We start from the raw sequence: 57,671 nt of genomic DNA on the forward strand, positions 1-57,671 counted from the left end.
GGCTTCCAAGTCCCTCCCTCGATGATCAGTCGAGAACTATCGCTCCTGACGGAGCGTTAGTCGAGATACAAGGAGCTGCCGAAGGCTGCGATCTTTTGCTTTTAGCGACCTTCCAGGATCGCTGCATAGCCTTCGCGGTAACTTGGATACTTCGGCACCCACCCCAACGCTTTCGCCCGCGCATTGCTGCAACGCTTGCTGCCGGTGCGCCGCACACTGGCGTCGTCCGCCCATTCAGTCACACCCAGGTACTCGCGCAACCAGCCCACCACCTCGGCCAATGGCGCTGGCGCGTCATCCACACCGATATAGAGCTCGTCCAGCTTGACGCCCTCGCGGTCTTTTTCCAGCAAGAACGCCAGCAGCCCCGCTGCATCATCGGCATGAATACGATTGCCATACAGCGGTGGCTCCGTAGCCACGCGATAGCCGCGACGCACCTGAGTCAGCAGCCACTCGCGGCCCGGGCCGTAAATGCCGGTCAGCCGCAGCACACTTGCCGGGATGCCGCTATTGAGCGCGACCTGCTCGGCTTCGAGCATCAAGCGACCTGAATATCCGGCCGCGACAGTCTCGGAGGTCTCATCCACCCATGCTCCATCCTGCTGGCCGTACACGCTGCTGCTGGACACGAAGATCAGCCGCTCAGGCACTTGCCCATAGTCACCCAGCCAGCTCAGCACATTCTGCAAACCCTGCACGTAAGCTTTGCGATAGCCCTCTTCGTCGTGATCGGTGGCCGCCGCGCAATACACCAGATAATCGACAGCGCCTACCGGCCAGGTCGCCGGACACTCTTCGCCGAACAGGTCGCCGGCGACGCCGATGACACCCTCCGGCAGCTTGGAAACGTCGCGGCGCAGGCCATGAACTTGCCAGCCAGCCGCCAGCAATTGCGTGGCCAGACGACTGCCGACATCACCACAACCGGCAATCAAAACAGAAGGCGCGGACATCAGAAAACTCCCATCAGAAAGGCACAGACTAGCTCTGGCACAGGACGAACGGCTAGCAATGAAGGAAAAAAAGTTACTCTATTACTTTTGTTAACAAGAATTACTTGCAATAATGCACGCCACTTTTGTTCTCGGCCTCACGAGGCCTGGAAGAGCAACAACGTTTTTCTATCTCAGGTCCGGCCAGCATGACACGTAATCAAACTCCCGCTTCGCCAACCACTCGACCTCGCGCCTGGAGCGCCGTCGCGGCTCTGTTGCTCAGCCTGATGCTGGCACCGACCGCCGCCTTCGCCGACGCCCAAGCGCCCGCCACCCCAGCCGCCACCGAGCAGAGCGCACCCGCTGCCGCTCCGGCTGCACCAGCCGCCACCGATCCGGTGCAGGCTGTCGACGCGGCCGACGCACCTGAAGCCCTCGAAGCCGACAACACCTTGGGCATGGCCCACGACCTTTCGCCGTGGGGTATGTACCAGAACGCCGACATCATCGTGAAAATCGTGATGATCGGTCTGGCCATCGCTTCGATCATCACCTGGACTATCTGGATCGCCAAAGGCTTCGAGCTGATGGGCGCCAAGCGTCGTCTGCGTGGCGAAATCGCTGCACTGAAAAAAGCCACCACCCTTAAAGAAGCAAGCGCCACGGCTGGCAAGGAAGGCACCCTCGCCAACCTGCTGGTGCATGACGCGCTCGAAGAGATGCGCCTGTCGGTCAACAGCCGCGAGAAAGAAGGCATCAAGGAGCGTGTCAGCTTCCGCCTCGAGCGCCTCGTTGCTGCCTGCGGTCGCAACATGAGCAGCGGCACCGGCGTCCTCGCCACCATCGGTTCCACCGCACCGTTCGTCGGTCTGTTCGGTACCGTGTGGGGCATCATGAACTCGTTCATCGGCATCGCCAAAACCCAGACGACCAACCTTGCAGTTGTCGCACCGGGTATCGCTGAAGCGCTGCTGGCCACTGCACTGGGTCTGGTTGCGGCGATTCCTGCGGTGGTGATCTACAACGTCTTCGCCCGTTCCATCGCCGGTTACAAGGCGCAGGTCTCCGATGCCTCGGCAGAAGTCCTGTTGCTGGTCAGCCGCGATCTCGACCACCAGCCTGAGCGCAGCTCGCAGCCGCACATGGTTAAAGTGGGGTAATCGGCCATGGGCCTGCATTTGAAAGAAGGCGCAGACGACGATCTGGCCGAGAACCACGAAATCAACGTCACGCCGTTCATCGACGTGATGCTGGTGCTGTTGATCATATTCATGGTGGCCGCGCCGTTGGCCACTGTGGACATCAAAGTCGACCTGCCGGCCTCGACCGCCAAACCGGCGCCGCGGCCAGAGAAACCGGTGTTCCTCAGTGTGAAAGCGGACCAGCGCCTGTTCCTCGGTGACGACGAAGTGAAAGCCGAAACCCTCGGCGCCACCCTCGACGCCAAGACCCAGGGCAAGAAAGACACCACCATCTTCTTCCAGGCCGACAAAGGCGTGGATTACGGCGACCTGATGAGCGTGATGGACAGCCTGCGCGCCGCCGGTTACCTGAAGGTTGGTCTGGTCGGACTTGAGACGGCAGCCAAGAAATGATCACGACGCGCCATAAGCTGACGCGTTACAGCGGTAGCCTGGCCGTGGTGCTGGGCGTGCACGCGCTGGCCATCGCGCTGGCGCTGAACTGGACCGCCCGCCCGCCCATCGAATTGCCGCCGCAGGCAATGATGGTCGAGCTGGCCCCGTTGCCTGCCCCGCCACCGCCGGCTCCGCCGAAAGTCGTCACACCGCCGCAGCCACCGGCTCCGGTTGAAGAGTTGCCGATTCCGAAACTCGCTGAAGCACCGAAGGCGGAAATCGCGGTACCCAAGCCAAAGCCAAAGCCCAAGCCAAAACCGCCGAAGCCGGTCGAGAAAAAGCTGCCCGAGCCGCCGAAGGAGAAACCTTCCGAGGAGAAGCCGGCCGATACTCAACCGACCCAGGCACCGACGGAGAAATCCGCCCAGCCTGCACCAGGTCCGTCGCCGGCTCAGTTGGCGGCCAAGGCCAGTTGGCAAGGCACTCTGCTCGCGCATCTGCAGAAGTACAAGAAGTACCCGCAGAGTGCGCAGTCGCGGGGCAAGGAAGGCTTGAATCGTCTGCGTTTCGTGGTCGATGGCGAAGGTAATGTGCTGTCGTTCGAACTGGTGGGCCGCTCTGGCAACGCTGATCTGGACCGGGCCACCCTGGACATGATCCGCCGCGCACAACCGCTGCCCAAGCCGCCGGCCGACATGCTCAACAACGGCTCGATCGAAATTGTTGCGCCGTTTGTTTATTCGCTCGAACGCCGCCGCTAAGCAACACCGCAATACCGCAATACCTGTGGGAGCTGGCTTGCCAGCTCCCACAAGGTTCTCCGCAAGCCGAGAGAACCAAGCCAAGAGGCACCGAAAGGTGCCTTTTGCATATCTGCCAGCGGCAAACCGACCTCGACCGGTGTCGCACTCAGCCCGCAGTCTGATAACGTGCGTCTATCGATTGCAGCCGGTATGCTTGGCGCGCATCTTCATGGACGCTTGCTATGACCCTCACAGAATTACGCTACATCGTTACCCTCGCCCAAGAGCAGCATTTCGGCCATGCCGCCGAGCGTTGCCACGTCAGTCAGCCGACGCTGTCGGTGGGCGTGAAAAAACTTGAAGACGAACTCGGTGTGCTGATTTTCGAGCGCAGCAAAAGCGCCGTGCGCCTGACCCCGGTCGGCGAAGGCATCGTCGCCCAGGCGCAGAAAGTACTGGAACAAGCCCAGGGCATCCGCGAACTGGCCCAAGCCGGCAAGAACCAGCTGACCGCACCGCTGAAAGTCGGCGCCATCTACACCGTCGGCCCGTACCTGTTCCCGCATCTGATTCCACAACTGCACCGGGTTGCCCCGCAGATGCCGTTGTACATCGAAGAAAACTTCACCCACGTGCTGCGCGACAAACTGCGCAACGGCGAACTCGACGCGATCATCATCGCCCTGCCGTTCAACGAAGCCGACGTGCTGACCCTGCCGCTGTACGACGAGCCGTTCTACGTCCTGATGCCGGCCCAGCACCCGTGGACCAAGAAAGAATCCATCGACGCCGGCCTGCTCAACGACAAGAGCCTGCTGCTGCTCGGTGAAGGCCACTGCTTCCGCGATCAGGTGCTCGAGGCCTGCCCGACGCTGACCAAGGGCAACGACGGCGCCAAGCACACCACGGTCGAATCCAGCTCGCTGGAAACCATTCGCCATATGGTCGCGTCCGGCCTGGGCATCTCGATCCTGCCGCTGTCGGCAGTGGACAGCCATCACTACGCCGCCGGCGTGATCGAAGTGCGTCCACTGACCGCGCCGGTGCCGTTCCGCACCGTGGCGATCGCCTGGCGCGCGAGCTTCCCACGGCCGAAAGCCATCGAGATCCTCGCCGATTCCATTCGCCTGTGCTCGGTGGCCAAGCCAACGGCGCCGGTCACGGCCGGTTAAGCGAGCGTCATGACGGAGCTGTCGCAAGTGTCGGTGACGGCACTCAAGGGTGTCGGCGAAGCCATGGCCGAGAAACTGGCCAAGGTCGGCCTCGAGAATCTGCAGGACGTGCTCTTCCACTTGCCGCTGCGTTATCAGGATCGCACCCGCGTGGTGCCGATCGGCGCATTGCGACCGGGGCAGGACGCCGTGGTCGAAGGCACCGTCAGCGGTGCCGACGTGGTCATGGGTCGCCGCCGCAGTCTGGTCGTGCGCTTGCAGGACGGCACCGGCGGGCTGAGCCTGCGCTTCTACCATTTCAGCAACGCGCAGAAGGAAGGGCTCAAGCGTGGCACGCGGGTTCGCTGCTACGGCGAAGCCCGGCCCGGCGCCTCAGGCCTGGAAATCTACCACCCCGAATACCGCGCCATCACCGGTGACGAACCGCCGCCAGTGGATGAAACCCTGACCCCGGTCTACCCGCTCACCGAAGGCCTGACCCAGCAGCGCCTGCGCCAGTTGTGCATGCAGACCTTGACGCTGCTCAAGCCGAGCACCCTGCCGGACTGGCTGCCGACCGAACTGGCCCGCGACTACCAACTGGCGCCGCTGGCCGACGCGATCCGTTACCTGCACAACCCGCCCGCCGATGCCGATGTCGATGAACTCGCCCTCGGCCATCACTGGGCGCAGCATCGTCTCGCTTTCGAAGAACTGCTGACGCACCAACTTTCACAGCAACGTCTGCGCGAAAGCATGCGTTCCTTGCGCGCCCCAGCGATGCCGAAAGCGAAAAAGCTGCCGCCGAAATACCTGGCCAACCTCGGTTTCAACCCGACCGGTGCTCAGCAGCGAGTCGGCAACGAAATCGCCTACGACCTCAGTCAGCACGAACCGATGTTGCGCCTGATTCAGGGTGACGTTGGCGCGGGGAAGACCGTGGTTGCCGCCCTCGCCGCACTGCAAGCGCTGGAGGCCGGTTACCAGGTTGCATTGATGGCGCCGACCGAGATCCTCGCCGAACAACACTTCATCACCTTCAAACGCTGGCTCGAACCGCTGGGCATTGAAGTCGCGTGGCTGGCCGGCAAGCTCAAAGGCAAGAACCGCGTCGCCGCGCTGGAACAAATCGCCAGCGGCACACCGATGGTGGTCGGCACCCACGCGCTGTTTCAGGACGAAGTACAGTTCAAGAATCTGGCGCTGGTGATCATCGACGAACAGCACCGCTTCGGCGTGCAGCAGCGTCTGGCGCTGCGGCAGAAAGGCGTCGGCGGGCGCATGTGTCCGCATCAGTTGATCATGACCGCCACACCGATTCCACGGACGCTGGCGATGAGCGCCTACGCCGACCTCGACACCTCGATCCTCGATGAATTGCCGCCCGGGCGTACCCCGGTCAACACCGTGCTGGTCACCGACACCCGCCGCGTCGAAGTCATCGAACGGGTGCGCAGCGCCTGTGCCGAAGGTCGTCAGGCCTATTGGGTGTGTACGCTGATTGAAGAATCGGAAGAGCTGACCTGTCAGGCCGCCGAAACCACGTTCGAAGACCTCACTGCCGCCCTTGGCGAATTGAAGGTCGGGCTGATTCACGGGCGCATGAAACCGGTAGAGAAAGCCGCCGTCATGGCCGAGTTCAAGGCCGGCAACCTGCAACTGCTGGTCGCCACTACAGTGATCGAAGTCGGCGTCGACGTGCCCAACGCCAGTCTGATGATCATCGAAAACCCTGAACGCCTTGGTCTCGCACAGTTGCACCAGTTGCGTGGTCGCGTCGGCCGGGGCAGCGCCGCCAGCCATTGCGTACTGCTCTACCATCCGCCGCTGTCGCAGATCGGTCGCCAGCGCCTGGGCATCATGCGCGAGACCAACGACGGTTTCGTCATCGCCGAAAAGGACCTCGAACTGCGCGGCCCCGGGGAAATGCTCGGCACCCGCCAGACCGGCCTGCTGCAATTCAAGGTCGCCGACCTGATGCGCGACGCCGATTTATTGCCCGCCGTGCGCGATGCCGCCCAGGCTTTGCTGGAGCGCTGGCCGACCCACGTCAGCCCATTGCTTGACCGTTGGCTGCGGCATGGGCAGCAATACGGCCAAGTGTGAGCACCGTCGCAGTTTGTGCAGGATCGTTCCTACAGAGCTGGTTATACTCCTGCCATTGTTTCAAAAACGGATACAGACCATGACCGAAGCTGCTCTCGTCCCCGAATCTCCGCAAGCTCCGTCTGTTATTCGGCTGCTGCTCAACAAGCTGGGCGTTGCCTACGAAGAAGTGCTCGACCACCACGGCCTCAATGCCTCGCGCAAAGTGCAGGCCGTGTTGCTGGACGACGCCGTGGGCGCGTTGATGGTGCTGTTTCCACAGAGCCAGTTGCTGGATCTCAATCGCCTCGCCGAACTCACTGGTCGCCGCCTCACAGCCGTGTCCACCGAACGCCTGGAAAAGATGCTCGGCAAACACAACCTGAGCCTGCTCCCAGGCCTGCCGGCGCTGACCAGTTCGCCGTGCCTCTACGAAGAAAGCCTGCTGCGCGAGCCGAAGCTGCTGATCAACTCCGGCGAGCCGGGCCTGCTGCTGGAAATCAGCAGCGAAGACTTCAAATCGATGCTGACCAAGGCCAGCGCCGCCAACTTCGGCGAAGCCCTGAGCAGCATCCGCCCGAACCTCGACCGCCCGGACGATGACCGCGAGGAAATCACCCAGGCCGTGCAGGCGTTCACCGCACGCCGCATTCAGCAGCGTCTGGAAGCGACCATCGAGATTCCGCCGCTGGCCGAAACCGCGCAAAAAATCATCAAGCTGCGCGTTGACCCCAATGCCACCATCGACGACATCACCGGCGTGGTTGAAACCGACCCGGCGCTGGCCGCGCAAGTGGTGAGCTGGGCGGCGTCGCCGTACTACGCCTCGCCGGGCAAGATTCGTTCGGTGGAAGACGCGATCGTCCGCGTGCTGGGCTTCGATCTGGTGATCAACCTCGCGCTGGGCCTGGCCCTCGGCAAGACCCTGAGCCTGCCCAAAGACCACCCGCAACACACCACGCCGTACTGGCAGCAGTCGATCTACACCGCCGCCGTCATCGAAGGCCTGACCCGCGCCATGCCGCGCGCCCAGCGCCCGGAAGCAGGCCTGACGTATCTGGCCGGTCTGCTGCATAACTTCGGTTACCTGCTGCTGGCCCACGTGTTCCCGCCGCACTTCTCGCTGATCTGCCGCCACCTGGAGGTCAACCCGCACCTGTGCCACAGCTACATCGAGCAACACCTGCTCGGTATCAGCCGTGAACAGATCGGCTCGTGGCTGATGCGCTACTGGGACATGCCGGATGAACTGGCCACCGCCCTGCGCTTCCAGCACGACCCAAGCTACGACGGCGCCTACGCCGAATACCCGAACCTCGTCTGCCTGGCCGTACGCCTGCTACGCAGCCGCGGGATTGGCTCCGGGCCGGATGAAGATATTCCGGATGCCCTGCTTGAACGCGTCGGCCTGAGCCGTGACAAAGCCAACGATGTCGTCAGCAAAGTGCTTGAGGCTGAAGTGCTGCTGCGTGAACTGGCTTCGCAGTTCAGCCAGGCCTGAAAAGCTTCGCAGGCAAGCCCGCTCCCACAAGATCGATGCGATCTTCAGGAGCGGGTGCGTTGCGGCCAACTGTTGATTATTGGCGTAATCAACCGCGGTACCGAATCACCCAGCCCTGCGGGTTCGGGAAGCTTCCAATGAAATACCCTCCCACTACAATTCGGCCGTCCCCCAGTACCGTCATGTCATGAAGAGCCTCCAGGACCCCGGCCTCGTCGAAGATGCTGAACCCTGTGCCGTTGAATGACAGGTCCGGTGTTCCGTCCGCCAAAAACTTCGCCGTGATCGCACTCGGATCATCGTCGGTGACTCCGATTCCGGTGTCGCCGCTGACGACGATTGAACCGTCAGGTCGCGCTACACAGCGCAACCATCTCAAACCTTGCAGGACGAAGTCGGATAACAACGGTTTACCATTATTGAATACGAGATTGTAGGAACCTTTGGATGTGAGTACCGCAATCACTCCACGCATGCCACCGTCCCTTACGGCAGCCCCTGCAAGAACAATCTTGCTATCCACAATTGAAACGGCGGACAGGTGGATCTCATCCTCACCTGAGAGGGTCACGACTCCGTTACCGCTCTCGCCGAATGACCTGTCGATCTTGCCGTTAGCGTCGAATCGAATGACGTAAGCGCCCGAAGATGGCCCGCTATAGCTGCCACCAACCACCACAGCGCCGTCAGGTTGATGCGCGACCAGCTGCGCAGAACTGTGTTGGTGTGCAATGCCAGCGAGCTCGACAAGCGCGAAACCCGTGCCATTGAACGTGGTGTCGTCGGAGCCATCCGCATTGAGCCGCATGACGATGCCGCTCACACGGCCAGCGTCGTCTTCGACGGAGCCGACCAGCAGGATTTTCTCGTCTTGCCGCAAGACATTGTCGCCATGACCCGCGCTCCCCATCTGCGCATAAGGAAGGTAACGCACACCCTGTTCAGCAAAGTTGTGATCCAGCCGTCCATCTTTGTCTTGTTTCACGACAACCAGCCCGGCGGAAACATCAGGCCCATTGTTCTGGTACTCGGCACGAACGAGCCAACCGCCATCCGGGAACGGCGTCAACTCGAGCATCGAGTGCATATACAAACCGTCCTTGAGTGAAATCTCGACGAATCCGGTCTTTTCTTCACCAAAACCGAGGTCCAGTTGGCCGTCCTCCAGAAGCCGGGCGATCAGCGTTTCCAGGCCATCCTTGCGTCGACGAACAGCCACCAGCAACTTGTTGTCCGGCAGAGCCAATACCGCTCTTACGTCAAACTCAGACAATCCTCCAAGCGGAAATCTGACAATGCCGTTTTCGCCAAAAGACGGATCAAAATTCAGCGTGCCACTCGTCAGGTTTGCGCTTAGATAGCGAGTGATCCAGCCATCCACCCGGGAAGGGTCAGAAAGGCTGGTGTGGGTCATGGACACCACTATCCGACCGTCCTCCATGATTGCCAGATCATGAGGAAACACTGGCCCCGCTACGTTATCGAAGAGCGTATAGCCAATACCGTTGAAGGCCGTGTCCAGCTTGCCGTCTGCGAGAAAGCGCGCGGTAATTACCGCGGAATCACCGGCTCCAACGACAATGATCGAGCCGTCGAGCTGTGATGTATGCCGCCACGTCAATCCGTCTGGCAGTAACGGGGAAAACAGAGGCTGGCCATTATTGAATACAAGATTGGATGCTCCGCTGGCGTTCAGCACAACCACCAACCCGCCATGGACGTTCTTTTGCCAGGCTTCACCCACCGCAACGATCCTGCCATCACTTTCGCGCACCGAAACAGCGTTCAAAGAGCTCTCGCCATCCTCGTCGAAAATCAGCTTCGCCTGGCCGTTGTTGAAATCCTTATCCAGCTTCCCCGCTACGTCCAAACGTGCCAGAAAAACTCCGGAGGCTGTCTCACCACTCTGAAAAACGCCGCAAACCAATACTTTGCCATCGGCTTGAACAGCGATAGCGCCGGCGGTGTTCGAGGTGGCACCGACATCCACCAAGACGTACCCCGCGCCGTCAAATGATGGATCGAGCGAGCCGTTCGCCAAAAGACGCATCACGACGGGCGATGGCCATGGCTCATCGATCAGCAGGAAATGGAGCAGGACGATTTTGCCATCGGCCTGCTGAACTGCAGAGACGGTAGAGGCATTTGTAGCGGGGGACTTTTGGCTTGACTTCGCCCCTGCCGACGACGCAAGCGTGGAGCCCGGGATCTTGTAGAAAGAAAATAAACTCACGCCTTTATCGCCGAACGAATCGTCCAGCTCACCGTCGCCTTTCAAGCGGATCATTGCTTGGCCGGCATCGACGGCCTTCTGTGTGAAGTATTGAACGCGCACCAGCCAGCCGCCGTCCCGCAACGCATCGAGCCCAAACACGGTGCTGATGCTAGCGCCGTTCAAAGATATCTCGACGAAACCCGTCTCATGACTTCCGAAGGACTTGTCGAGCGTACCGTCTTCGTTCAATCGGGCGATGGCCAGCAGCGCGTCACTTCCTTCCAGAGGAAGAGCGACCAGCAACTTCCCGTCGGGAAGGGCCAAAACGGCCGCAGCCTCATGGCTCGCAATGCCCGGTATCGGTAATTTCAATAAACCATTCAGGGCAAAAGAGGGATCGGGGGTACCTGGCGTGGTCAAGTCCTGAGCCTGAGTCATGTTCTTGCTCCATCAAGTGCGTGGCGTCCTTTACGGGACCGGAGCTTGAGTAGAGCATCGCGAAGATGAGCAAAGCACCTGACAGAAATGACAGTTCGACCGTCTTTACAGGCCTGAATAAAGACTTTGCGAGCCAAAGAACGCACGATTCTTCATTGTGCTTCGCTTGAAGCCAACCCAAAAAAATCTCAAGCCTTGGCCTTTGCCTTCCTCGGCTTCAAATACTTCATCAACCCCTGAAACCACATCACCAGCGCCGGGTTGCCCTTGAGCTGGATCGACTTGTCCTGAATCCCCTGCATAAACGCCAACTGCTTGTTCTTCGCCTGCATCGTGGCAAAGCCATAACCCGCGTCTTTAAACGCAATCGCAAACGCCGGCTCCGGCACCACGCCAGACTTGCTGGTGATGCGCTGATCCTTGACCACGAAATGCCGCGCCACTTTCCCGTCCAGCGTCTGCAGCTGAAACACCAGATCCTTGTCACCCAACTGCTGCTGGAACGCAGGATTTGTCCGGCTGGCCTTACCCATCAACAAACCCATCATCCACAGGAGAAAACGAAATTTCATGCGCACAGCCTCAAAAGGAAAATGAACGGCCGGGGCAGTGTAAGGGATTCGGACGATAACGCCAGTATCTGAAGCTGTTGGAAGAGGATGCAGACCATTTCCCGCACGATGACCGCCAAGTCACGATTCCGCAAGCAACGTCCTACACCTGTTGAAACACATCCCTGTAGGAGCTGGCGAAGCCTGCGATCTTTTGATCTTCCGCCCCGCGAATCCATGGGAAGTTTCCTGCAAAGTGCGGGGCTGTCCGTGAACTAGGCGAGCTTGAAGATCACCGATAGGCTTCCTGCGTCATCGGGTATTCGGTGACCGGATGTGCAAGTCCGAATTCGGGAGCAATTTCTTCTTACTCCAAGGGATTTACACCGATGACCAATTCAAATACCAACACCGAGGACACCTCCCCCTACGAATCCTTCGATTCAAGAAAATTACATGAAGCCGCCGAACGCGCCCTCGATCACCACTTCGGCAAATCTGACCTCTCTCAGGCCCCACGCCCTGAAGGCCTGTTCAGCCTGAACCCGGACATCGATGCCGAAGCCCTCCTGGCCAACGCCTCGGAAGACCTGCTATCCATCAGCATCATCGCTGCGGACCTTGCGGACGACATAGATGGCTCACGCCGCTCGGTTGCATTGGCATTGAGTAGGATGGCGGACGGGGTCAGATTGATGGTGGAAGGGACGCTTGATCACATTGAAGTGCGAAGCGTGGCGGCCAAGCCGTAGCGAGATTGGTGAATGAAAAAAAAGGGGACGTTAAGTCCCCTTTTTGAATATTCCCTGCTTCACCACTGGCAACCTGTTTCAGGTTTCGCATCCACGTTGTAATCGTTTTCAAACGAATACTTCTTTGCAGACTTGTAATTCGTATACGTCATCGCATCAACCCGGCCACCCTGAGTGACCATCTGATACTCACCTGTCAGTGCGCCATCAACTACTTCAACCCAATTTGTCGTGTACTGGTAGGGCCGGCCATAGACCAATTCCTCTTGTTCAGTATTGCGATGAACCAGAGTGATGGCCTTCTTCGACTTGCTGTACTTGACGCCAGCACCGCTCCACTTGGCGACAGAGTCGTAATAGGTTCTAAATTCAAAATTTATGGGTTTGCCTTCGTAGGAACGGAAGCAAAATACCTCGGTCGTGACCTCGCTATGAGCCGCCAGAGGAACGAAAACGAGCAACGCGGAAATCAATGCAGACGAAAATTTCAAACCGAATATTCCTTTAGCGGTTCATGGGTACAGAACACACAGTTACAGCAACTCAACGAGTTCTTGTCACGCCTCGGGCGCCACAGCGCTGCGCTCACCCACCCTCGCCGGGATTTTCGAAGCTTTTCCCGCTTCAGACATTCGCGATGCGTATTGCTTGTACGCCGCCACCGCCCGCTCTTTATCGTTCACGGCCCAATAACTGTCAGCGAGATTCAGGTAAGCAACCGTCCTGTTTGGGTGGTTGGCAATCACTGCATTGAGCAACTCAATCGACTCAGCGTAGTAACCCGCCTCGCCGAGCAGAAAACCGAGGTCGTTGGACCAGCCGGGACGCTGCGGGTAGTAGTACTTTGCGACGATATAGCTATCCGGGGGACAAGTGTCATGCGAACCACCGCCCATCAACGCGTAGCTCATCGCATCCTTGAAGGAAGAGTCATCACCCTTTCGGTAGGCTGCCAGCGCCATATCCAGCAAATCAGCCGAATCGACAGTCATCAATTTCTTTCTAACGCCCTCAATACTGCCAGTACGAGCAACCTGCAGCTTCTGCAGCACTTCACGCCCATCGAAAGAAGCGAGAGTGATGGGGCCCAGTGTCTGCACCGGCAGCTCCACTACGCTAACAAGCGACCGGTCACAGGAGTCGTTGTTCGCCACTTCCAGCAGAGCTTTCAGCTCAAACTGCTTTGAACCTTTGTTGAAGGCGAACAACAGGTTGAAGTTGTAAACCGCGTTATCTTCCTCGCTGGTTGCCAGCGCGATGTAATCCCCAGCCTCAACGAACGGTTGCTTGACCACAGCTTCCTCAGCCTGAGGATCAATGACGGTCATGACGCCAGGGCGACCTTTGAGTACATGGACGCTGAAGACACCCTGAAGAGCGGACGAGTACTGACTCTTGATCAGAGGCAGCGCCTTCGACGTATCGAGCAAAATTTCCTCATTACGTGCCTGCACCGGCGCGATCAACAACCGATTGGAGGCCTCGTCCGCCCCCCCTGTCAGAACAAATACCTTTTGCCGTGATGCATCACCCAGCAAGCTAGCCGGAATTTCCTTCAGGACTTGTGGGGCAGCGAGTGCGTATGAAGTGATTAGCAGCCCAAGGCTCAACACGATAAAGCGGAAGAACATATTCACTGTCTCAGTCCCTGAATTTCAGATCGCTCAACGACGCGTTGCGGAATCTTCTGCGCTTTACCGGCGGCACTCATCGCGTCGCGGTACTCGCGGTAATAACGCTGCGCTTCTTCTTGCCGAGACATTGGTAGCGCTGAACAAACTGCTGATCATCAACACCCACTTAAGGCTGGCCATAGACGATCCTCTTCACCACCGGGCTTTCTGACATTAACTGTCTCTTCGTAACGCCATAGGCCTTGATCAGCTCTTCCCGAGATCCCTTCGAGCCAAAAGAGCGTTGGTTATTATCGAAGCTGTATTGCTCCAATCGCCCTGCTGTCGAGTAATACCCATGCCACTCCGCGCAGGCACCACAACCGCCATATCCGCCTATCGAAACAAGGCTGCCCTGGGTGCCTTCCACGCAATCCATCGCCACAACAACATTGCTCAACATTTTCGTCTTCGCACCGTCGGAAGTGAGTTGTAAAACTTTGCTGATATCGCGACGAAGCACTTTGCCGCCGATGTTGATGGTTTGGTCAGAGCAAACCGGGATGACGTGGGTTTGCGCACCATCCACCGTCACCGATCGGCAGGACGACACCAACACCACTTCAACACCGCCGCACTGCATGACATCGCGTTGGGTGTAAGCATCCGTCGGCGTGGCGAAGGCTGGGGAAGAGAACAACCATGCCAGGCTCCCGGCGAACAAAAGCTGATTCATTGAGAAATCCTTTTCGCCGTTAGCCGGCCTGTTGCTACGCCAAGCACTTCGCATAGCCGTCCGCAAACTTGGCATCGAATGACAATGCCACTGGCTCCTCCAACTCCGCCGAGCTATTGAGCAATACACGGGTAGCCGGGGTGTATTTGATCCAGCCAATCGTGCCGCTGCCGTCGGTGTCGAAAAGCAGCTGAGCGCGCACTACTTCACCGTCGTCCTCGTCGATCAGCAGGTTGACCTTGTCCTTGCCGACATAACGAAACGGAAAATCGCTGCTCCTGACAAGCTCAGTAAGGTAGCCGTAGCAACTCCCTTCACTGGCAGTCGCGGGCAGTGAATGAGGTAAAAGCGAAAGCGCAATCAGCACAGGCCGAATGAAAAACCAGTTCATCCACTCACTCCTCATCCATCGGCGACGATTCAACGTCGGTCATGCTCAGCAGCCGGAATTCGTTGCTCACAAACTCGTAGTAACGATCCCGGTTGCCGCTCTCCAAAGCATTCCCCTGCGCATCTTCTTCGCCGTCGAGCGTGATGCCGGACACGATAATCAAGCTGCTGTCGGGCTGGAAAACCATGCCGAACGAGCTGCCGTCGTAAGCATTCGGTAGACCACCAACGACTTCCCCAGTCTGAGCGTCCAGCACTTCGCCGCAAATGGCGCTGCCGCCACAGCCGAGCCTGTGCAGGATGTAATGGCCGGCGAAGTTGACCTTGCCTTTCAGGGCTTGCACCCGTGCCTGATCCATCATTGGGCTGCTGTTTTCTTGCGGCACCAGCTTATGGTTGGGGCCGGTGAAAACTGGCGTGACGGTGTAATCCTTGAAGGTTGGATCGGCAGCGAATGCCATGGACGCGGCAGCTAATATCAAGCTGCCGAGAAGAACCGAAAATCCTTTCACGTAGTAACTCCGTAAATGCAGCGGGGACCGTCGACTTACTCAGCCTGCCCTTCATAACGCTGTGTCTGCGGGTCGAATTGCCACAGATGTGGCCGTGTCATGGCCTTTTCACCCTTGTAGCGAATCCGCCCGTGCCTGTCCCTGATGTAGGAGTAGATCTCGATGTCCTTGAACTTACCTCCCCCCTTGGGTGGGCCGTCCAGAACTTTGACCCCGGCGAAGTAATCGCCGCCCGAATACCTCAAATAACCACGGCACTGGATCAGGAAGGCAAATGTGCTATCCATTGATGAGCCAATGCCGACGCGGGAATTGAAGATGAAGTCTTCGATGCCATCGCCATTTAGATCGCCGCGAAAAACCACGTGGCCCGGATCGATAGAAAATTCTTTTCCATCAAGACTGGAAAGTATGTCTTCCGGATGTTCACCGCTTTGCGACCATTGCGATAAGAAATATTTTGAGTCAGTTTCCTGATTGCAAACATCTGCCGCCATAACCGCTATCGGCAACCAACTCACACATAACACCAGCAATCGTTTCACTTCGCATCCTTCGAATTGATCAATTCCAACTCACCATCCCGATACAACACCTCACACCCCACCCACGCGGGATCCACCTGCGGTATCACTGCCGACGGCTTGCGCAACTCGCGCAACAACGTCGAGCCATGCGACAAGCGCCCGCCCATTCGCGCAATCACCGCCTGCGCCGCTTGATAGTGCGCATGCCGCCCCGGATCGAGGGTGTCTTCGAGCAGGATGTCGGCGCCGAGGATGCCTTGCACCTGCCCCGGATAAATCATGAACCCGGTGGCCAGCTCCGCACCTTCGCGACCGTCCTGCCAGAAGCTGCCGTCTCGGGTGCGAACGTCGGGATGCGGTGCGAACCAGTGCTCGCGATCCGCCAGCGGCATGGCGTGGTGCAGACGGAAGAAGATTCGCATGAGGTTGTCGCGATACCACTCGCGCACTTGCAGGTAGTAGCCACGCAGGCCCGGCAGGCCGCTCGAATGCGCGAAGCGGATCAGATTTGGCCATTGCGGGAATGGCTGTAGCGGCAGTTCGCTCGACGCAGGCCGAGGCGTGGCCGGATCGGTTTCCCACGGCAATCGATGCGGACTGTTTTCAAGGTTGTCGTAAGCGGTCGGCGGGCGGCCCAGCCAATCACCGCCACTGCTGGCCAGCGCCGTGGCAATGCACAGATTGCCTTGCACCACGAACACGTAAAACCGGGTGAACCAGTCCGCCAGTTGTTGGCCATCGGCGCCTTGGGCGACAAGTTCGGCCAGCTCCCGATCGAAGCGCTGCAAGCCATTTTCAAGGTTCAGCAAATGGCCGCGAGCCCTGCGTTGCATACGCAAAAACAGCGGCAACGAACGCAGCATTTTGAGCGGTTGCCACGGCAGATGCGGAGTCGCCCCGCCAACTTCACCAGCGTAGTTATCGGCGCTGATGCCCCAGTCGGCCAGCCGGGCGAGAAACAGATCATTGTTGATGTAGGACGCACCGCCGAACACTGCGGTAAACGGCTCGTTATCCTGCAACACCCGCGCATCCCAGCGCGCCATGATCGCCGGGATACTCGCTGCCGCGCGGCGCTGGGCGTACTCAACCAGCACGCTCGGTTGCGGCGGCAAGATCTCGGCGATGTTGGCGGCGGTCAGGTGGCGGCGCCAGCCGTAATCGCTGATCGGTCGGTATTGCAGCAGCCACAGTTGCGCGCCATCCCAGGCCCATTCGACGTCGCCAGGCACGTAGTGGAACACGCGCAACACGTCTTGCAGAAAGTGCCAGAGCAGGTCTTCGGTCAAGCCATGGGATGGCGTGAACGCGCCGCTTCGCCAGGCATCGCCAACCCGCGAAAGCGTTGCCCGCAAGGGGCTGACGTGACCGTCGGCCAGCGATTCGAGATGGCCTTCCACCCACTCAAGTTCTACCGAGAGATGGCGCACGAAAGCGATGCCGGAAACGACCGGGGTGATGAAGCGCTGCACCACCACTTCCTCGACACCTTCGGCCGTCAGTTCGGCAATGCGTTTCGGCACATTGGCGGTCGGCTCGCGCAGATAGGTCATGCTCAAACCGGCATTCGCCGAATCGGCCTGATCCTCGCCATAACTGGAGGAGCGCACCGCCCAGGTCACATCAGGTTGAGCAGCGAGAAATGCCGGCAGGCGCGGATCGCTGCAATCGTTGAGGGTCAGCGCTGCCGGTACCGCTTGCCGCGCCAGTTCAGCCAGGCGCAAACGCCCGCCCTTGGTATGCGCGACAAACCCGCGCTCGCCCGACTCCAGCCACTGCGCGAACTGCGCGGGCGCGTCGATCCACGGGTAATGACCCCAACCAGATTTGAGGCTGATGGTCAGATCAGCGCGGGCGAGAATCGCCGACCACGCCGCCGCTTGCTCGATGCCGAGCACCGCGTCCTGATCGCCCCAGACCACCTCGACCGGATCGGTGATCCACTCCAGCAGCGGCAGCGCAGTGTCGGCGCGAACCAGATCCCAGTGCGGTACGAACGCACGGCAGCGCGCATAACCGGCGCCCATGCGCTGGTACTGCGCGGGTGTCCAAGTCTGGTTGGAAAACTTGCGCGCGAACAGCGTGGGTTTGTTCGACAGCAGCCAGTGGATGGTCTTGCGGATCGGCAGCGGTGACATCAGCGCCGGTAACCGCCGCTGCCACAGAAACGCACCGACCGGCGCCAACAAAACGCTGCGGGAAAAGTGCCCGGACCGACGCTGCAACGCATGCAATACAAGCAAGGCATTGACCCCGACCGCCATGATCGCGCTGCCCTTCTGCGTCATCGCCAGCAAAGTCTGCGCGTAGTCCGCCAGATCCTCGCAAGGTGGCTGCGGGTTGGCGCCAAAGCCCGGCAACTCCAGCGGCACGACTTCGTAACGCTGGAAGTGCGGCAGCGCGTCGTCCCACCAATCGGCGGCGCTGCCGTTGCCGGCCAGCAGGTACATCAAGGGCTTGCTCATGAGCGGCACTCAGGTCAGATCGCGCAGAGCGGCGTCGAGGGTGGGGTAGCGGAACGTGTAACCGGCCTCGGTCAAACGCTGCGGCACCACGCGCTGACCGTCGAAGAACAACTGCGCCATCTCCCCTGCCAGCGCGCGCACTGGCGCGGCGGGAATGTGCAACCACACCGGACGCTTGAGGACCTTGCCGGCCTGCTCGGCGAACGCTGCCTGACTGACCGTTTCCGGCGCGACCATGTTGTAAGTGCCGCGCAAACTTTCATCGTCGAAGGCCCGCGCGATCACCTGAAGCACATCGTCGCGATGCACCCAACTCATGATCTGCTGACCGTCACCCATGCGCCCGCCGAAACCCAAGCGGAACGGCAGCAGCAACGGCGTCAACGCACCACCCGGGCCGAACACCACGCCGAGGCGCAGCACCACCTGACGCACGCCAAATTCCGTGGCTGGTTGCGCGGCGGCTTCCCAACGCGCGCAGAGTTCGGCCATGAAACCGTCGCCCTTGCTGGCGTGTTCGTCGAGGCTTTCGCTGGCATCGCGCACGCCGTAGAAACCGATGGCCGAGGCTTGAATCCATAGCGCGGGTTTGTGCTTGGTGTTCTTCAGCCAGGTCATCAACGCTTCGGTGGTGCCGACTCGACTGGCGAGCAGTTGCGCCTGACGTTTGGGAGTCCAGCGTGGGCCGGCGACGGGGGCGCCGGCGAGATTGATCACTACGTCGAAGGTGTCGTCGTGGCTGAGTTCGTTGAGAGAATGCACGCAGCGGACGCGGCCGTTGAATAGATTGGCCGCGCTCAACGGATCGCGCGTCAGTACGCTGACCGAGTGGCTCGCATCGAGTAATTGATTGACCAAGGCTTCACCGATGAACCCGGTGCCGCCGGTGATTAGCACTCGCTTGTAGGCGCCATCGGCAAACGGGTTGGATTGGCTCGGTACCTTTACTGAAGAAGCCTTTCGGCGGTCATGCCGATACAGCCAAAACAGCGGCGGCAACAACACCAACAGAGCTAAACCATCCAGCCACACGTGCGACCAGACCTGCTGTTGCGCCGAGAGCCACATGTCCTGCGGCGCCCATAACAGGATGCCGGCGATCAACCAGCCCCAGATGGCCGGAGCTTTCAAGCGATTGCCCAAGTGCACCAGCGCGAACATGTACAGCGAATAACTTTGCAACGTCGCGCCGAACAGCGCGAGCCACCAGACTTGTTGTTCGCGGCCGGCGGTGGGAACCGCATCGGCACCCCAGAACGACAGTTCGAGGACTTGCAGGTAGCCATCGAGCAAGCCGGAGTCACCGGCCCAGGTCAGGGTAAGACCGGCGAGGATATGCGTGATCGCAGCGGCATATAGCCAAAGCACCAACGCTGGGCGAAGCGAGGAAGAAGGGGCTGGCATTCCGTGTCCTGAGCGCGTTCCTTGGGGGTGGGGAGTTTAAAGGAAAATCGCGGTCCTCAGATGCTCAAGCGTTAAACGTTTTAGCGTAAGGGATTCAGACAAAACTTTTGCAAAACCGCCTCAAACAGCCCCTCGAAATTCAAATGCAGTGGCTGAGTTTGATCGGCGCCGTGGCTGACGATCCCAATCGCCCCACGTTGAAGACGCCCAACTGGTCACCTTTGTCAGCCGCCATTTGATAACAGGCTAAAAGAAAAAGAGGACAGACCATAAAAGAAAAAAGGGACAGACCGCGTTTTTCGGGTAATTGCTAAAATCGTGGTCTGCCCCCATTTCACTGTCCCCATTTCACCCATGTCTCCATTTCACCCAAACGGGGCAGATTTACTCATGCTCAACGATAAAATAGCCATCGCACGAAACTAACAAAGCCGAACCCCCATGCGACTTCGAAATTTCATTTATCCTGCGCGGTAAAATATTTTTTAATACTTGCAGCGTCTTTATAACTGCAAACCACCTTCGCTCCAGAAACTAAGTCCTTTCCATCCTTGCAGTTTTCCAAAGCTGGATCAGATGGGTCACCTGTGAAATAGAGCAATGAAGCGTTTTCACCATCGACCCTGAGCGGAAGCTCCATGACTGAATACGAAAAACCATCAAACGCGGAGTCAGACAGCTTGCTCTTCACCAAGACATACATTGATTTACCGCGTCGCTCCGGAGATTTCCAATCGTAGAAGAAGACGGAGGCAATTTGATCACCCTCAACTTTCCAAACATATTTGAAAAATGTTTTATCTGAACCAATCGGAGAATAATATATTTCGGCGTCAGCAACATACTCTCCGCTCACCAGTTTTTTCAGACTATTTTTTAAAAAGAACACTGCAATCTTTTTTTCTCCTACTGAAGCCACGACCGCTGGATGAAACTCACTCAATGTAGGTGCCGCATCTGCTAACACATTGGATACGACCAAGCTTATGACCATCGCAAAAATGCAACGAATTTTAGACAGTTTCAAATATTTTTTCATTTTTATATATCCTCTGGAAATGCTTCCGACGTTCATCATAACTATCAGTATCTCTGTTAATAATACGAGTAACAGCATCTACGTTTTCGTCCGCATCACCCTTATCCGCTTCTACAAAAATATTGTTTTTAAGCCAGAAATAAACACCCGAACGAACAGAGTATTTAAACTGTGTATGCAAGATATCCGGCTGACCAACAAAATCAACTTCTTCATCCCAGAACGTTTTATGATAATCCTTAAAGGCTTGATAGTTTGCTTTACCCGTTAAATGTTTAAGACCTCTACCACGATATTTCCACCCCTCACCAGACGATATATTGCCGTTACCTAATTTCCCGCCATATGCTCGATTCGCTATCGCGATCTGATTTTCGTGAGACACATATTTATTAGATCCTGGATATCCATAAAGTGTTGCTTCATCAGGGTGATCCCTAAAATACTTAAATGTACCCTTTAGGCCAGGCACTCCATAGGTAAAGTCCTCTACCACCGCGCACTTCGATCCAATTTCCTGCCTTACCTGAGCAAAAAAGTGACTCAACCTCAACGGAGTATCTAATTTATATCTTTCACAGTTTTCATTTAGCTGGGTGGCAACTTCCGCCAATAAGACATCTTGTTCGGAGGTATTTTTTAGTCCTTCAAATACCCTTTTTAACATCTCGACGGTGATCTTTATTTTTCCGCGACTACCGATCTGATTACCAAGAAATGCAATTGGATGAAAATGCCATAAAACGCCATCACCTAAGCCTTTAGACTGTATAACTGAATCATCCCAAAATATTAAACTATCTATTCGTTCTTTTTCGTGATTTAGAACAGATGGGTAATTCTCCAGCAATGTATCCAGCCGCGCCCATTTGGAAGAGTCCGACTTAGATTTCCACTCCGTAGGGTGATATGCAATGAGCTTTGACCAATGATCCCTGAACTCAATATTCTTGAGTGCAATCGGGAAATCTTCGGGAGTGACTTTTTGATCTCTGTTACCAAATCGATCCAAGTCGTTATATAAGGTCTGGAAGAATTCTGGCATATCATCAGGATCCAGAAAACCATCAGAATTTGAATTTGATTCCTTAACGACGCGAAAGCCTAGTTTTTCCCAGTCGTGCTGAGCAATAAGCTCCGCCCCTTCTTTTTTGAGCAAACCCGATTTGCTTTCTGATTCATCAACTACGGTTACTTCGTACCACTCTTCAGGGTCCTTATAGATAACAGTTTTCCCAAGCTCCACAAAGGTTTCATTCGAAATTGTCACAACCCCAGTTAGAGGGGGCTTACTTTTCAAAGTTGTATTCGCTGGCAAGTGCAAGTATTGCTTTCCTTGCTTCACTGCTGCCTTGTTTTTCAAGAAATCCTCAATTCTCGGATCTGCCGAAAAAATTTCCACATGGACTTGATAACTTCTCGAAACCCCTCCATCAGGACCTGCCAATGTTTCATTTAAACCAAGAAAGCCGATTACGTCACCTGCCTTAATTGCCGTATCCATAGCTACGACCTTGTCAAACTCCGTAGGAATCAATCCAAGCAGTTGAACATAAGGCTTTTCAACACAAGCCCAAAAAGTTGCTGGGACAGGAGTGGAATGGCTTTTCAAACCGGTTGCAGTGCCAGAAGTACTTGGCACGAAGCAACATTCCGCCATTTTGTATGACTTAGAGCCAATCTTCAGGCTAAAAACTTTCCCACTATCAAATTCTATTACGCTATTTGTACAAAGTACTAAATCTTCGTTTTGCCCCAGACTATTTACCTGTCTCATTGCAGCCCCAGCTAAAGCGCCGTTACTCTGCGGTGAGGGGGCTACCCTTAAGGTAAGCCCAGAGCCGGTAACTATAGCTCTGACCTTGCCCTTCCAATAATCTGGCTTCTTTCGCTCCGGTGCAGTTATTGCTTTCCAGCTCGCACTGCCATCACCTCTTGGGTATGCAACACCGTTTTGCTTGTAGGCGAACCAGAAATCCTGTCCTGGCGTGCGTCCACCTACTGTACCTTTAATTAGTTTGCCTTTCGCGTGGATGTGATCAGAGTGCTCTTCAAGTATTTCAATTTGAGTTCCAGCAGAAATCGAACCGTATTCGATGCAGCCAGTCGCACCAGCAACATCGCTTCGAGCTTTAAACCCACTTGCGATCATCTTTATTTTCTGATGGCCCGTCTGTTCTGGTTCATCCGCGTACCTCTGGTATGGTAGCAAATGCATATACAGGCTATAAAATACGAGTTCATTACTAGTATTGGGCACGACCTCTTTATTAGGTGGTGATTTATAGTCGTGCTTGACAAGGCAGAATGAATTTGAGTACTTCAATTCCTCTGTAGTACTCGAACCTTCAAACTCAGTCTTTAAATAATCCTCATTCAACCGATAGGCTACGACGACACCATCTCCAATACAACGAATAGGTTCATCTCTCACACACTGCGGAGCAGTCTTATGCGTGATATGAATACCGCCATGCCAAAATCCATGATTCCCAAGTAAAAAGTTACCTGAGCTTTCACTCTCAAGTGCTTTAAAGATTTCTTCAGCATCCTTAAATTGCGATCCGTCCGCTTTTCTAAACGGGTACTGAAAATTCATTAATGGTGTAGATTCTACCGGTGCAGGTGCAGGTGCAGGTGCGGGCGCAGGTGCGGATCCTTCCCCCGTCCGAGTCGATTCCTTAACCCTTAGAAATTTTGTAGGGACTGGCCAAAAATATGCTTTGCTATAGGCACCAAACTTTGCAGTAGCTGGACCAGAGCTTTGCGCCCCAAAAAACTCACCATATTGAGAGTCCAGCGTACTATCATAGTGCTCTACGATACCCGTATGATTTAGCGTTTTATTATCTCGATTAGAGATTACGTTAATCCAGAGTACGATATCTCCTCGCCTCACATTAGCAGGACTAATTACATCATAGTATTGAAGTGCGGCTGCACTATTTAGCCCCGCCGTATTCTGGTAAGGAACTTGATATCCAGCGCCTGTGAGCAACAGGTTTACCATATGAGAGCAATCGACGATTTTTTTGCCATTTTCTACGACGAAACCATCTCCTCCTTCCTTATATCTATAGTTAGCACTCGTATAGTTACTTGATAAATCTAGTGGCTCTGTCATTTCTGCTTCCTGCAATAATCAGTAGCAATAGCTCGCTTTAGTAATTTCAGCGGTCTGTTTATTTAGACGTTCCAAATGTGCGATAGACCCTTTGCTGCCTTTTTTGGCAGCCACTTGGTAGCACGCAACCGCCCGGGACATGTCCTTCGTTACCAGCTCTCCAGTTTCAAAGGCACGCCCGAGTGCATTTATCGCAAAAGCACTTCCCATACGGGCCGCTTGCATCAGCGCTTCCTCGGCCTGTGCTGGATGCTGGCAAGGGCCATTGGAGGAAATGTTGTTTCCATCGCAATAAAACAACGAGAGGCTCATCGCCCCCTCAGGCAGAGTGGTCGCTGCTGCCTTGAATAGCTGCTCAACCTTCTCCGTTTGCAACTGCGGAGCCATTCCGGAAAGACTCAAGCTTGCTGCATTCAAACTAGCCTGGGGATCACCGGAAGCGGCTGCGCATAGATAGTTTTCCAAGGAAGCTTCAAACAACTCACCCGTGAGTCGGTACTGCTCCAGCCCCCCTAGGCCTCTAAAGGCCTCTGCACGTTGAAAGCAAAAATTCTCTGCCTCGCTCATGCGGGGCTTGCTCGTCTCTACGAGATCTTTCTCACTGATCGACCAATCTTCAACCCCCTCAAGCACCCAACACGCTTGGCGAGAAAAATTAAAAATCTTGATGTTGCTATTACCTGCTCGCTTATCCACTACGTTGAAATGATTATCGTCAATCTCCTCAACCTCTACGCCTTCAGTCTTGTCCGCGCCTACAGGCGCCATCAACGGAAACGCTAAATTGGTGCTAGTAAGCCCCATCGTTTTAGGCTCAAAAACCCCATGATCTCCCACCGGTTTCAAAACCAGCGACTTCACCGTCATCGCAGTCCACCGCTGCTGAGTTTCGGCATTCGCAGAAAACGCCGGCAGAAACTGGGAAAAGTCCTCGGACGGACATTCATCCGCATAAGCGCTGCCATGAAACAGGCTCAACAGCGGCGCGGTGAAAACCGCTATCGCGATGCCATTGCTCTTCTTCAAAACACCATTCATGTCGATCACTCGGAAAACACAAAAAAAGCCTTCGGCTTAACCTTCTCAGGCACCGCATTCGCCAACGCCTGATCCATCAAACTCCCCGCCTTATCCTTATCCGCCGCCCCCGGCAGCACCGGCGGTTTAATCCCGATGCCAGTCCCCGATCCCGCAGAACCACCCGCATTGATCTTGATCACCGGCCCAACCACCGTCACCCCACCGCCATCCAGCTTGATAAAGCTCCCACCCCCAAGAATGGTCAGCTCTGTCCCCGCCTCGATAACGATCTTGTCCCCAGCCTTGAGGTGAATCTCTTTCCCCACTCTGGTCAGCTGCGCCGTGCCCAACTTCACATGCTGGTTCTGCCCAATCGTCAGGTGATCATCCAGCTTCGCTTCGATCTTGCGGTCGCTGATGGTGGTGCGGTGTTCTTCAGCCTTCAGCTCGGTGTAAGTGTTCTTCACCACCGTGTCGTGGCGTTCATTGCCGACCCGAATCTTCTGGTCGTGCTCAACGTTCTCATCCCAATCGCGCTGCGCATGGATGTAGATCTGCTCCGCACCTTTCTTGTCTTCAATACGCAGTTCGTTGTACCCACCACCACCCGGCGAGCTAAGCGTTTTGAACACGCTGCGAGTCTTGTTCGCCGGCAGTGCGTACGGCACCGGGTTTTCCTTGTGGTACAGGCAGCCGGTCACCAGCGGTTGGTCGGGGTCGCCTTCGAGGAAGGTGACGAGGACTTCCATGCCGATGCGCGGGATGCTGATGGCGCCGTAGCGGTCGCCAGCCCAGGAGCTGGAGACGCGTAGCCAGCAGCTGGTTTTGTCGTCGGCGAGGCCTTCGCGGTCCCAGTGGAATTGCACTTTGATGCGGCCGTATTGGTCGCAGTGGATTTCTTCGCCTTTGGGGCCGGTGACCATGGCGGTCTGGCTGCCGAGTACGCGCGGTTTCGGGTGTTCGAGGGCCGGGCGGTAGAACACGTCCCACGGGGTGGCGAGGAAGGTGTTGCGGTAGCCCTGGTGGAAGTCGTCCTTGTTGTCGGTGGTGTCGCTGGTTACGCCTTCTTCGAGGACTTGCGGCTGCTTGCCTTCGTGGAAGATTTCGGTGAGCAGCCACAGGTCGTTCCACTCGCTGCGCGGGTGGTCGGACATTTCCATGAAGTGGCCGCTGACCAGTCTGGTCTGGTCGCCGCGACCTTCGGCCTGGCGGTAGTCGGCGCGATGGCGTTCGAGGGCGCGTTGGCTGAGGAACTTGCCGCGCGCGCGGTCGATGAAGCGGCCGGGGTAGTCGTAATCTTCGAGATCCGGCTCGGTGCTGTCGCCGTCAGGTTTGTACGCCGCTTCCATTCGCAGGCGCGGTTTTTCGAAGTCGTAGTCACGGCGCGTGGTGCGCGTGGTGCGGGTTTCCAGACGCAGTTTGAAGGCTTTGATTACCGGCTCGTCCGCGACCATGCCGCTGCCCTGCACGTAGGCGGTTGGCTGCCCAAGGTTCTGGAACACGGTCTGGTCGTCGCCGAACACCAGCAGGTGGGCCTTTTCGCTGTGCAGGAAGTGGTAGTGAATGCCCTCTTCTTCGCACAGGCGCTGGACGAAATGCAGGTCGGTTTCGTCGTACTGCACGCAGTAGTCGCGATCCGGGCACGGCTGGCTGAGCTGGAAGCTGTAGGCGTTGCTCTTGATGCCGTGCTCTTCAAGGATCAGCGCGATGATTTTCGGCGCCGACATCTGCTGGTAGATGCGCTGGTTGGTGCGGTGATGCAGGTATTGCAGTTGCGGCACGATCGAGACTTTGTAGCGGGTCAGGCGCTTGCCGGCATCGCCCTGGGCGACGCGGTAGATCTGCCCGTGGATGCCCGAGCCCTGAGGATCGAATGCCAGAAACGCCTGCTTGTGCAGCAGTTGTTCGAGGTCCAGATCGGGGTTTTCGCTGACCAGTTCGAGGTCGAAGCGATACGCCTGGCTGATGCCTTCGGTGCCGGTGAACGACAACACTTGCAGGTCGCCGACGTAGTCTTCGACCTTGAGGCTGAAGTGGGTTTCGTTAGCTGAGTTGAACATCGTGTGCTCCCTGTTCGAATGTCATCCGTTACGCCCGAAGTCGCAACCGTTGCAGCCAGGACGAAGTGGCGCCCAAGGCGTCACGCAATTGTTGGGCAGTGATGGTGCGTTCTGCCGGGTTGAAGCTCAGCGCGGTTCGCAGCGCGTGCCAGCCGTGCTGGGGTAGATTCGCTGGGGCGCGCAGTTCGCGCTCCAGGTGCTCGTCGCGGGCCTGGGTCGAGGGCAAGCGGCGGAACGGGTGTTTGCCGCCCGCCAGTTCATAGATCACGCAGGCCACGCCGTACACGTCCGCGCTGGCCGACAACGGTTGGCCCTCAAGCAGTTCGGGGGCGGCGTAGCCCGGGGTCCAGGCATTGAAGCGCTCGCGGCTCAGATGCGGCAGGCCGGGCAAGGTGCCCTCCTCTGCCTGTCCCAGACCGAAGTCGAAAAGGCGCAGGCCGTCTTCGCTGAGCATGACGTTGCTCGGTTTCAGATCACCGTGCAGCACGCCGCGACGGTGGGCGTAGGCCAACGTGTCGAGCAGCGGCAGGACGATGTCACGCAATTCTTGCCACGGCAGGCCGAGAGGCCGCTCGCAGAGCAATTTGTCCAGGGTCAGGCCACGCATGTATTCCATGGTGATGAAGGCCCGCTGGCAGTCGGTGTCGACTTCAAAGGTGTGCGCACGCACGACATTGTCGTGGCGCAGGCGTCGGGTCAGGGCGAACTCGCTGTAGAGCAAGGCACTGGCATCCGGCGATTCGGCAAATTCTTCGCTGAGGATTTTCAGCGCAATGTAAGGGTCGGGATCGCCGAACTGCTCATGCAGCAGATCCCGCGCCCGGTAAACAGCGCCCATGCCACCGGCCCCGAGCAGACGCTCGAGGTGGTAGCGACCGGCGAGTACATCCGGCAGCGCACCGATGCTGGCCTTGGTCGGCGCCAGCAACGGTTCGGCCTGGTTGCCCTTGGCGAAGGCGAAGTAGGTCAGGTTGTTGGCCTGTTCTTCGCTGATCAGCAGGTCATCGATGGGCGATTCGAGTTCACTCATTGGCGGATCACCACGGCAGTCAGGTTGTCGCGAGCGGCGCCCCGCAGAGCGCCGTCGAACAAACGTTCCAGCGCCACGTGCGGCGCGCTGAGGCTGAGGGCGTTGCCGAGGGCATCGCTGCTCAGGCCCTGATACAAACCATCGCTGCAGAGCAAAAACACATCGCCCGGGTAGACCTCGAGTTCAAGCACATCCAGGGTCAGTGTGTCGGCGGCGCCGACGGCTCGGGTGAGTGCCTGAGCCGCTGGGTGCGCTGCCGCCTGTTCGACGCTCATTTGCTGCTCGTCGATCAGCTGCTGTTGCAGCGAATGGTCCTTGGACAGCTGATACAGCCGCTGCCCGCGCCACATGTAGCAACGACTGTCGCCGGCCCAGATGCAGGCCGCGCGATTGCCTTCCACCAGCAGCGCGACGACGGTGCTGCCCATGATGCTGTCGTGGCGTCCGGCGGTGACGGTCAACTCCTGCCCCAAGCGCCGGTTCAGCCAGTGCAGGCACTGGCGGATGGCTTTGAGGCGTTCGTCGAAGTCCTCGTGTTGCGGCAACTCAGCCAGGCTGGCGACGATCAACTGGCTGGCGATGTCGCCACCCTGATGACCGCCCATGCCGTCCGCGACCACCCACAGCCCATGCTGCGGGGAATCGAGGAAGGCATCTTCGTTGCGCGCCCGCACCTTGCCCGGGTCGGTACGCGCCGCGCTGCGCCAGGGACTGGCCACCAGCATCAGAGCTGCACCGGCATACGGAAGGTGCGCAGCACGCCCATGTCGAACGGATTCGGCGTGCGCTGGCTGGTCAGCAGGTAGTTGGCGCGCAGGCCGCCCACGTCGGCTTTCAGTACCAGCACGTCGCGACCGTTCAGGTACTCGGTCTGCATCAGGTCGAACAGACGGAACAGCGACCATGGGCCGGAGTTCTTCTCGATCCCGATCGGGCGTCCGGCCATCTTGTCCATGACCAGACTGGTGCGACCGTCTTCAGCATCGGTCGGCCACTTGAAGGTCATCGGCAGGATCGGGCCGTGACGGTATTCCATGGTCTTGTCGCCGAACTTGAATTCGGAGCGGCTGACCGCCGGATCGAGGGTGTAGGGCTCAAGCTTGAACTGCACCGTCGGCTCGGCCGGGTTGATCGAGAAGAAGCTCTGGCGAATGGTCTGCGCCGCCGCCATCTGATCGAGGTAGACCTTCGATACCGGCAGGCTGTGACCGTCGACGCTGCGCATGCGGTAGTTGCCCGGATCGCCGCTGACGAATGGACGCATGTAGCTGTCGAAGAAGCGGTCGACGGTACCTTGAGCACGGAAGAACTCGCGGAAGTCGCTGATCGCCACATCGCTGGTGCTGCTGGCGCTGAACGGATAACGCTTGCTGATGGTTTTGCCGTACACGCTGTACAGCTCGTTCTGATAACGGCCGTTCAGGTATTGGTAGGCATCGTTAAGCACCAAACGCCACGAGTCTTCGGCCAGCACGTTGAACCACACGCTCAGCGGACGCGGCAAACGACCTGAGGCATTACGCAGGTTGGTCAGCGCATCACGCTGGCCGCTCATGCGCGTCTTGGCCATCTCGAACGCAGCTTGCTCCGGCGTGCTGGAACGGGCCAGACCGGCCAGTTGCAGTTGCAGGTCGTTGAGCGCGCTGAACGCTGGCGTCAGGTCAGCGCCCGGGCCGTTGTTGTCATCGAGCAGACGATGCAGCGGTTCGAAGCGGCGTTGCAGGGATTTCTTCGCGGTGTCCGGCAGATTCTTCGCCACGTTCAGCGCCGAAGCCTTGTCGGCGGCAGCGGCGGCGAGTTTGCCGACCTTGCCCAGTTTGCCTTTCTGTCCGGCCAGCGCATCGGCGGCTTCGCCGGCTTCATCGACCGGATCAGCCGCGGCTTCGAAGCGGGTGTTTTCACGCACTTCGGTGAGCAGCGCGAGGACCGGCGAGTTAGCCGAAGTCAGGCCCGCCAGTTGCTCGGCGCCTTCGCCAGCGTCGCTGATCGGTGGCAGTGCGACCTGGCCAACGGCTTCGCTCCAGTAATTGGCGTAGTCGCGGAAGTACAGCTGCTCGAGCTCGACCATCAGGCGACGCAAGTCCATGTCGCTGATGCCCGCGCCTTCGCCCAGCACCCAGTTGTCGCGCAGGATGTCGGTGACCAGCGCGGCGCCCTGCACCGAGAAATACTGCTGATAACCCTGCTGGGTGTAGAAACCCGGGATCACGTATTCAGTGCCGATGAACAACGAACCTTGCGGGCCGAGGTGCTGGCTGAAGCGGTAGTCCGGCAGGTTGCGCGCCTGCTCGCGGAGCATGCGGTAAACCACGTTGGCCAACGACTCGCTGCGCAGGACCTGACGCGCCTGCGTGACCAGTTGATCGTTCAGCGGATAAATGAACGGCTGCTTGAGCAAACGCTCGAGGTGCGTGTTCAGACCATTCTGCACCGCAGTGTTACCGGTGTAGCGCTGCGACCAGTCAGTGGCGACCCAGTCCTTGAGCCACGCCGCGTCGCGACGATCCTTCATGTTCAGCATCAGGTACGCGCGCAGGCTGTTGAGCAGGCGATCGCGGTCCTTCATGTTGGCGCGGATCTGCCCCTCGAGCATGGTCGCCACCCGTGGCAGCAACTGCGCTTCCAGCTCACGCTCGTAAGCGGTTTTCACCACCGGGTTGATCTCTTCGCCCTGATACAGGCCGCCACGCTCGTGGTACGACACGTCGCTCTTGTTCGGGAACACCTGGGTCGCGGCGTAGCTGGTGTCGAGGACTTTCAGCACGCCCATGGCGTCATCGCGCGGCGTCACGGCCGAGCGTTGCTGGGTCCAGTTCTGCGCCAGCGTGCGCAGGTTTTCCAGACGCTCGTAGTTGGCCGAGAAACCACCGGCCCAGAGCATGCCGAACAGTGCCAGTGCCGCCAGAGCGCCGACGTACAGCGCACGCTGGCCCCAATGAATGCGGCTGCGCTCGCGCTTGTCCAGACCGGCCAGATCGGCCTCGGGGAAAATCACCTGGCTGAGCAAGTGGTGGATGAATCGCGAACGACCGCTGCGCAGAGTCGGCAGCACACCGGCGTTCATGCCCAGGCTGGCGCCGATGCCGGCGGTGGTCGAATCCATTTCCTGGGTCAGGTGCGGCGCGCTGGTCAGGTAGAAGCCGCGCAGTTGCGTGGCGCGCTGATAGCGGTTGCCGGTGAACGCCATGTCGACGAACAGGCACAGGCGCTCGCCGATCTGCCCGAGCTGATGCGGGAAGTCGAGGATGCGGCCACGGCGCTGAGTGTCGCGCTCGGAGTGCATGCGCATGATCACTTGGCTGTTCAGGCGGCGCAGCAGCTCTTCGAACTCGTTGCGCAGGACCGTGACGTCGGTGCCGACCTGATCCTTGCGGAAACTGGTGCCGAGCACCTGATCGCTTTCTTCGCGGGTCAGTTGGTCGAAGAACTCGTCGAAGCCGAGCAGCTTGTCAGCCTTGCTCAGGACCAGATACACCGGCACGTCGACGTGCAGCTTCTGATGCACGTCCTGCAAACGGCTGCGCACCTGCCGCGCGAGTGTCTCGATGTCCTGCTCGCTACCGCCGGTGAGGGTTTCCACCGGAATGGTCACCAGCACGCCGTTCAACGGACGACCGCGACGACGCTTGCGCAGCAGCTCCAGCAGGGTTGTCCAGGCGTTACCGTCGACTTCGGCGTCCGGTTGAGTGGTGTAACGCCCGGCGGTGTCGATCAGTACACCGTGATCGGCGAAATACCAGTCGCAATGACGGGTGCCGAGGGTGTCGCGGGTCAGCTTGCGGTCGATCTTGTTGATCGGGAATTCCAGACCGGAGAAGTCCAGCAGGCTGGTTTTGCCCGAGGCCTGCGGACCGATCAGCAGGTACCACGGCAAGTCACTGCGCCAGCGCTCGCTGCGACCGCGATACAGGCTCGACGTCTTCAGGGTTTTCAGCGCGTCCTTGAAACGCGCCTTCAACTCTTTCTGTTCTTCGTCGATCAGCTCTTCGCGGCGAATGCGGTCCTGACCGTCCTCGCTTTCTTCCTCGGCTTTCTTGCGGATACCGGCGCGCCAGCTGACGAAGACCATGGTCAGGCCCCAGATCAGGAACAGCACGCTGATGGTCAGCAGGCGCGAGGTCGCACTTTCCCAGAACTTGTAATCATCGACCGCCAACAACGGGCCGACGAACCACACCAGCAGCGCCACGAACAGCACCAGCAGCAGAGTCCAGACCCAGGTCTGGCGCAGGAAGGCGCCGACTTTCTTGAAAAACTTTTTCATCACACGTCCCTGTTTTACGGCTGCGCCTGCGGTTGCACCGCGGCTGGATCAAGCGGCTGATAAGGATGCAGAACGGTGTCGCGTTGTTCGCTCAGGACCCAGGCGAAGCCCGAATACATCACCACCAGGCAGACCAGAGTAAAGAGCACCACCATCCACGCCGGCACGATGCGCACCAGGTTGCGGCGCTGATCGTTGAGACCTTCCCAGTGCGGCGACAACTCGCGCGGCACGTCGCCACGCAACTGACGGATCTGCCGGTACAAGGCGTCGCGGATGCCTTCAAGCTCAAGCATGCCGCGCGCCTGTACGCGGTACTTGCCCTCGAAACCGAGGGACAGGCACAGGTACATCAGTTCGAGCATCGGCAGGTGCTTGACCGGGTTTTTCGACAGCCGATCGAGCAGCTGGAAAAACTTCTCGCCGCCGAAGGTTTCGTTGTGGAAGCTGCTCAGCAGGCTCATCTGCGACCACTCGCTTTCGTTGCCCCACGGCGTGGTCACGACGGCTTCGTCGACCACGGTGCAGAGCACGTAACGCGCGGCCATTACCTGGCTGCTTTCCGCACCGTTGTGCAGGGCGCGCACTTCGAACAACTTCAGCCCGGCGGTCAGCCGCTCATTGAGCGCGTACAGATCTTCGCGGGTCTCGCTGTGCTTGAGACGCACCACTTCCGAGAGCAGATCGGACGAAGCGGCGACCAGCGAGTTGAGGCTGATGTTGAACGCCTCGGCCGGACGCAGGCGCGCGGCGTAGATCATGCGTTCTTCCAGTTGCTCGAAACGCGGCGGCGCGGCGAAGTCGGTCAGCGGACTCGATGCCGGTCCGTGGCCCTGACGGTCGAGCAGGACGGTTTTGTCGTCCTGGTTGTAATCCGTTTCCTTGATCATGTCGGTCAGTTCCTGATGGCCCAGAATTTCAGTTCAAGCTCGGCGAATTCGCCGGACACGTGGAACGCGAAACCGCCGGAGCGCTCGAGTTGTGCCAGGTCTTCGGAACTGAGTTCGAGGATGAAATAGGTTTTGTTCGAGTGGAACGCGATCTGCCGTGGGGCCACCGGCAACGGTTTGACCTTGATCCCCGGCAAGTGCAGGTTGACCAGTTGGCGGATGCGCTCCACCGGGCCGACCTTGAGGTGCTGCGGCAAGCGCTGACGCAGTTCTTCGGAGTCGCAGTTGGCACTGGCTGCCAGCACGAACGAGGCCGAGCCGAGCAGTTTGTGATCGTGCAACGGCGAGACGATGATGCCGTACTGACGCGCCTGCAGGATCAGTTCGATGGCGTGCTGTTCGAGCACCATCGACAGCACTTGGCGGATCGCTTCCATCAGTTTGCGGAAGCTTGCGCCCTGATCGGCGTGGGAATAGCGGCTGTCCAGACGCGGGCGTTTGCTCTCGCCGGAGAAGGTCGCCAGATCGCCGAGCATGGTCAGCAGCGTGCGATACAACTCTTCCGGGTGAACCTGCTCAAGACCGAGGTAATGGCGCAGCAGCAGTTCGGTACGGTTGATCAGTTGCAGCATCATGAAATCGCCGACTTCAGCGCCGCCGACCTTGCCATTGGAGCGAATCCGCTCGGCAATCGTGTCGCCACGGTGGCTGAGCATGCTGATGACTTCTTTCAGGCACGACAGCAAATAGCTGGAGGCGTGGGCCTGAATGTAGGTCGGGACGAAATCCGGGTCGAGGCTGATCACGCCGTCGGGCGTGGTGTCGAGCACGTCGCAGATTTTCAGCTTCACGTAGGCCTGATCGCTCTGCTGCTCGCCGAGCAACAGTTTGAAGTCCGGACGACCGCAGCTGACCTGGCTGGCGGAATCATCGCCGGCGTTGGAGTCGGCGACTTCGGCGTCATACGCGGTGTAGCGCGCGAGCACGTCGGATTGCTCCGGGCGCCGGGCCTCGATGTGGTTGCCAGTGACCAGCGGCAGCGCCAGATAGATCGGCGTGTTGCCGGTGTTCGGCGGCACGTCCAGCGCCAGCGGCTCAGTGTTGCCACCAAGTTCGAACAGGCTGCCGTCCGGCAGAATCCCCGAGGCTTCACTGATCACCAGTTTGCCCATGTTGAGGAACTGCAAGTCGATTTCCAGATTGAGAAAACCCCAGGTGTAGCCACCGAGCAATTGCGTGCGGGTTTTCATCTGGTGATCGTAATAACGATCGTTGTGCTGGAAGTGCTGCGGTCGCAGCAGCATGCCTTCCTGCCAAATGACTTTATGGGTGTTCATGATCAGTCATCCGCCTTGGCGAGCACTTGTTGGGTATTGCGGATACCGGCCTGATCGAGGGTCAGATCAGCCTCGGTGAGTTCCAGCGGGGTGATCTGCACGGTGTGGCGCCATTGCGTATCCGGCAGGTCGCGATAGGCAGCAAGGATGCCCACGTAACGGCTGCCCTCCTCCACGCTGAGTTTCAGTTCCACTGTTTCACCCGGGCGCAGTTCGAGTTCTTCGCTGGCCACCAGATCCGGGTTGAGGGATTCCTTGGCGCGTTCGTAGAGGCTGAAGAAGTCAGCGTTCTCGAAGGTCACCGGGTGCTTGAGTTCGAACAGGCGCACGACGATCGGCGACGGCCGCCCGTTGAGGTCCGGATTGAGCTGATCGCTGCCGGTCAGCTTGAGGTTGATCTTGGTCACTTTCGAGTACGGCGACAGCGACGAGCAACCAGCGAGCACCACCAGCACGGTGAGCGCAGTCAGCGTCTTGAAAAAAGCGGTCGAGCGGCGAGACATGCGCATCATCCTTGGTGGTCGGTGTGGAGGGTGGAGATCAGGCGGATCTGTTCTTCGTAGGCCTGGGCAAAGTCGCGGGCCAGCAGACGCTCGCTCCAGTCATCGTCCTGACGCAGTGCCTGGTGATAGCGGCCGAACGCTCTCCAGCGCCCACCCGATGTTGCAATCAATGGCTTGTTGTCGCGCTCGAAACGCAGGGTCAGTTGCTCTGGCGAGAAGTGCTCCAGCGTGCCGCGTACGGCAGCGCGACTGGCAGTCAGCAGCGCCACTTGGTGCGCCTGCAAATCACGGAATGCACGGGAGATCGCCTGCTCGGCCGGCAGGTGCCCAGGCTTGCTTGGCTGCAACAGAATCTGTAGCGCTTCGCTCGGGTCGACGGCGAATTTCAGCGGGTTCTTGTTGGTGCCTTGCACGGTGGTCTGGGCCAAACGCAGCTCGTTTTTCAGCTCGGAGCGGGTGCGCAGGCTCTGCTGCAAACCGCCGATGCTCTGGCGCAGCAGGCGCGCAGCGTTCAGCGCCAGCGCTTCACGTTCGTCGTGGCTGAGGCCTTTGACGTCGACGCCCAGCGCCGCGCCGAAGTGCTCCCAGAATCCTTCGCTCTGACGCTCGACGGCTTTCGGTGCAGGCGCCGGCTCAGGTTCGACCGGGGCGGCAATCAGCTCCGGGACCATCAGGCTTTCCATATCGATGCGCGCGTAGTCGGCACGCTGACGGGAATCTTCCGGCTTGGCGGTAGGCGACAGCAGTTCGTCGATTTCCGAGTACACGCGCTCTTGCTGTTCGAGGGCGTTGAGCGGGTCGAGGTCGAGGAACGCGTCGTCCGGAATGATGCTGCCAGCGGCGCGCGGGCGGCCGACTTCGCCGTCGAAGGTCGCCGGATCACGAACCAGCCGCGCACGGATCTCGAAGTCGCCGAGAATGTAGGTGCTGCCGTGCTCGATGCGCACCGGCTCGCCCTTGTGCAGGCGTGCGCCACTGCTGCCGTCCTGGACACCGTTGCTGCTGGTGTCGGTGAGGAAGAACGAGCCCTCGCGGTAGCTGACAATCGCGTGATGATTGGACAGGTGCCGCTTGCGGTCAGGGATTATCCAGTCGCAGTCCTCGCCGCGCCCGATCACGCCGCCGGCCTGCTTGAAGGTCCGCTGGCACAGCTCGGTGGGCACGAACTGCTTGGTGTTCAGCATTTCGAAAACCAATTCCATGTTTGATGCTCCTTGCGGTCACTTGCCGCGATTGACCGCTTGCGGATCACCCAACGGGCGATAGTCGTTGTCGTTGAATTTGTAATTGCCGCTACAGCCGCCAAGGCCGCATAGAACGACGAGGGTCAGCAGGACAGCGTGCCAGTGACGAACAGACATCAGAGGGTCTCCAGGTGTAGACAAAGCACAAAGCGCCGACCCTTGCGGGCGGCGCTGAAATAAGTTTTTGAGGTGGGCTCGAAGCCTCTAGATCGGGGCCTTGAGCCATAGCCTGGAGGTACGACGACCTCCCGTGGCGAGGGGACTTGTCCCCGTTGGGGTGCGCAGCGCCCCCATAACCTGCCAGCGCGATTTCTCAGTGAAACCGTATGTACCGGACTGCGACTGCTGCGCAGCCGAACGGGGATAAATCCCCTCGCCACAGGGTATGTGTTGGGATCGAAGAAGTGCTGTAGCTCAACCATCAAAGTCACCCAAATTGATATTCAGGCGCCCGAGGCGGTACAGCAGCGTGCGCCGTGGCAAGCCCAGTTCGCGGGCGGCGAGGGTCTGGTTGCCGTCGTTCTTGCGCAGGCAATCGAGGAGCAAAGTGCGCTCGACCTGTTCCAGCCGTTCGCGCAGATTCAGGCCGCTGTTGTCTTCGGGCATCGGTTCCAGGCGCAGGGAAAAATGCTCGGCGAGCAACTCGCCACCCTCGCAGAGCAACACCGCGCGCTCGACCAGCGCCTTGAGTTCGCGAACGTTGCCGGGGAAGGTGTAACCGCACAGATGCTCCAGCGCCGAGTCCGACCAGCGCACCGGGTCACGCTGCAAAAACGTGCAGGTCTTCTCGGCGAAATGCCGGGCCAGATCGAGGATGTCGCCTTCGCGCTGACGCAGGGCCGGCAGCTCGATCGGGAATTGTGCGAGGCGGTAGTACAAGTCCTCGCGGAACTTGCCTTCGCTGACCAGCGCCGCCAGATCACGGTGCGTCGCGGCGATGATGCGCACGTCGATCTTGTGCGTGTCGTTGGAACCCAGCGGACGAATCTCGCCTTCCTGCAACACACGCAGAATCTTCGCTTGCAGCGACAACGGCATGTCGCCGATTTCATCGAGCAGCAACGTGCCGCCATTGGCCGCGTCGAACAGCCCTGCGCGATCTCGATCGGCGCCGGTGAAGGCGCCTTTGCGGTAGCCGAACAGTTCGCTTTCCAGCAGGTTTTCCGGAAACGCCGCGCAGTTCTGCACGATGAACGCCTGGGAGCGACGCGGGCCGCAATCGTGGATCGCCCGCGCCACCACCTCCTTGCCGGTGCCGGTCTCGCCACGCAACAGCACAGTGTACGGGCTGTGAAGAATCTTGCTGATCAGCGAATAGGTCTGGCGCATCGCCGCGCTTTTGCCGATCAGGCCGTAGCCGCTGATGCTCGGCACGCTGCGTGTGGCGGTGGCCGATTCGGCGGCTGGCTGACGCAGGCGTTGCAGCAGATGCAGTTGGCCGAGCACGAACGAGCCGAGCTGGCCGAGGGAGTCGGCGAAACCCTGCAAGTCAGTACGCCGACGACTGGCACACAGCAACAAGCCCTCGACCGACTTGTGCTGATTGACCAGCGGCACGCACAACAGCGACTGCCACGGCGTGCTCGCCGCCGGTAGAAAACTGGTTTCGTGCAGGCTGCCGGTCAGGTCGTCGAGGCACACCACGCGGTTCTGGCACAGGGCGAATTGCAGCAGTTGCTCGCCGTTGTAATCCGCTGGCAGGCTCGCCGCCTGACGCGGTTGCAGCGCACCGTCGAGGCACTCGGCGTTCATCCCCAGGCAAGTGTGGGTGGCATCGAGCAGATACAGCTGCGTCAATTCACAGCCGCTCAGCTCGGCCAGGCCACGGACGAATTCACCCAGCAGCGCAGCACTGTCCGCCGCGCGCGAAAGACTGGCGAACTGCGCCAGCAACGCTTCGGCATAGACCAGTGGCTGCGGCACTTGAGTGAACATCACGCCCACCTCAGACGAACTCGCAGGTCACGCTGGAATTGCCGTCGAGCGTGGCATGCACACGCTTGAGGCTCTCGCCGGTCGCCATCGCGTCGAGCAGACGGTCGGCCACCAGCGGCAGTACGTGTTGATCGAGCAGATGATCGATCAGGCGCGCGCCGCTTTCGCTTTGCGTGCAGCGCTCGGACAGGTGATCGACGAGGTTCTGGCACCAGCTGAACTCCAACTGACGACGGTTCAGGCGCTCGCCGAGACGGCCGAGTTTGATCTCGATCAGCTCGCGCAGCACCGGGCCGCCCACCGGGTAGTACGGCACCACTTTCATCCGCGCCAGCAGCGCCGGTTTGAAGTGTTTGCTGAGTACCGGGCGAATGGTTTCTTCGAGCACTTCGGCGGTCGGCCGCGCGCCGTCTTCGCAGAGTTCGCTGATCTTGTCGCTACCGAGGTTCGAGGTCATGAGGATCAACGTGTTGCGGAAGTCGATCTCGCGACCTTCGCCATCGTTGGCCACGCCTTTGTCGAAGATTTGGTAGAACAGGTTGAGCACGTCCGGATCAGCCTTCTCGACTTCATCGAGCAACACCACCGAATACGGCTTCTGACGCACGGCTTCGGTGAGCATGCCGCCCTCGCCGTAACCGACGTAGCCCGGTGGCGCACCAATCAGACGCGAGACGGTGTGCTTTTCCTGGAACTCGGACATGTTGATGGTGGTGATGAAGCGGTCGCCGCCGTACAGCAGGTCCGCCAGTGCCAGCGCGGTTTCGGTCTTGCCGACGCCGCTCGGGCCGACCAGCAGGAACACACCGACCGGTGCATCAGGCTTGTTCAGACCGGCAGCGGTCGCGCGCATCGAGCGATCCAGTGCGTGCACGGCTTGTTCCTGACCACGGATGCGCGTGCGCAGATCGGTGGCGAAACTGGCGACCTTGGCGTTGTGCTCGCGGGCCAGTTGGGCCAACGGCACGCCGGTCCAGGCGCTGATCACTTCGGCAACCAGACGCGGGCAGACTTCGAAGCTGACCAGGCGTTCTTTGACTTGCGCGGCAGTCAACGCGGCGTGGGTTTCATGCAATTGGGCTTCCAGCGCTTCGACGCTCTGGCCTTCTTCGACTTCGGCGACCAGAGTTTCAATCACGGTGCCTTCGGCGTCTTCTTCCACGCTGACGGTCGGCTCAACAGCTGCAGCCTCGCGGGCCTTGGCCAGTTGCTGACGCAGTTCCAGCAGACGCTCGGCCAGCTCTTTCTGCTCAGTCCACAGGGTCTCGAGCGCAACCATCTCGCTTTCGGCTTCGTCCAGCCGCGCTTCCAGTGCTTCCAGCGCTTCGTGGTCGATCAGCAGACCGGCTTCGGCATCGCGGCGCAGGGCCTGACGCTGACGGCCGCCTTCAGCCAGTTCGCCACGCAGGCGCTCGAGGCTTTCCGGGGCCGCAGCGAGGCTGATGCGCACGCGGGCGCACGCGGTGTCGAGGACGTCTACAGCCTTGTCCGGCAGTTGCCGACCGGCCAGGTAACGCGCGGACAATTCAGCAGCGGACACCACCGCGTCATCGCGCAGGTAGATGCCGTGGCTCTTCTCGTAGACCTGAGCCAGACCACGCAGAATGGTCACCGCTTCGCTGACAGTCGGTTCGTGCAGTTGCACGGGCTGGAAGCGACGCGCCAGCGCCGGGTCTTTCTCGAAGTATTTCTTGTACTCGGCCCAGGTGGTGGCAGCGATGGTGCGCAGTTCGCCACGGGCCAGTGCCGGTTTCAGCAGGTTGGCCGCGTCGGAACCGCCGGCATTGCCGCCCGCGCCGATCAGGGTGTGAGCTTCGTCGATGAACAGAATGATCGGTTTTGGCGAGGCTTTGACCTCATCAATCACGCCTTTCAAACGACGCTCGAATTCACCTTTGACGCTGGCGCCGGCCTGCAACAGGCCCATGTCCAGCGAGAGTAATTCAACGCCTTTGAGCACCTGCGGCACTTCACCAGCAGCGATGCGCGAGGCGAGGCCTTCGACGATGGCGGTCTTACCGACACCGGCCTCACCGACGACGATCGGGTTGTTCTTGCGCCGACGGGCAAGGATGTCGACCATCTGGCGGATCGCGCCATCGCGGCAGAGCACCGGGTCGAGTTTGCCGTCGCGGGCCTGTTGGGTCAGGTTGTGGGTGAAGCGCTGCAACAGCGATTCGCCCTGTGCGGCCGGTTTGCCGTTGGCCGCCGGTTGCTCCTGTTGCGACAGGGCAAATTCTTTCAGGCGATCAATGTTCAGTTTGGCAAGCAGCGGTTGATAGCGGCTGCCGGCATAACGCATCGGGTTGCGCAGCAACGCCAGGATCAGCGCCGCGTCTTCGACCTGGGTCTGGCCCAGCTCGAGGTTGGCCACCAGCAGCGCGTCTTGCAGCCATTGCACCAGTTCCGGGGCGAACACCGGGTTGCGCGAAGCACTGTGCTCGACCCGCGACTGCAATGCAGCGGTCAGTTCACCGGCGTCGACGTCAGCATCTTGCAACGCGCGCGACAGCAAACCGTTCGGACGCTCGAGCAAGCCCAGCAGCAAGTCTTCGACCAGAATCTTGCTCCCGCCACGGGCGACGCAACGCTCGGCCGAACGTTCCAGATCACGACGGGTTTCGGCGTCCAGCGCCTGGATGAGTTGTTGCAGGTCTACGTTGATCATGGCTCACGTCCTTAATGAATTTTGCTGCCCAGGGTCACCACGCCGTCCGCTTTTTCGCGGCCCAGCCAACTGGTCCAACCGAGGCGACAGGCGTTCTGCTCACCGATGCGCAGTTCGCGGATTTCTTCCTGGCGCAGGACCAGGCGGATGTCGTAATCAAGCGGGTCACGCAAGGTGAACCGCACCAGCGCGCAGAGCGGCTGGTAGCCGAAACCGATCGGCAGGAATTCATGGAATCGCTGCCAGTCGAGTTCGGTGATGTGAATGCGGAATTTGCCGCTGCGGTCGCGCACGTGCTCGCCCAGCACCAGGTCTTCGCCGAGTACGCTGTTGGCGCGGCCCAAACGATTGCGCTGCTCGTCGAGGATTTCCACGCGGCGCTCGATGCACTGCTCGATGACCAGGTCTTCGTGCTTGAAGTAGTAACGCAGCACGGCTTCGATCAACGCCGCCGAGTGCGCCCGCAAGCTGAGCAAACCGAGGTACGGCAGCAGGCGTTTCCAGTTGAGTTCCTTGGCCTTGCGGATCTCGTCGCCGCCCAGGCCGATCAGCGCAAAGAGTTGCGCCGAGAACGGGTCGATCGCGCCGCTCTGGAAGCTCGCGCGGTAGCGGTACTTGCGCCAGATCGGCAGCATCAGTCGTTGCAGGCGATGGTGGAACAGGTCGAGGAAATTGCGCGTCGGGTTGCCGTCCTCGCTGTCGCCCAGGGCTTGTTCGCCATAGAACGCTGGCAGCGGCGAACCGGAGCCGACCAGGCCGATCAGGTTGAAGCGCATGCGCGCGCGCATCTTGCCGTGCTCTTCGAAAAACTCGACGCGATCGACGTCGCTGCGCGGAAAGCCCAGGCTCGGGTTGGCCTGGAACTCGACCTGGTCGTACAGATCGTCTTCGCTCAGATGCGGGTGTGCCTCGCGCAGCCGGTCGATCACCAGCAGCACGGCCTGAAACAGCGAGTACTCGCGTATTACCTTGGTCAGCCCGCTTAAAGCAGGGGCTGCAGGCCCATACGTGGTGTCCATTGGTACACCTCTCCCTGTGTGCTTTTTACCCGCAGTTCATGGAATGAATTGAGACTGGCGTAAAGCGCGAAAAACTCGTTGAGAACCGAAGCGAAGACGAACAGGTCGCCTTCGCCGATATAGCCTTCCGGGTCGATGGTCAGTTCGGTGCGCAAACCGCGCACCGGCAGACCGCGATGCAGGCGGTCGACGTGGTGATGCTTGATGTGCTTGAGGCCGCCGAGCAGGCGCTTGCTGACCTTTTCCGCGTGCTGGTCGTAGTAGCGAGGCAGGTCGTAGGTTTCCAGAATCACCTTCAACGCATTGACGTCCGCCAGCGACAGATAGTTAAGCGACATGTTGCTGATCAGCTTCCACAGGAAGTCACGGTTCAGCGGCGGCGCGAAACTCGGAGTGGCCGGGGTGATGTTGCGGAAACTGAGGAATTCCGGGGTCTGCTCGCTGGCCATGCAGATGTCGCCGAGCTTGAGCTTTTTCGGCAGGTTCTGGTTGGTGCACATCAGCTCGATCGACAGGGTTTCGTGGGCTTCGGTGTGGCGGATGCCGAAGCTCAGGTAAGTGTCGAGGCCGTCATGCAATAAGGACGAACGCTGGCGAATGCTGTAATGCGGACGGCTGTTGGGCACGTCGAAACTCGGGTCGTGCTCGAAGGACTCGAACGGCACGTATTCCTGATAACCGAGACCGCCGGGCTTCCAGCCAGTGACGGTTTCCACCGAGAACACACCGCAGTTCTCCAGGTCGTATTCCGCCGGCAGCAACAGGTACTCGTCCTGCTTGCCATCGAGACGGATCGGCAGCGCGTCGTGCTCGAACAGATTGACGATCGGCGTGCAGAACAGCTTCACGTTATCGAGGGTCGGACGCATGCGCATGATGCCGCTCTTGCGGATGTCGAAGCGCAGTTCGAGACCACGCATCTGCTTGAGCGTGTCTTCCGGCAGCGCCTTGAGAATGTCCAGACCGTTGACGTCGACGAACAGGAACTTGTCCTGGAAGGCGAAATATTCCTGCAGGTAGCGATAGCCACGGAAGGTGTTCAGCGGATACGGAATCAACGCTTCTTCTTCGGCAAAGCCCACTGGTTTGACCCGATCACCGGGAATCTTGAACGCCATCGGTTTGCCGCTGACGCCATCAATCGGCTTGCCGGCGGCGTCGAGCGGGATCAGCTCGATGCCTTCGAGGTTGCGCAGCAGGCTCAGATACAGCATCTGGCTGATGTAACGCTCACCGGCAAAGTGCAGGCGCAGCTTGCTCAGTTCCAGTTCGCCGAGGTGGCCGTCGGCGCTCATTTCCAGACGCAGGCTGAGCAGCGAACCGTCGCCCTTCACCGAGTAATTCAGCGCGGCAAGATCCAGCGGCAAGACTTCGGTCGGATAGCAGGTGCGGAAGCGGCAGCGCACGTCTTCTATCGGCTTGCTCTCGATCGGCGTATCGCGCTCAACCAGCAGCGCCGGGCCGGAACGCTTGAGCGGATCAAACTGCAAAATGCTGAACGCCGGCAGCGGGCGCATGTAGTTCGGCCACAGCAACTGCATCAGCGAATGGCTGAGCTCCGGCAGTTCGTCATCGAGCTTCTGGCGCAGGCGCCCGGTGAGGAATGCAAAGCCTTCGAGCAACCGCTCTACATCCGGATCCCGCCCGGCCTGCCCCAGATACGGCGCCAGCGCCGGACTACGCTCGGCGAAACGGCGACCGAGCTGGCGCAGTGCGGTGAGTTCGCTTTGGTAGTAGTGGTTAAAGGACATTTCTGGCTGCCTGGGTATTGATTCGTTTGATTTGAAAAATTAATCGACCAAAAGCACTAATAGCGGAAAACGAAAAAAATCATTTCGCACCCCGGGCCAACAAAAACCTTTCAAACTTGCCGGCCACCAATATCGCCAGCGTAGTAAGTCCGCCTGTTAGAACGATATAGGCCAACGCTCGAACGGGATAAAGCGGCAGCAGATAAACCAATATCAAGGCCACCATAAAAAACACAACACACAACTTAAAACGTCGATTCGGAATTACAGCAACGAGCAAATTAACAAAAATGAATAAGTAAAAAACCATATACATGGCAATTCCAATGGAAGCACCACGGGACGTTAACCCGCCGAATAAAAATTTATAGAGAGAAACACCATAGTAATTAACAACGACGTAAATTACGCAGGTAAAAAAATGGACGAGCAAGCTCCCAGCTATTCTCGTCATCATCTCTTCCACTCTCCGTACGTATCTACAGAGCCCTGCGTAATGAAGCTTTTCAACTTCTGGTCGGAAACGCCGAGATAAACCGTGCTCGTAATTACTTTCTCGCGATAGCCCATTCGCCCCACAAATACTTTTACCGTTTCCGTACGTAGATCAAAGTTCTCGGAGGCCCACAAAGCACCGCGCAGCACCATGTAGTTATCGTATTCATTGGTTTTGTCCTCCTTCGGAAATATAGGAAGACCATCGCCATACTCCATGCCGGTTTCAACGGTTTTCTTGATAGCCGTTTCCACGGACTTGGTTTCCTCCAGATATAACCGGTATGTATCGGTAGCGAATGGTATTTGCCCTACACCGTCAGCCCAGTAAGGTTCGCCCTCGATCATGACCAACAAGAATCCAGAACCGCCCTCCGGACTGTCTTTCCAATCACCCGGCATTTTAGCGGCGAAGCTAATCGACATTCTGTCAACAGCTGCAAACTTGGCAATTTCCGCCCAAGTAAATTGTTTATATGCATTGTATGCATCGGTGCCAGCGACTTTGGACTCGGGATTTATCCAAGATTTTTCCCGATAATTATCAGCTAACGGCTCAAACCACTGAATGGCTTCCGCATACAGTTTTTCGGCCGTCATGATTCTGAACTGTGCATCTGTCGCATTCGGCTTTACCGCGAAGAGAGGCACGCCATTGCCTCTAGTTATCAGCCACATACTTGGCAAAGGAAGCTTTTTCGGCTCTTTATCCTCGCTAGGCGTAGTTTCGCCTTCAATTTTCAACTCCGTTTTACCATCGGAGGTCTCGAAAATATGTGCGATGCCATCGATAACAATAGAGGTTTCCACGTGCTTACTCCGCCGACACGTAGATGGTAACCATCTCGCCTTGTTTACCCGTCGAGAAACATCCCGTGCCACCGGCCGCCGATGAACGTCCTGCTTTTTCTAATCCACTCTCAGAAACCATTCTGTAATTCAAGTTCTCGACGGGCTGTCCATCCGCTGCATGGAAGGAAAAAACACGGTTAAAGACTCCGGGAATAACAACAGGCTCTGGCGGCACAAACGGCGCTGGCGTATGCGAATTGCCAATAATCACCGTCCCGGACCCAGCCGTGACCTTGTTGCCGTGAGATCCAACCGAACCTACTGTCGCAGCCGGTTTGCCGTTGATCAGAACAGTGGTCGCCAAGCCGCCCGACAGCGCACCACCACACGCCGAGGCATCGCCTTGGCGGGCGGCCGCGAGGCCATCGAAAAACACGTCGCCGGAACCGGCGGCGATCGGGTTGGTACCGTGGCCGGGGAGCGGGCAAGCGGTGGGGTCGGATACGCGTGCTGCGGGTTTGCCAGACATCGGGGATCTCCTTAGGTGACCTTGACTTGACCGCTGCCATCCAGGCGCGCGGAGAAACTGACCTGACGCTTGAAACCCTCGACTTCCAGCAGGCCTTCGATACTGAAGGCCAGGCGCAGTTGATCGTGGTCACGCGGCAGGGAAATGACACGCACGTTGCTCAGGCGTGGCTCGTAGGCTTCGATGAAGTTTTCGATAGCCAGACGGGCCTGACTCAGCGAGTCGTGCAGGCTCAGACGCATGTCATTGAGATCGGGCAACCCGTAGTCGGCCAGCGTTTGCACGCTGCCGGCCCGGGTGCTGAGCATTTTGGCCAGATGGGCAGCCACTGACGCCATGGCGCAAGCCTCAAGGCTGTTGCCCTTGCGTAGTTGTGCGTCGCCGTTGAGGCGTTCGAACAGGCTGCCGTATCCGTCCATGAGTCGCTCTTACTCTTTGTCCAGCTTGCCAACCAGCGACAGGGTGAAATCGGCACCCATGTACTTGAAATGCGGACGCACGTTCAAGCTCACGCGGTACCAGCCCGGCTCGCCTTCAACGTCGCTGACGATCACTTGCGCAGCGCGCAGCGGACGACGGCCACGCACTTCGGCGCTCGGGTTTTCCTGGTCGGCAACGTACTGACGGATCCACTTGTTCAGTTCCAGCTCGAGGTCGGTACGCTCTTTCCACGAACCGAGTTGCTCGCGCTGCAGCACTTTCAAGTAGTGAGCCAGACGGTTGACGATCATCATGTACGGCAGTTGGGTGCCGAGCTTGTAGTTCAGCTCTGCCGCCTTGCCTTCTGCGCTGATGCCGAAGAACTTCGGCTTCTGCACCGAGCTTGCGGAGAAGAACGCCGCGTTGTCGGAGCCTTTGCGCATGGTCAGGGAGATGAAGCCTTCCTCGGCCAGTTCGTATTCACGACGGTCGGAAACCAATACTTCGGTAGGGATCTTGGTTTCGATTTCGCCCATGCTTTCGAAATGGTGCAGAGGCAGATCTTCAACCGCGCCACCGCTCTGCGGGCCGATGATGTTCGGGCACCAGCGGAATTTGGCGAAGCTGTCGGTCAGCTTGGTGCCGAACGCGTAAGCGGTGTTGCCCCACAGGTAGTGCTCGTGGCTGTTGGCAACGGTTTCCTTGTACACGAACGACTTGACCGGGTTTTCTTCCGGATCGTACGGGTTGCGCAGCAGGAAACGCGGCACGGTCAGGCCAACGTAGCGGGAGTCTTCCGAAGTCCGGAAGCTCTGCCATTTGGCGAATTGCGGGCCTTCGAAGTGGTCTTTCAGATCTTTCAGATCCGGCAGGCCGGTGAAGCTTTCCAGACCGAAGAATTTCGGCCCGGCGGCAGCGATGAACGGCGCGTGGGACATGCACGAAACGCTGGCCACGTACTGCATCAGCTTGACGTCTGGCGAGCTTGGCGACATGTAGTAGTTGGCGATGATGGCGCCCACTGGCTGACCACCGAACTGGCCGTATTCAGCGGTGTAGATGTGCTTGTACAGGCCCGACTGCATGACTTCCGGCGAATCTTCGAAATCGTCCAGCAGGTCTTCTTTGGAGACGTTGAGGATTTCGATCTTGATGTTTTCGCGGAAGTTGGTGCGGTCGACCAGCAACTGCAGACCACGCCACGACGATTCCAGCGCCTGGAAATCCGGGTGGTGCAGGATCTCGTCCATCTGACGGCTGAGCTTGGCATCGATCTCGGCGATCATGCGGTCAACCATGGCTTTCTTGACCGGCTCACCGTTGTTCTGCGGCTTGAGCAGCTCTTCGATGAACGCCGACACGCCACGCTTGGCGATGTCGTAGGCTTCGTCGTCCGGGGTCAGACGGGTTTCGGCGATGATGCTGTCGAGAATGCTGTATTCGCCGCTGGCGGCGCTCTTCTCTTGTGCTGCGCTAGTGCTCATTGTGTTGGCTTCCTTGGCTACTGGAGTCTCAGGCGTCCGGGGCTGCGGCGTTCAGGCCCAGCTCACCGAGTACGCGACCGCGGGATTCGTCGTCGGCGAGCACGCCTTCGATCGCTTTACGGAACGCAGGTGCGTTACCCAGCGGGCCTTTGAGGGCCACCAGCGCATCGCGCAGTTCCATCAGTTTTTTCAGCTCAGGCACTTGCTCGACCAGGCTGGCCGGGTTGAAGTCCTTCATCGAATTGACGCGCAATTGCACGGCCAGCTCTTCAGCCTCGCCATCTTCCTGCAGACGGTTCGGCACGCTCAGCGTCAGACCCAGCTCTTGCTTGGCCAACACTTCGTCGAAGGTCATCTTGTCGATGCTGATCGGCTTGCGATCTTCGATTTTGCGATCGTCCTTGCGGTGGGTGTAGTCACCGATTGCCAGCAGCTTCAGCGGCAGTTCAATCTCTTCCTGAGCTCCGCCGGTGGCGGGTTTGAAGGTGACGTTGATGCGTTCCTTGGGGGCTACCGAGCCTTCTTTGGCCATGGCTTTTCTCCTTGCGGTTGTGGCCCTGGGGCCTATTCGAGTACCACTTCGAGGTCGAGGTGGCACAGCCTGCGATAAATCTCTTCCTTGCTTTCACGTACGGCGTGGTTCTGCGGCAACAACTCGCAGCAACTGTGCAGCAGGTGCAGCACTTGCAATGCAAGATCGGGCTCCCAGGCGTGCAGGCCTGAGTCCTGTAATGTCTGATCGAGGGTTTCGAGCTGGTTCTTGGCCAGTTCGTATTTCTTGGCCAGGAAACACAGCCGCGCGAGGGTGAACTGCCAGAAGAAGCGTTCGCGGCCACCGTGGGCCGATTGCAGACCCTGCTTGAGAATCTGCACGGCCGGCTTCAAACCTTCCTTGCGCAGAATTGGCTGGACTTCCTCGAGGGCTTTTTCCCAGGCCGGCTGGGTTTCGACGTTCTCGCTTTCGACCTTGCGCGGCGCGCTGGCGCTTTGCAGGTGCGGCATGACATTGGCGGCGATCCACGCGCGGGTGGACGGATCGGCAAACGGCGCGCCGTCATGGAAGCGCAACTCGATGATGCCCGGCAGGCGCTGAATCAAAAGCGCGAAGTGGATTTCCACTTCGCGCATGGCCAGCTCGGCGTTAAGGTTCTGGAGACATTCCCAGACCATCCTCTGGCCATCGAACCAGAACGGCGCCTTCGCCAGGCTCGCCTCCAGTTCCACCAGCAGATCGGCGTATTTGCCCTGATCGAAACGGTCCTGATAGAGCTTGAGCTTTTCCAGCGGCAGACCGCGCAGCACGGTGATCTGCTCGGCGTTGCGCTCGGGCACTGCGTCGATGGTCATCCACAACAGCGTGCGATTGAGGCGCAGGGCACGCAGATCGGTAGCCTTCTGCTTGAGCCACCAGGCACACAACGGCCGGGCGCTGTCCTGCTGGGCGCGCAGGGCTTTGTGCGCATCCCGCTCGTTGTCGATCGGTGCGCCAGGAGTGAGCAGCTGGGTCGCGGCCTGCTTGACCTGCGCCACCGCCGCCCCCACCACGCCGGGTGCCGGCTGGTTGTCGGCGGCACGCTGGATCATGGTTTTCAGGCGGCGGGAGATCGGCAGCAGCAGTGGCGCGTCATCGCCCAGATGTTCAGTGCACGCGGCCTCAAGACCGGCCAGGTGCTCGGAGAGCTGCCGGAACATCGGCAACTGCTCTTTGATCGCAATGTTTTCGGTGATGACCTGCTCGAGACGCGGCACCAGCCAGCCGATCGCGGCGGCACGGGTGCGGGGTTTGAGCGGGTGGACGTCGGCCCAGTTGTTTTCCGACAGATGGTGCAGCAGACCGAGGCCGGCAAGCAGCCCGGGGAAGGATTCGCGCTGGTACAGCGACCAGGTCAGCCAGGCGCCGACACGCAGATCCTTGGATTGGGTACGCAGCAGATTTTCGCTGTTTTCGCGGATTTTCAGCCAGTCGATCTGCCCGCTTTCGTGCATCGACGAAGCCTTGGCCAGCTCACTTTCCAGCGCCTCGAATTCGCTCGAAAAACGAACGTCTTCGCCCGCAAAATTCTCTTTGGAAACAGAGACTTTTGCGAGTTCGAGGTAATGGGCGGAAAGTTTGCTTGAGTAGGACATCCATGGCCTTTATTAAGGATTACAGTCATGCGCGTGAATGGAGTTTCAGCAACGCGGGACAGTATCGAAGAGCAGTTCAGCGACTCATCCAATTGAGATGTGCTCTTTCAAGTGGGCGCATCGTAATCACTATGATGGCCACTAGCAAGCATCTGATTAAACAACAAGACGAACTGTTCATTGCGATCTGTAGGAGATCGCCCTATATGTCGCAGGGGTTTCCCTGATGCCGTTTATAAATCAGCGCATTTTCCCGGCTCCCGCCAAACCATTGTCCCAGAGCCTCGGCCGCAGCCGGGCGAGTTTACCTGACGCCCGCACCCTCGAGCGGCGTGCAGCATGCCAAATTCAAAAAAAAATAGAAGTAGGACACTTCCTAAAATGACCGGGTTCCATCGAGAAGTTTGCAGCGACAACGATCAATGCAAAAAGTGCCACTATAATGATGGCATTTCATTATTCTGAAACTTTACTCCCCCGGCAAATACTGGCACTTCGATAGTTATCCGAGCCGCGTCCTACAGACACTTCTCGCATTCCAACCAAGACTTCCACACCGGAATACTCTGACAAATTTCAGGGATACTTCTTACATCAATTAGTTTGCCGCGCCGCTAGCTTGCCCTGGCAACTTTTCATGCGCGGCGATCAGGGAGGACGGTATCGCGCTTTGACTCACTTTGCTTAAGGACAAGCCCATGTTCTGCAAAGGCCACTGCGCGCCATTCTCACTGCATATCCCGGCCATTCGTCACGACTTCAAGGTGCTCGCGTTCACTGGCACCGAAGCGATCAGTCAGCTGTACGCATTTCGCATCGAGCTGGTGAGCGAGTACGCGGACTTCGATCTGGAAAGCCTGCTCAGCCAGCTTGCTTTTCTGCAATTCGGGTTAGCGGGCGAAGGCATTCACGGGCGGATCGAAAATGTCATGCTCGGCGAATCGGGAAAGCGCCTGACCCGCTATGAGCTGTCACTGGTACCGGCGCTGCATTATCTGCAAATGAGCCACGACCAGCGGATTTTTCAGCAACTGACAGTGCCGCAGATCATCGCGCAAGTCCTCAAAGGCCATGGCATCCAGGCCGATGACTTCACGTTCAATGTCGCCGCCGGTGAGCCTCGTGAGTACTGCACGCAATACGGCGAAAGCGACTTCCTGTTCATTCAGCGTCTGTGCGCCGAAGAGGGTATTGCCTGGCACCACCAGCATTCGCTCGACAGGCACTTGCTGGTGTTCAGCGACAGCCCGGTGTTCGCGCGCAAATTGGGCACCACACCCTTCAGGGTCGATAGCGGCATGGTCGCCGAACACCCGGTGGTCAACCACCTGAGCATGGGCTTCAACACCCGTACCAGCACGGTCACCCGCCGCGACTATGACCTCAAGCGCCCAAGCCTGCTGCTGGAAAGCCGCTTCACCGCCGAGTTCACGCCGGCTCTGGAGGACTATCGCTATCCACTGCTGATCAAGTCCGAGAAGCACGGCAAACAGCTGGCGCGTCAGGCATTGGAGCGCCATCGCAGCGACTATCAATGGATTGAAGGCAAAAGCAATCAGCCGATTTTGCGCAGCGGTCACCTGTTCGAGCTGAGCGAACATCCCAGGGCCGACTGCAACGAGTTGTGGCTGCTGGTCAGTCTCAGTCACGAAGGCAAGCAACCGGCGGTGCTCGAAGAGGCTTTCAGCAGCGAGGCGAAACCTGCCGATGGTTTTTCCCAGGGTTACCGCAATACCTTCAGGGCCATTCCCGCAGAGGTGGTTTACCGTCCGCCTTTGCCCGCGCCAAGGCCCTTGCTGGTCTGCCAGACCGCGCGCGTTACCGGGCCTCCCGGAGAAGAGATCTTCTGTGATGAATACGGCAGGGTTCGTGTCGAGTTTCCCTGGGATCGCGCTGAACGCAACAGCGAAAAAAGCAGCTGCTGGTTACGCGTAGCGTCCAGTTGGGCAGGTGACGGATTCGGTGCGGTGACCATTCCCCGGGTCGACATGGAAGTGGTCGTGACCTTCCAGGAAGGCGACCCGGACCAACCGCTGATTACCGGCTGCGTCGCCAACAAGGTCAATGCCGTCGCTCATCCCTTGCCGGCGAGTAAAACTCGCACGGTATTACGCAGCCAGAGCTCACCGCGCAATGGCGGCTACAACGAGCTGTCGGTCGAGGATCGCGCCGGGCAGGAGAAGATCTACCTGCGCGCGCAGCGCGACCTTGAGCAACTGATCCTCAACGACAGCCGCAGCCTGATCACTCGTGACCGCCATGAGCATGTCGGCAATGACAGCACCAGTCTCATCGAGGGCAGGGATTCGCGCACTCATCAAGGGCTGCGCAGCACCGTGATCAACGCCGATGACTTGTTGCAGGTCAGCGGCACCAGCAGCCAGACCCTGGGCGCTCTGGTGATCCAGGCCGGCCAGCAGGCGCATGTCACGGCAAGCAACGTGGTGATCGATGCCGGCATGAGCCTGACGCTGTCAGCGGGCGGTCATCACATCGTGATCAATGCCGGCGGGATTTTCAGCAGCGTGCCCATCGTTCAGGGCGGCGCGCCACTGCCGGCTCTCGCACCGCTACAACCGCTGCAAGTTGAGGCCGGCCTGCCAGCTGCGATCAACGCCACGCCGCTGTCGATCGTCAACAGCGCCCGCCAGCAGGCAGCGGATTTTTGCCCGCTGTGCGAAGCCTGCGCGGCGGGTCTGTGCGAGCTGGGAGAAGTCGCATGAGCCCGGTCGAACAATGGTTGCACGCTCAGTCCCGCGCCGGCTGCGAACTGTATCTGATGCTCGACACCGACGGCCAAAGGGCAGAGCACGCTGCGTTGACCCGCGACCTCGGCACCGAGCGGTTTCGTCCGCTCTACAGCGGCACGCCGGCCGAGTCGCTGGTGCCGACCGGCCCGCTGCTGTTGCAGATAGATACGGCGCAGCCCGCCCTCCAGACCTTGCTCGCCACGCCCGAGCGCAATTGGGGCTGGCTGGCCAGTGCCCGTCACGTCGAACTTGATCTGCTGGCGGCGCATTGGCGCGAGCGCCTGATAACCGGCGAACGCCCGAATCAGGCGGTGTACCGCGTGCATGACAACCGGGTTCTGGGCCGTGCGCTGGCGCACCTGCAACCCGAGCACCGCGCGGCGTTTCTCGGGCCATTCAACAGCGTTTGCTATTGGCACGCAGAACGATGGAACGCCATCGACAACCCGGACCCCGGCCACCACCCGCTGCCGATGGATCCGCCGTGGCTGCACACGCCGACCCCGGAACTGATCTACGCCAACGTGCTGTTCGACAACACCCGCCGTTACCTGGTCGGCGAACACACCGAAGCCATGGCCACGCTGGCCGAACAGCTCGACGTCGATGAGTGGCTGTGGGGCCTGATTCAACTGACGCACTTGTGGGGCTGGCAACAACCGGAGCAAGTGCATTTCTTGCTGACCCGCAGTTTGCAGTTACCGGGATATCGGCCAGGCAAATCATGGCTGCCCAAACCCGGTGAAGATCCGGCGATGCATTTTGAGCGGGTATATCAGGAAGCGTTGTATTGGCAGGGAGAAGTAGGTCGATGAGGAACTTGAAACGAGGGTTGATACTGAGTGGTTGCCTGGGATTGCTGGTGGGTTGTACGACGGTGAAGACCCCGAACACCTTTATGTTTGTTCCGGATTTTCCACCTGGATTCAAGTACGACCTGACGGCCACCTATGTTCCGGCCAAGGGCCAAACATGCACCGTGCCTGGCGGGAGAAACACTCAGCTGGGATACAACAAAACCAATATGAAGTACCAAGGGACTTCCGAGATCCCGCTGTACAGAACCGTAAGCGAATGTCCGCTGGCGCTGAATTACATCGAGATCAAGGTCATCGGTATTTATGGTTCAGGGCGAAGCAACTTCAGCTATGACTACGCCTCGATTGCTGTACGTCCGGAGCTGTTGGAACGACAGATGGGGACTTTCAGTGAGGACGGCAAGGGTGAGTTTTATGGTGAATGCAGGTGGTCATTCCGCACCGTCGGTCCACATCGTTCCCTGATCAAACTGCTGACCTGCAAAAACATGGACGCACAGGGAAACGTGCTGCGAACGAGACCTTCCACGGCGTACACATTGACTCAACTTGAGGGCAAAAAGGTGACGCTGAAGGTCAGGCTGGCAAGTGAAGAACTTCCAGCCATCGGCGATACCTGGATCAAAGTACCCCGCGGCTGGAAGCGCTGTATGGGTGACAACTTCGAGGATCAATACGCCTTTTGCTACGGCAACGACAAAGATTTCAGCACTTTCAAAATGGTCGATGGGCGGGTTTGCACCATCTATCCGGGATGCACGGAGCAAGGGGCACCATGAACATTGAGACTCTCTCGGCGACCGATTTGCGCTTCATGCAGGGCGACATACATGCCTGCCCTAAACGCGGCCATCGTACCAGCTTCCAGCTAGTGGACGAGTTCGGCGACGGTAAGCCATACGCTGGTCTGTCTTACGAAGTGATTGATTACGAAGACACGGTCCATAGCGGAAAACTTGATGCGACTGGATCTGCAAAGATCGACGATCATTATTGCGGTCCACTAGTACTCAAATTGAAGAGCCGCTATCAAGGCAGCGAAAAATCTTACACATTTTTGCAAAAGCGCCCCCACTATCCCCTCCCCATCACCGAACTCCAGGTCCGCGCCGAAAAAACCCGCTTCTTCCACAAAACAGGCACTCGCACCCAAGCGAACCCCGCCAAGGACCTGCCCGAAACCGACGCGTACTGTCAGGTCGAAGTCAGTGAACTGGTAAAACACATCGCCCACTTGCCGCCGCTGGCTGCTCGTCGCGACGCTCCGAAGAGGGCGGCGCACAAGCTCATGCGCCCCGCTGCGAAGTCCAGAGACTTCACGGTCGTCGATAAAACTTCTGCGGATGGCGGACTGCACACCATCTTGAGTGCGGCGGAGATGGCCACCGTCGAGTTGGGGTTTTCCCCGCCGCCGCCCAAGGGCGTCGCACTGCTGCCGAACAAACACCATGTGCTGGAAGTACGGCCGATGAGAGCGCTACGGCCAATGCTGTCGACAGGCGACGCGTTCTGCGCGCTCAACCTTTATCAGCTGTCGGTGATGGCGACGCTGAGCTACACCGATTTCGGACAGGAACCCAACACTCAACCGGTGCAGACCGACACGGTAAGCTTTCCGCTACAGCCCAGCAGCGGCAACTGGTTCGGCCACGCGCTGCCGCAGTTCGATGAGTTGTGGAAGGTCGATGACTCACAATCGCAGAAATACTATCCACTGTATGAAGACGTGCCGTATTCGAAACGCCTGGAAGTGGTGCCGTTTGACCCGAATCTTTACCCCGAAGTGAATGACCCCGCGTTAGGGAATCAACAAGAACACCCCGCCAGACTGCATTTTTTCGATGATCGCAAACAGGTCGAAAGCACGGACACTCAGGCTTTCATCTGCCACCACGACGAACTGATCCTGATCAGCGTACGCGGTACCAGTGAGATCTGGCCCGACGGCCGGCGTGACGGCGATGCCTATCAGGTTCCCTTTGCCGAAGGCGAAGGCAAAGTGCACCGCGGTTTCTACGGTGGCGCTTTGGCGGCTTATCCATTTATCGTGACTTATCTGGAAAAATTCTACAGCGGGCAAAAGCTGCTGATCACGGGTCACAGTCTGGGCGGTGCAGTTGCACTGATCCTGTCCGAGATGCTGAGACGCAACCTGGAGTTCTCCCCGCAAATCGTGCTCTACACCTACGGCGCCCCCCGCGCCGGCGACACCACCTTCATCGAAAGCGCCAAAGCATTGGCCCACCACCGCATCGTCAATCAGAACGACCCGGTTCCGAGCGTCCCCGCCACATGGATGAATACTTTCGCCAAGCCGAAGGAAATGTATGCGGCCAACGTGGGACTAGTGGCCCTGCATCCAGTTGGAGGTTTCGCATTTCTGATCCTGGGAATGATCAACTTACTGGGAGATGACTATGGGCATCACGGTGATTTGCGTCATTTCATGCCGGTGACATTTGGCGAAGGTCACAAGTCGTCGATTCTGTGGAAACCGGGTTGCAGCACGATCATCGATCACGGCTGCGCCAAGGCCCTGCACGCTACCAACGGCTTACCCGAACGCGAATCGTTTTTGCGGCAGTTGTTCTCCGCAGGTCACCACTCAATGGTCGGCAGCTACATCCCCGGCTGCTGGGCCAGCTTGCGCCGTTGGCAGGAAGCACTGCAGCTCAAGCGTTCGCTGGTGACCAATCGCGAATACGAGTGGATCAGCAGCGCCCTGGAGAATATTCAGCAACAGCTGCGGGCCGTTAAGCGCGATCTGCAAAACAACCACCGTTCTTACGTGCGAGAGCAGGAGAGCGTGCACAAGACGCTGATGCTCAATCAGGAAATAGACAAGATCAGCATGACCAAAGCCCGCCTGACAGCGCTGCGCAGTCAACGGGTCACTGAGACCGACGTTTACGGCAGCTATGCCGACCAGCCCGAATGGGTCGAGGAAGGTCTGCTGCGCTGGAACGCCCACCCTGAAAACCTGGTTCAGGAGCAACTGGCGATGATCCCGCCAGCCGCTGAAGACCACGATGCCGCTATCGCCGCGATGACCGGAGGGCATGCGGTTGGCGCGCCGTTTCGGCTGGATATTGATTCGTTCATTTAACTTAATCAGTCAACAAGGAAGTACCGATGCTCTCGTTGTCCCCCAAGTTAAACTTCGTCACTGCAACGCACTCGATCCGCGCTTTGTTATTGGCCAGCTTCATAATATTTGGAACTGGATGCAATTCGTTCTCCAGTTCGGCAACACTGAACATGGACATCCCTGCGAATTTTAGCGTCACCGCCGAAGCGTACTATCAGCCGTTTTCCCCATATTACTGTTACGCGCCAGAAAACTACGCAAGAGACCCCAACCTTGGAGTCAAAAAATTTAAACAACCTTGGCAACCCACTGCGCAGACCGCCAAGTTCAACGTCAAATTACTTCCCAGCATTGGGGGCTGTCTCACGCTCCTCAGCGAAATCAAGATCTGGATCATGGACATGACTGAGGATCCAGAGAAACTTGGCTTAAGCGCCGTCTGGATACTTATTAATGACCTGGCAGATGAACCACTGGACGAGCATGGGTCGAACGAGAACTTGCTTTCAGTCGAGTGTAAATATGCGGACTCCCGGTTAAGTAAAGTCTTCAAATATGAATTGGTATGCAAAGGGCGGAGTACGAACGATGAAATTTTGGGCAGGCTACGAATTGAGCAATTCCAGGATAAGCCATTGCGATTAACAGTTCGGATGACCGAGTAGTCGGCGTGCTGCCCGACGCTTAAGTCCCAATGACTGCCGCAAGCTGGCTAGGCAGCTTGGTCATGTCCGCTATCAAACGCAGTCTGAGCGCGAAGGACTGGGGCACAATGATCAAAGGTCACGGCGGAATCCTCGATTGGATGGACTCGATATGCTTCGCGGCACCGCTCTTCTTTCACGTGACGCGTTACTTCTTCTCCGTCTGATCTAGACGAATGCTCCAACCACAAAAAATGGGCACCCGACCGCAATCGGTGTGCCCATTTTTCATTTGCGGTTCTCCCCGTCATTCAGGGGAGTACGCCGCCATCAAGGATTGACGCTGTCTTTCAACGATTTGCCTGGCTTGAACGCAACGGTGTTGCTGGCCTTGATCTTGACCGGTTCGCCGGTCTGCGGGTTTTTGCCGGTGCGGGCGCCGCGGTGGCGTTGCAGGAAGGTGCCGAAGCCGACCAGCGTCACGCTGTCCTTGCGGTGCAGGGCGCCGGTGATTTCTTCGAGGACGGCGTTGAGGACGCGATTGGCCTGTTCTTTGGTCAGGTCTGCCTTTTCGGCGATTGCAGCGGCGAGTTCTGGTTTACGCATTAGTGAAGCCCCTTTGACGGTTTTTTGTTGTTATGTCCGTGCTGTTCTCGTTGGAACAGCGCCCAAGGCGCCGCAGGCTCTACTCTGCGGCAGACGGGAGTGAGAATGGCACGCCGCCAACGGCGGCGCCAGTCTCCCCAAGACCTTTGTCGGGGCAAAAGAGCGGTGTTTGCGACAGAACGACCGGCATTTACGCCAGCAGCGGCGGCAGCTGTTTGTTGAGGGCCAGTTTTTCCATGACCGCCCCGCCGGTCAGGGCGTAACCGAGCAACTGACCGTCGGCACCGTGGCACAGCGCTTTGACGTCGGCGCCCTGCCCTTCGACGCTCCAAATGCCTTCGCTGCCCCGTGGCGGCGGCGAAACCACCAGCGGGCACACCGGGGTTTTCACGGTGATCGGCATCGGCCCGTAGCTGACCGCGGTCGGGTTTCCGGC

The 57,671-nt window shown here is 58.6% G+C and carries 48 protein-coding genes and 1 pseudogene (1 of these 49 running past the window's edge); 13 read left to right on the top strand and 36 right to left on the bottom strand.

The window, feature by feature from the left end; genetic code table 11:
- Positions 1-101 precede the first annotated feature (101 nt).
- Complete coding sequence (locus tag ASG55_RS23555) at positions 102-956, bottom strand: SDR family oxidoreductase (protein ID WP_056790815.1); 855 nt, start codon at positions 954-956, stop codon at positions 102-104.
- Between the two features lie 188 nt (positions 957-1,144).
- Here ASG55_RS23555 and exbB point away from each other — a divergent pair, with 188 nt between their 5' ends.
- From exbB to ASG55_RS23585, 6 genes are all read left to right on the top strand, one after another.
- Positions 1,145-2,098 carry a tonB-system energizer ExbB gene (gene exbB / locus ASG55_RS23560; RefSeq protein WP_041476629.1) on the top strand — a complete coding sequence of 318 codons (954 nt, stop codon included), beginning with the start codon at positions 1,145-1,147 and terminating at the stop codon, positions 2,096-2,098.
- A gap of 6 nt (positions 2,099-2,104) precedes the next feature.
- Complete coding sequence (gene exbD, locus ASG55_RS23565; RefSeq protein WP_016772535.1) at positions 2,105-2,533, top strand: TonB system transport protein ExbD; 429 nt, start codon at positions 2,105-2,107, stop codon at positions 2,531-2,533.
- The gene (locus ASG55_RS23570) at positions 2,530-3,276 is read left to right on the top strand and encodes a TonB family protein (RefSeq protein ID WP_042608108.1); all 747 of its coding nucleotides are present in this window, start codon (positions 2,530-2,532) and stop codon (positions 3,274-3,276) included. Before exbD ends, ASG55_RS23570 begins: the two co-directional genes overlap by 4 nt.
- A gap of 224 nt (positions 3,277-3,500) precedes the next feature.
- Positions 3,501-4,430 carry a hydrogen peroxide-inducible genes activator gene (locus ASG55_RS23575; RefSeq protein WP_056790818.1) on the top strand — a complete coding sequence of 310 codons (930 nt, stop codon included), beginning with the start codon at positions 3,501-3,503 and terminating at the stop codon, positions 4,428-4,430.
- Between the two features lie 9 nt (positions 4,431-4,439).
- Positions 4,440-6,515 carry an ATP-dependent DNA helicase RecG gene (recG, locus tag ASG55_RS23580; RefSeq protein WP_056790822.1) on the top strand — a complete coding sequence of 692 codons (2,076 nt, stop codon included), beginning with the start codon at positions 4,440-4,442 and terminating at the stop codon, positions 6,513-6,515.
- A 79-nt stretch (positions 6,516-6,594) separates the two neighbouring features.
- Positions 6,595-7,995: an aminoacyl-tRNA deacylase and HDOD domain-containing protein gene (locus ASG55_RS23585; protein WP_041476626.1), complete on the top strand. Its 1,401-nt coding sequence runs from the start codon at positions 6,595-6,597 to the stop codon at positions 7,993-7,995.
- An 88-nt stretch (positions 7,996-8,083) separates the two neighbouring features.
- On the opposite strand, the gene ASG55_RS23590 is transcribed toward ASG55_RS23585, so the two are convergent.
- Entirely contained in the window at positions 8,084-10,648 is a 2,565-nt protein-coding gene (locus ASG55_RS23590) for a hypothetical protein (protein ID WP_056790825.1), read from the bottom strand.
- A 188-nt stretch (positions 10,649-10,836) separates the two neighbouring features.
- The gene (locus tag ASG55_RS23595; RefSeq protein ID WP_056790828.1) at positions 10,837-11,220 is read right to left on the bottom strand and encodes a hypothetical protein; all 384 of its coding nucleotides are present in this window, start codon (positions 11,218-11,220) and stop codon (positions 10,837-10,839) included.
- A gap of 368 nt (positions 11,221-11,588) precedes the next feature.
- Between ASG55_RS23595 and ASG55_RS23600 the strand changes: the two genes are divergently transcribed.
- On the top strand, positions 11,589-11,951 hold the full coding sequence (locus ASG55_RS23600; protein WP_056790830.1) for a DUF6124 family protein: 363 nt from the start codon (positions 11,589-11,591) through the stop codon (positions 11,949-11,951).
- A 59-nt stretch (positions 11,952-12,010) separates the two neighbouring features.
- Here the strand turns inward: ASG55_RS23600 and ASG55_RS23605 are convergent, their stop codons facing one another.
- The 31 genes from ASG55_RS23605 to tssA form a co-directional block, all read right to left on the bottom strand.
- Positions 12,011-12,442 carry a hypothetical protein gene (locus tag ASG55_RS23605; RefSeq protein ID WP_056790833.1) on the bottom strand — a complete coding sequence of 144 codons (432 nt, stop codon included), beginning with the start codon at positions 12,440-12,442 and terminating at the stop codon, positions 12,011-12,013.
- A gap of 66 nt (positions 12,443-12,508) precedes the next feature.
- Complete coding sequence (locus ASG55_RS23610; RefSeq protein ID WP_056790835.1) at positions 12,509-13,582, bottom strand: tetratricopeptide repeat protein; 1,074 nt, start codon at positions 13,580-13,582, stop codon at positions 12,509-12,511.
- A 169-nt stretch (positions 13,583-13,751) separates the two neighbouring features.
- Entirely contained in the window at positions 13,752-14,300 is a 549-nt protein-coding gene (locus ASG55_RS23615; protein ID WP_056790838.1) for a hypothetical protein, read from the bottom strand.
- 34 nt (positions 14,301-14,334) lie between these two features.
- Positions 14,335-14,691: a hypothetical protein gene (locus tag ASG55_RS23620; RefSeq protein ID WP_056790839.1), complete on the bottom strand. Its 357-nt coding sequence runs from the start codon at positions 14,689-14,691 to the stop codon at positions 14,335-14,337.
- A gap of 4 nt (positions 14,692-14,695) precedes the next feature.
- On the bottom strand, positions 14,696-15,151 hold the full coding sequence (locus ASG55_RS23625; RefSeq protein WP_056790842.1) for a hypothetical protein: 456 nt from the start codon (positions 15,149-15,151) through the stop codon (positions 14,696-14,698).
- A gap of 86 nt (positions 15,152-15,237) precedes the next feature.
- On the bottom strand, positions 15,238-15,747 hold the full coding sequence (locus ASG55_RS23630) for a hypothetical protein (protein ID WP_236167776.1): 510 nt from the start codon (positions 15,745-15,747) through the stop codon (positions 15,238-15,240).
- The gene (locus ASG55_RS23635) at positions 15,744-18,194 is read right to left on the bottom strand and encodes an alpha/beta hydrolase (RefSeq protein ID WP_056790845.1); all 2,451 of its coding nucleotides are present in this window, start codon (positions 18,192-18,194) and stop codon (positions 15,744-15,746) included. Before ASG55_RS23635 ends, ASG55_RS23630 begins: the two co-directional genes overlap by 4 nt.
- Before the next feature lie 9 nt (positions 18,195-18,203).
- Positions 18,204-19,598, bottom strand: coding sequence for a TIGR01777 family oxidoreductase (locus tag ASG55_RS23640; RefSeq protein WP_082530338.1), 1,395 nt, complete (start codon positions 19,596-19,598; stop codon positions 18,204-18,206).
- Positions 19,599-20,055: 457 nt separating this feature from the next.
- Positions 20,056-20,637, bottom strand: a complete 582-nt coding sequence (locus ASG55_RS23645) for a hypothetical protein (RefSeq protein WP_130889046.1) — start codon at positions 20,635-20,637, stop codon at positions 20,056-20,058.
- Complete coding sequence (locus tag ASG55_RS23650; protein WP_224787274.1) at positions 20,612-23,761, bottom strand: glycoside hydrolase family 19 protein; 3,150 nt, start codon at positions 23,759-23,761, stop codon at positions 20,612-20,614. Before ASG55_RS23650 ends, ASG55_RS23645 begins: the two co-directional genes overlap by 26 nt.
- 18 nt (positions 23,762-23,779) lie before the next feature.
- Entirely contained in the window at positions 23,780-24,799 is a 1,020-nt protein-coding gene (locus tag ASG55_RS23655) for a tetratricopeptide repeat protein (protein WP_056791328.1), read from the bottom strand.
- Positions 24,800-24,804: 5 nt separating this feature from the next.
- The gene (locus tag ASG55_RS23660; RefSeq protein ID WP_056790854.1) at positions 24,805-26,841 is read right to left on the bottom strand and encodes a type VI secretion system Vgr family protein; all 2,037 of its coding nucleotides are present in this window, start codon (positions 26,839-26,841) and stop codon (positions 24,805-24,807) included.
- Between the two features lie 28 nt (positions 26,842-26,869).
- Positions 26,870-27,871, bottom strand: a complete 1,002-nt coding sequence (locus tag ASG55_RS23665) for a serine/threonine-protein kinase (RefSeq protein WP_056790857.1) — start codon at positions 27,869-27,871, stop codon at positions 26,870-26,872.
- A complete protein-coding gene (locus ASG55_RS23670; RefSeq protein WP_041476618.1) occupies positions 27,868-28,596 on the bottom strand; it encodes a PP2C family protein-serine/threonine phosphatase in 729 nt (242 codons plus the stop codon). The genes ASG55_RS23665 and ASG55_RS23670 overlap by 4 nt, the downstream gene beginning before the upstream one ends.
- The gene (gene tssM / locus ASG55_RS23675) at positions 28,596-32,135 is read right to left on the bottom strand and encodes a type VI secretion system membrane subunit TssM (protein ID WP_056790861.1); all 3,540 of its coding nucleotides are present in this window, start codon (positions 32,133-32,135) and stop codon (positions 28,596-28,598) included. Before tssM ends, ASG55_RS23670 begins: the two co-directional genes overlap by 1 nt.
- 14 nt (positions 32,136-32,149) lie before the next feature.
- On the bottom strand, positions 32,150-33,025 hold the full coding sequence (icmH, locus tag ASG55_RS23680; RefSeq protein ID WP_016772511.1) for a type IVB secretion system protein IcmH/DotU: 876 nt from the start codon (positions 33,023-33,025) through the stop codon (positions 32,150-32,152).
- Between the two features lie 5 nt (positions 33,026-33,030).
- Entirely contained in the window at positions 33,031-34,362 is a 1,332-nt protein-coding gene (gene tssK, locus ASG55_RS23685; protein WP_016772510.1) for a type VI secretion system baseplate subunit TssK, read from the bottom strand.
- Positions 34,363-34,364: 2 nt separating this feature from the next.
- Positions 34,365-34,865, bottom strand: coding sequence for a type VI secretion system lipoprotein TssJ (gene tssJ, locus ASG55_RS23690; protein WP_056790864.1), 501 nt, complete (start codon positions 34,863-34,865; stop codon positions 34,365-34,367).
- Positions 34,866-34,870: 5 nt separating this feature from the next.
- On the bottom strand, positions 34,871-36,067 hold the full coding sequence (gene tagH / locus ASG55_RS23695) for a type VI secretion system-associated FHA domain protein TagH (RefSeq protein WP_056790868.1): 1,197 nt from the start codon (positions 36,065-36,067) through the stop codon (positions 34,871-34,873).
- An 18-nt stretch (positions 36,068-36,085) separates the two neighbouring features.
- A complete protein-coding gene (locus ASG55_RS23700) occupies positions 36,086-36,226 on the bottom strand; it encodes a hypothetical protein (RefSeq protein ID WP_003229566.1) in 141 nt (46 codons plus the stop codon).
- Positions 36,227-36,523: 297 nt separating this feature from the next.
- Positions 36,524-38,044 carry a sigma-54 interaction domain-containing protein gene (locus ASG55_RS23705; RefSeq protein ID WP_056790872.1) on the bottom strand — a complete coding sequence of 507 codons (1,521 nt, stop codon included), beginning with the start codon at positions 38,042-38,044 and terminating at the stop codon, positions 36,524-36,526.
- Between the two features lie 10 nt (positions 38,045-38,054).
- Positions 38,055-40,712, bottom strand: a complete 2,658-nt coding sequence (gene tssH / locus ASG55_RS23710; protein ID WP_041476615.1) for a type VI secretion system ATPase TssH — start codon at positions 40,710-40,712, stop codon at positions 38,055-38,057.
- 11 nt (positions 40,713-40,723) lie between these two features.
- Positions 40,724-41,731 carry a type VI secretion system baseplate subunit TssG gene (tssG, locus tag ASG55_RS23715; RefSeq protein WP_056790879.1) on the bottom strand — a complete coding sequence of 336 codons (1,008 nt, stop codon included), beginning with the start codon at positions 41,729-41,731 and terminating at the stop codon, positions 40,724-40,726.
- Entirely contained in the window at positions 41,695-43,482 is a 1,788-nt protein-coding gene (tssF, locus tag ASG55_RS23720) for a type VI secretion system baseplate subunit TssF (protein WP_056790882.1), read from the bottom strand. Before tssF ends, tssG begins: the two co-directional genes overlap by 37 nt.
- Before the next feature lie 79 nt (positions 43,483-43,561).
- Positions 43,562-43,939 (bottom strand): hypothetical protein, encoded by a 378-nt coding sequence (locus tag ASG55_RS23725; protein ID WP_056790885.1) that lies wholly within the window; start codon positions 43,937-43,939, stop codon positions 43,562-43,564.
- Positions 43,936-44,787 carry a hypothetical protein gene (locus ASG55_RS23730; protein WP_056790887.1) on the bottom strand — a complete coding sequence of 284 codons (852 nt, stop codon included), beginning with the start codon at positions 44,785-44,787 and terminating at the stop codon, positions 43,936-43,938. The genes ASG55_RS23725 and ASG55_RS23730 overlap by 4 nt, the downstream gene beginning before the upstream one ends.
- 4 nt (positions 44,788-44,791) lie before the next feature.
- On the bottom strand, positions 44,792-45,298 hold the full coding sequence (locus tag ASG55_RS23735) for a PAAR domain-containing protein (protein WP_056790890.1): 507 nt from the start codon (positions 45,296-45,298) through the stop codon (positions 44,792-44,794).
- An 11-nt stretch (positions 45,299-45,309) separates the two neighbouring features.
- Positions 45,310-45,717, bottom strand: a complete 408-nt coding sequence (gene tssE / locus ASG55_RS23740; protein ID WP_007920274.1) for a type VI secretion system baseplate subunit TssE — start codon at positions 45,715-45,717, stop codon at positions 45,310-45,312.
- Between the two features lie 9 nt (positions 45,718-45,726).
- Entirely contained in the window at positions 45,727-47,202 is a 1,476-nt protein-coding gene (gene tssC / locus ASG55_RS23745; protein ID WP_016772499.1) for a type VI secretion system contractile sheath large subunit, read from the bottom strand.
- A gap of 28 nt (positions 47,203-47,230) precedes the next feature.
- Positions 47,231-47,734, bottom strand: a complete 504-nt coding sequence (gene tssB / locus ASG55_RS23750) for a type VI secretion system contractile sheath small subunit (protein WP_016772498.1) — start codon at positions 47,732-47,734, stop codon at positions 47,231-47,233.
- Positions 47,735-47,766: 32 nt separating this feature from the next.
- Positions 47,767-49,329: a type VI secretion system protein TssA gene (gene tssA, locus ASG55_RS23755; protein WP_056790892.1), complete on the bottom strand. Its 1,563-nt coding sequence runs from the start codon at positions 49,327-49,329 to the stop codon at positions 47,767-47,769.
- A gap of 698 nt (positions 49,330-50,027) precedes the next feature.
- Between tssA and tssI the strand changes: the two genes are divergently transcribed.
- The 6 genes and pseudogenes from tssI to ASG55_RS26600 all read left to right on the top strand — a co-directional run.
- On the top strand, positions 50,028-52,052 hold the full coding sequence (gene tssI / locus ASG55_RS23765) for a type VI secretion system tip protein TssI/VgrG (RefSeq protein WP_056790898.1): 2,025 nt from the start codon (positions 50,028-50,030) through the stop codon (positions 52,050-52,052).
- Positions 52,049-52,894, top strand: coding sequence for a DUF4123 domain-containing protein (locus ASG55_RS23770; protein ID WP_056790900.1), 846 nt, complete (start codon positions 52,049-52,051; stop codon positions 52,892-52,894). Before tssI ends, ASG55_RS23770 begins: the two co-directional genes overlap by 4 nt.
- Complete coding sequence (locus ASG55_RS23775) at positions 52,891-53,676, top strand: hypothetical protein (protein ID WP_056790901.1); 786 nt, start codon at positions 52,891-52,893, stop codon at positions 53,674-53,676. The genes ASG55_RS23770 and ASG55_RS23775 overlap by 4 nt, the downstream gene beginning before the upstream one ends.
- Positions 53,673-56,003 (top strand): lipase family protein, encoded by a 2,331-nt coding sequence (locus tag ASG55_RS23780; protein ID WP_056790905.1) that lies wholly within the window; start codon positions 53,673-53,675, stop codon positions 56,001-56,003. The genes ASG55_RS23775 and ASG55_RS23780 overlap by 4 nt, the downstream gene beginning before the upstream one ends.
- A gap of 26 nt (positions 56,004-56,029) precedes the next feature.
- Complete coding sequence (locus ASG55_RS23785; protein WP_156388219.1) at positions 56,030-56,650, top strand: hypothetical protein; 621 nt, start codon at positions 56,030-56,032, stop codon at positions 56,648-56,650.
- A gap of 44 nt (positions 56,651-56,694) precedes the next feature.
- Positions 56,695-56,856, top strand: a pseudogene (locus ASG55_RS26600) (phosphatidate cytidylyltransferase); the annotation flags it as partial.
- Positions 56,857-56,959: 103 nt separating this feature from the next.
- Here ASG55_RS26600 and ASG55_RS23790 read toward each other — a convergent pair.
- Both ASG55_RS23790 and ASG55_RS23795 read right to left on the bottom strand, forming a co-directional pair.
- Complete coding sequence (locus tag ASG55_RS23790) at positions 56,960-57,235, bottom strand: HU family DNA-binding protein (RefSeq protein WP_003213368.1); 276 nt, start codon at positions 57,233-57,235, stop codon at positions 56,960-56,962.
- Positions 57,236-57,425: 190 nt separating this feature from the next.
- Positions 57,426-57,671: the 3' portion of an NAD(P)/FAD-dependent oxidoreductase gene (locus tag ASG55_RS23795; protein ID WP_056790912.1), read on the bottom strand. Its footprint extends 903 nt past the window's final position; the window shows 246 of its 1,149 coding nt (coding positions 904-1,149); its start codon lies beyond the right edge, outside the window; it ends in the stop codon at positions 57,426-57,428.

This window comes from Pseudomonas sp. Leaf434 (assembly GCF_001425545.1).
In the GTDB taxonomy this organism is placed as follows: Bacteria; Pseudomonadota; Gammaproteobacteria; order Pseudomonadales; family Pseudomonadaceae; genus Aquipseudomonas; species Aquipseudomonas siliginis.

Bases quoted from the DNA above. Each gene is read 5' to 3' on its own strand.
- ASG55_RS23555 (WP_056790815.1), bottom strand. From the start codon at position 956: ATGTCCGCGCCTTCTGTTTTGATTGCCGGTTGTGGTGATGTCGGCAGT.
- exbB (WP_041476629.1), top strand. From the start codon at position 1,145: ATGACACGTAATCAAACTCCCGCTTCGCCAACCACTCGACCTCGCGCC.
- exbD (WP_016772535.1), top strand. From the start codon at position 2,105: ATGGGCCTGCATTTGAAAGAAGGCGCAGACGACGATCTGGCCGAGAAC.
- ASG55_RS23570 (WP_042608108.1), top strand. From the start codon at position 2,530: ATGATCACGACGCGCCATAAGCTGACGCGTTACAGCGGTAGCCTGGCC.
- ASG55_RS23575 (WP_056790818.1), top strand. From the start codon at position 3,501: ATGACCCTCACAGAATTACGCTACATCGTTACCCTCGCCCAAGAGCAG.
- recG (WP_056790822.1), top strand. From the start codon at position 4,440: ATGACGGAGCTGTCGCAAGTGTCGGTGACGGCACTCAAGGGTGTCGGC.
- ASG55_RS23585 (WP_041476626.1), top strand. From the start codon at position 6,595: ATGACCGAAGCTGCTCTCGTCCCCGAATCTCCGCAAGCTCCGTCTGTT.
- ASG55_RS23590 (WP_056790825.1), bottom strand. From the start codon at position 10,648: ATGACTCAGGCTCAGGACTTGACCACGCCAGGTACCCCCGATCCCTCT.
- ASG55_RS23595 (WP_056790828.1), bottom strand. From the start codon at position 11,220: ATGAAATTTCGTTTTCTCCTGTGGATGATGGGTTTGTTGATGGGTAAG.
- ASG55_RS23600 (WP_056790830.1), top strand. From the start codon at position 11,589: ATGACCAATTCAAATACCAACACCGAGGACACCTCCCCCTACGAATCC.
- ASG55_RS23610 (WP_056790835.1), bottom strand. From the start codon at position 13,582: ATGTTCTTCCGCTTTATCGTGTTGAGCCTTGGGCTGCTAATCACTTCA.
- ASG55_RS23615 (WP_056790838.1), bottom strand. From the start codon at position 14,300: ATGAATCAGCTTTTGTTCGCCGGGAGCCTGGCATGGTTGTTCTCTTCC.
- ASG55_RS23620 (WP_056790839.1), bottom strand. From the start codon at position 14,691: ATGAACTGGTTTTTCATTCGGCCTGTGCTGATTGCGCTTTCGCTTTTA.
- ASG55_RS23625 (WP_056790842.1), bottom strand. From the start codon at position 15,151: ATGGCATTCGCTGCCGATCCAACCTTCAAGGATTACACCGTCACGCCA.
- ASG55_RS23635 (WP_056790845.1), bottom strand. From the start codon at position 18,194: ATGAGCAAGCCCTTGATGTACCTGCTGGCCGGCAACGGCAGCGCCGCC.
- ASG55_RS23640 (WP_082530338.1), bottom strand. From the start codon at position 19,598: ATGCCAGCCCCTTCTTCCTCGCTTCGCCCAGCGTTGGTGCTTTGGCTA.
- ASG55_RS23645 (WP_130889046.1), bottom strand. From the start codon at position 20,637: ATGAAAAAATATTTGAAACTGTCTAAAATTCGTTGCATTTTTGCGATG.
- ASG55_RS23650 (WP_224787274.1), bottom strand. From the start codon at position 23,761: ATGACAGAGCCACTAGATTTATCAAGTAACTATACGAGTGCTAACTAT.
- ASG55_RS23655 (WP_056791328.1), bottom strand. From the start codon at position 24,799: ATGAATGGTGTTTTGAAGAAGAGCAATGGCATCGCGATAGCGGTTTTC.
- ASG55_RS23660 (WP_056790854.1), bottom strand. From the start codon at position 26,841: ATGTTCAACTCAGCTAACGAAACCCACTTCAGCCTCAAGGTCGAAGAC.
- ASG55_RS23665 (WP_056790857.1), bottom strand. From the start codon at position 27,871: ATGAGTGAACTCGAATCGCCCATCGATGACCTGCTGATCAGCGAAGAA.
- ASG55_RS23670 (WP_041476618.1), bottom strand. From the start codon at position 28,596: ATGCTGGTGGCCAGTCCCTGGCGCAGCGCGGCGCGTACCGACCCGGGC.
- tssM (WP_056790861.1), bottom strand. From the start codon at position 32,135: ATGAAAAAGTTTTTCAAGAAAGTCGGCGCCTTCCTGCGCCAGACCTGG.
- icmH (WP_016772511.1), bottom strand. From the start codon at position 33,025: ATGATCAAGGAAACGGATTACAACCAGGACGACAAAACCGTCCTGCTC.
- tssK (WP_016772510.1), bottom strand. From the start codon at position 34,362: ATGAACACCCATAAAGTCATTTGGCAGGAAGGCATGCTGCTGCGACCG.
- tssJ (WP_056790864.1), bottom strand. From the start codon at position 34,865: ATGTCTCGCCGCTCGACCGCTTTTTTCAAGACGCTGACTGCGCTCACC.
- tagH (WP_056790868.1), bottom strand. From the start codon at position 36,067: ATGGAATTGGTTTTCGAAATGCTGAACACCAAGCAGTTCGTGCCCACC.
- ASG55_RS23700 (WP_003229566.1), bottom strand. From the start codon at position 36,226: ATGTCTGTTCGTCACTGGCACGCTGTCCTGCTGACCCTCGTCGTTCTA.
- ASG55_RS23705 (WP_056790872.1), bottom strand. From the start codon at position 38,044: ATGTTCACTCAAGTGCCGCAGCCACTGGTCTATGCCGAAGCGTTGCTG.
- tssH (WP_041476615.1), bottom strand. From the start codon at position 40,712: ATGATCAACGTAGACCTGCAACAACTCATCCAGGCGCTGGACGCCGAA.
- tssG (WP_056790879.1), bottom strand. From the start codon at position 41,731: ATGGACACCACGTATGGGCCTGCAGCCCCTGCTTTAAGCGGGCTGACC.
- tssF (WP_056790882.1), bottom strand. From the start codon at position 43,482: ATGTCCTTTAACCACTACTACCAAAGCGAACTCACCGCACTGCGCCAG.
- ASG55_RS23725 (WP_056790885.1), bottom strand. From the start codon at position 43,939: ATGATGACGAGAATAGCTGGGAGCTTGCTCGTCCATTTTTTTACCTGC.
- ASG55_RS23735 (WP_056790890.1), bottom strand. From the start codon at position 45,298: ATGTCTGGCAAACCCGCAGCACGCGTATCCGACCCCACCGCTTGCCCG.
- tssE (WP_007920274.1), bottom strand. From the start codon at position 45,717: ATGGACGGATACGGCAGCCTGTTCGAACGCCTCAACGGCGACGCACAA.
- tssC (WP_016772499.1), bottom strand. From the start codon at position 47,202: ATGAGCACTAGCGCAGCACAAGAGAAGAGCGCCGCCAGCGGCGAATAC.
- tssB (WP_016772498.1), bottom strand. From the start codon at position 47,734: ATGGCCAAAGAAGGCTCGGTAGCCCCCAAGGAACGCATCAACGTCACC.
- tssA (WP_056790892.1), bottom strand. From the start codon at position 49,329: ATGTCCTACTCAAGCAAACTTTCCGCCCATTACCTCGAACTCGCAAAA.
- tssI (WP_056790898.1), top strand. From the start codon at position 50,028: ATGTTCTGCAAAGGCCACTGCGCGCCATTCTCACTGCATATCCCGGCC.
- ASG55_RS23770 (WP_056790900.1), top strand. From the start codon at position 52,049: ATGAGCCCGGTCGAACAATGGTTGCACGCTCAGTCCCGCGCCGGCTGC.
- ASG55_RS23775 (WP_056790901.1), top strand. From the start codon at position 52,891: ATGAGGAACTTGAAACGAGGGTTGATACTGAGTGGTTGCCTGGGATTG.
- ASG55_RS23780 (WP_056790905.1), top strand. From the start codon at position 53,673: ATGAACATTGAGACTCTCTCGGCGACCGATTTGCGCTTCATGCAGGGC.
- ASG55_RS23785 (WP_156388219.1), top strand. From the start codon at position 56,030: ATGCTCTCGTTGTCCCCCAAGTTAAACTTCGTCACTGCAACGCACTCG.
- ASG55_RS23790 (WP_003213368.1), bottom strand. From the start codon at position 57,235: ATGCGTAAACCAGAACTCGCCGCTGCAATCGCCGAAAAGGCAGACCTG.